This is a genomic window from Stenotrophomonas sp. STEN021 (assembly GCF_056760175.1).
Genome location: NZ_JBRREH010000037.1, coordinates 1 through 43123 on the forward strand (window position 1 = coordinate 1; position 43123 = coordinate 43123).

General features: G+C 64.6%; 30 protein-coding genes and 2 pseudogenes. 14 read left to right on the forward strand and 18 right to left on the reverse strand.

The window, feature by feature from the left end; genetic code table 11:
* Positions 1–161: 161 nt before the first annotated feature.
* Complete coding sequence (locus tag ACVOL0_RS09895) at positions 162–2036, reverse strand: ABC-F family ATP-binding cassette domain-containing protein (RefSeq protein WP_481548937.1); 1875 nt, start codon at positions 2034–2036, stop codon at positions 162–164.
* A gap of 312 nt (positions 2037–2348) precedes the next feature.
* Between ACVOL0_RS09895 and ACVOL0_RS09900 the strand changes: the two genes are divergently transcribed.
* Positions 2349–4727, forward strand: a complete 2379-nt coding sequence (locus ACVOL0_RS09900) for a TonB-dependent receptor plug domain-containing protein (protein ID WP_481548938.1) — start codon at positions 2349–2351, stop codon at positions 4725–4727.
* Between the two features lie 64 nt (positions 4728–4791).
* Here ACVOL0_RS09900 and ACVOL0_RS09905 read toward each other — a convergent pair whose 3' ends face one another.
* Positions 4792–5685 carry a LysR family transcriptional regulator gene (locus ACVOL0_RS09905; RefSeq protein ID WP_481548939.1) on the reverse strand — a complete coding sequence of 298 codons (894 nt, stop codon included), beginning with the start codon at positions 5683–5685 and terminating at the stop codon, positions 4792–4794.
* A 121-nt stretch (positions 5686–5806) separates the two neighbouring features.
* Between ACVOL0_RS09905 and ACVOL0_RS09910 the strand changes: the two genes are divergently transcribed.
* The 4 genes from ACVOL0_RS09910 to ybaL all read left to right on the forward strand — a co-directional run bounded on the left by ACVOL0_RS09910 (position 5807) and on the right by ybaL (position 11230).
* Positions 5807–6997 (forward strand): serine hydrolase domain-containing protein, encoded by a 1191-nt coding sequence (locus ACVOL0_RS09910; protein ID WP_481548940.1) that lies wholly within the window; start codon positions 5807–5809, stop codon positions 6995–6997.
* Positions 6997–8220, forward strand: a complete 1224-nt coding sequence (locus ACVOL0_RS09915) for an MFS transporter (protein WP_481548941.1) — start codon at positions 6997–6999, stop codon at positions 8218–8220. The genes ACVOL0_RS09910 and ACVOL0_RS09915 overlap by 1 nt, the downstream gene beginning before the upstream one ends.
* Positions 8217–9374 (forward strand): MFS transporter, encoded by a 1158-nt coding sequence (locus tag ACVOL0_RS09920; RefSeq protein ID WP_481548942.1) that lies wholly within the window; start codon positions 8217–8219, stop codon positions 9372–9374. The genes ACVOL0_RS09915 and ACVOL0_RS09920 overlap by 4 nt, the downstream gene beginning before the upstream one ends.
* A gap of 143 nt (positions 9375–9517) precedes the next feature.
* Positions 9518–11230, forward strand: coding sequence for a YbaL family putative K(+) efflux transporter (ybaL, locus tag ACVOL0_RS09925; RefSeq protein ID WP_481548943.1), 1713 nt, complete (start codon positions 9518–9520; stop codon positions 11228–11230).
* On the opposite strand, the gene ACVOL0_RS09930 is transcribed toward ybaL, so the two are convergent.
* Both ACVOL0_RS09930 and ACVOL0_RS09935 read right to left on the reverse strand, forming a co-directional pair.
* Positions 11206–12084 (reverse strand): AraC family transcriptional regulator, encoded by an 879-nt coding sequence (locus tag ACVOL0_RS09930; protein ID WP_481548944.1) that lies wholly within the window; start codon positions 12082–12084, stop codon positions 11206–11208. The genes ybaL and ACVOL0_RS09930 overlap by 25 nt on opposite strands.
* Positions 12085–12099: 15 nt before the next feature.
* On the reverse strand, positions 12100–13056 hold the full coding sequence (locus ACVOL0_RS09935; protein ID WP_481548945.1) for a LysR family transcriptional regulator: 957 nt from the start codon (positions 13054–13056) through the stop codon (positions 12100–12102).
* Between the two features lie 119 nt (positions 13057–13175).
* Here ACVOL0_RS09935 and ACVOL0_RS09940 point away from each other — a divergent pair, with 119 nt between their 5' ends.
* Entirely contained in the window at positions 13176–13826 is a 651-nt protein-coding gene (locus ACVOL0_RS09940; protein WP_481548946.1) for an NAD(P)-dependent oxidoreductase, read from the forward strand.
* Positions 13827–13982: 156 nt separating this feature from the next.
* Here the strand turns inward: ACVOL0_RS09940 and ACVOL0_RS09945 are convergent, their stop codons facing one another.
* From ACVOL0_RS09945 to ACVOL0_RS09970, 6 genes are all read right to left on the reverse strand, one after another.
* Positions 13983–15269 carry an O-acetylhomoserine aminocarboxypropyltransferase/cysteine synthase family protein gene (locus ACVOL0_RS09945; protein ID WP_481548947.1) on the reverse strand — a complete coding sequence of 429 codons (1287 nt, stop codon included), beginning with the start codon at positions 15267–15269 and terminating at the stop codon, positions 13983–13985.
* 273 nt (positions 15270–15542) lie between these two features.
* Positions 15543–18131 carry an ATP-dependent chaperone ClpB gene (gene clpB, locus ACVOL0_RS09950; protein ID WP_481548948.1) on the reverse strand — a complete coding sequence of 863 codons (2589 nt, stop codon included), beginning with the start codon at positions 18129–18131 and terminating at the stop codon, positions 15543–15545.
* 176 nt (positions 18132–18307) lie between these two features.
* Positions 18308–19120 (reverse strand): DUF3014 domain-containing protein, encoded by an 813-nt coding sequence (locus tag ACVOL0_RS09955; RefSeq protein ID WP_481548949.1) that lies wholly within the window; start codon positions 19118–19120, stop codon positions 18308–18310.
* 77 nt (positions 19121–19197) lie between these two features.
* Entirely contained in the window at positions 19198–20775 is a 1578-nt protein-coding gene (locus ACVOL0_RS09960; RefSeq protein ID WP_481548950.1) for a hypothetical protein, read from the reverse strand.
* Positions 20776–20839: 64 nt separating this feature from the next.
* On the reverse strand, positions 20840–21733 hold the full coding sequence (locus ACVOL0_RS09965) for an XAC2610-related protein (protein WP_481548951.1): 894 nt from the start codon (positions 21731–21733) through the stop codon (positions 20840–20842).
* Between the two features lie 55 nt (positions 21734–21788).
* Positions 21789–22262 carry a DUF3574 domain-containing protein gene (locus tag ACVOL0_RS09970; protein ID WP_481548952.1) on the reverse strand — a complete coding sequence of 158 codons (474 nt, stop codon included), beginning with the start codon at positions 22260–22262 and terminating at the stop codon, positions 21789–21791.
* A gap of 221 nt (positions 22263–22483) precedes the next feature.
* On the opposite strand from ACVOL0_RS09970, the gene ACVOL0_RS09975 reads away from it, so the two are divergent.
* From ACVOL0_RS09975 to otsA, 5 genes and pseudogenes are all read left to right on the forward strand, one after another.
* Positions 22484–24916 (forward strand): TonB-dependent receptor plug domain-containing protein, encoded by a 2433-nt coding sequence (locus ACVOL0_RS09975; protein WP_481548953.1) that lies wholly within the window; start codon positions 22484–22486, stop codon positions 24914–24916.
* Between the two features lie 260 nt (positions 24917–25176).
* A complete protein-coding gene (locus ACVOL0_RS09980; RefSeq protein ID WP_481548954.1) occupies positions 25177–26508 on the forward strand; it encodes an OmpA family protein in 1332 nt (443 codons plus the stop codon).
* A 289-nt stretch (positions 26509–26797) separates the two neighbouring features.
* Positions 26798–27544: a trehalose-phosphatase gene (gene otsB / locus ACVOL0_RS09985; RefSeq protein WP_481548955.1), complete on the forward strand. Its 747-nt coding sequence runs from the start codon at positions 26798–26800 to the stop codon at positions 27542–27544.
* A gap of 27 nt (positions 27545–27571) precedes the next feature.
* Positions 27572–29377 (forward strand): annotated as a pseudogene (locus ACVOL0_RS09990) (glycoside hydrolase family 15 protein); the annotation flags it as partial.
* A complete protein-coding gene (gene otsA / locus ACVOL0_RS09995; protein ID WP_481548956.1) occupies positions 29374–30741 on the forward strand; it encodes an alpha,alpha-trehalose-phosphate synthase (UDP-forming) in 1368 nt (455 codons plus the stop codon). The pseudogene ACVOL0_RS09990 and the gene otsA, both read left to right, overlap by 4 nt.
* A gap of 236 nt (positions 30742–30977) precedes the next feature.
* On the opposite strand, the gene ACVOL0_RS10000 is transcribed toward otsA, so the two are convergent.
* The 4 genes from ACVOL0_RS10000 to rluD are packed head-to-tail and all read right to left on the reverse strand — an operon-like array spanning position 30978 to position 33676.
* A complete protein-coding gene (locus tag ACVOL0_RS10000) occupies positions 30978–31379 on the reverse strand; it encodes a thiol-disulfide oxidoreductase DCC family protein (RefSeq protein WP_481548957.1) in 402 nt (133 codons plus the stop codon).
* On the reverse strand, positions 31372–31905 hold the full coding sequence (locus ACVOL0_RS10005; RefSeq protein ID WP_481548964.1) for a DUF4166 domain-containing protein: 534 nt from the start codon (positions 31903–31905) through the stop codon (positions 31372–31374). Before ACVOL0_RS10005 ends, ACVOL0_RS10000 begins: the two co-directional genes overlap by 8 nt.
* 2 nt (positions 31906–31907) lie before the next feature.
* Positions 31908–32687: a peptidoglycan editing factor PgeF gene (gene pgeF / locus ACVOL0_RS10010; RefSeq protein WP_481548958.1), complete on the reverse strand. Its 780-nt coding sequence runs from the start codon at positions 32685–32687 to the stop codon at positions 31908–31910.
* Complete coding sequence (gene rluD / locus ACVOL0_RS10015) at positions 32687–33676, reverse strand: 23S rRNA pseudouridine(1911/1915/1917) synthase RluD (protein WP_481548959.1); 990 nt, start codon at positions 33674–33676, stop codon at positions 32687–32689. The genes pgeF and rluD overlap by 1 nt, the downstream gene beginning before the upstream one ends.
* A gap of 117 nt (positions 33677–33793) precedes the next feature.
* On the opposite strand from rluD, the gene ACVOL0_RS10020 reads away from it, so the two are divergent.
* Positions 33794–34678 (forward strand): outer membrane protein assembly factor BamD, encoded by an 885-nt coding sequence (locus ACVOL0_RS10020; protein ID WP_481548960.1) that lies wholly within the window; start codon positions 33794–33796, stop codon positions 34676–34678.
* Positions 34679–35208: 530 nt separating this feature from the next.
* Here the strand turns inward: ACVOL0_RS10020 and ACVOL0_RS10025 are convergent.
* The 4 genes and pseudogenes from ACVOL0_RS10025 to sucC form a co-directional block, all read right to left on the reverse strand.
* Entirely contained in the window at positions 35209–36846 is a 1638-nt protein-coding gene (locus tag ACVOL0_RS10025) for an NAD+ synthase (protein ID WP_481548961.1), read from the reverse strand.
* 1 nt (position 36847) lies between these two features.
* A pseudogene (locus tag ACVOL0_RS10030) lies at positions 36848–37227 on the reverse strand (endonuclease domain-containing protein).
* Between the two features lie 282 nt (positions 37228–37509).
* A complete protein-coding gene (gene sucD / locus ACVOL0_RS10035) occupies positions 37510–38385 on the reverse strand; it encodes a succinate--CoA ligase subunit alpha (protein ID WP_481509135.1) in 876 nt (291 codons plus the stop codon).
* 21 nt (positions 38386–38406) lie between these two features.
* On the reverse strand, positions 38407–39576 hold the full coding sequence (sucC, locus tag ACVOL0_RS10040; protein WP_057629765.1) for an ADP-forming succinate--CoA ligase subunit beta: 1170 nt from the start codon (positions 39574–39576) through the stop codon (positions 38407–38409).
* A gap of 261 nt (positions 39577–39837) precedes the next feature.
* Here sucC and ACVOL0_RS10045 point away from each other — a divergent pair, with 261 nt between their 5' ends.
* Both ACVOL0_RS10045 and ACVOL0_RS10050 read left to right on the forward strand, forming a co-directional pair.
* On the forward strand, positions 39838–41463 hold the full coding sequence (locus ACVOL0_RS10045) for a sensor histidine kinase (protein ID WP_481548962.1): 1626 nt from the start codon (positions 39838–39840) through the stop codon (positions 41461–41463).
* Positions 41464–41521: 58 nt separating this feature from the next.
* The gene (locus ACVOL0_RS10050; RefSeq protein ID WP_481548963.1) at positions 41522–42922 is read left to right on the forward strand and encodes a sigma-54-dependent transcriptional regulator; all 1401 of its coding nucleotides are present in this window, start codon (positions 41522–41524) and stop codon (positions 42920–42922) included.
* Positions 42923–43123 lie beyond the last annotated feature (201 nt).

Consider the following 43123-nt stretch of genomic DNA (forward strand, 5'->3'; position numbering starts at 1 on the left):
GGCGGGTGCGTGCTTTGGTTGCTGGAACTGGTTTATTTGTACGTTTTGTGCCTAGCCTTGCGCGGATTTGGGTTCCCCGGTATTGCGGCCGCCGCGCTGGGCTCGGCTCTACAAGGGCATTACCGGCACTACCGGCATTCCAAGCAAGACCGGGCCCGGGCTCAGTCTTCCAGCATCTCCATCCACGCTGCTTCGGCCTGCTCCAGCTGCTGCGCCAGCACTTCACGTTCGCTGCCCAGCTTGGCCATTTTGGCCGCGTCGGCGTAGTTGGCCGAATCCGCCAGTTGCGCGTCCACCGCCGCCAGCGATGCGCCGAGCTGCTCGACCTTTTTCTCGGCCGCTTCCAGCTTGTGCGGGTTCACCGGCTTCTTGTTGGAAGCCGGCTTGGCCGGGGCAACCTGCGCAACCGGTGCGGCCGCAGGCTTTTCCTGGCGATCACTTTTGTTGCGTGAACCCTGCGCGCTGGCGCGGGTACGCAGCCACTGCGCGTACTCGTCCAGGTCACCGGCGAACGGCTCGACCACGCCATCGGCCACGCGCCAGAACGTGTCGCAGACCAGGCCGATCAGGTGGCGATCATGCGACACCATCACGATGGCGCCTTCAAACAAGGCCAGCGCCTCGGCCAATGCTTCGCGCATTTCCAGGTCAAGGTGGTTGGTCGGCTCGTCGAGCAGCAGCACATTGGGCTGCTGCCAGGCGATCAGCGCCAGCGCCAGACGCGCACGCTCGCCACCGGAGAAGCCATCCACCGTCTCGAACGCACGGTCACCGGGGAAATTCCACTTGCCGAGGAAATCGCGGAACGACTGGTTGACGCCATCGGGCGAGATTTCACGGAAGTGATCCATCGGCGTCATGCCGGCATGCAGCGATTCCACCGTGTGCTGGGCGAAGTAACCGATCTGCAGGTCCGGGTGGGCCATGCGGTCACCGCCAAGCAACGGCAGGTCGCCGACGAGTGATTTCACCAGCGTGGTCTTACCCGCACCGTTCGGCCCGAGCAGACCGACGCGCTGGCCGGCTTCCAGGCCGAAGCCGACGTTGTCCAGGATCACCGCGTCCGGGCCGTAACCAGCGGTGACGTCGTTGAGGCGGATCAGCGAGAACGGCAGCTTGGCCGGCGGCGAGAACTCGATACGGAACTCGCGCTCGGCGCGCACCGCTTCGGTGCCGGCCATCTTGGCCAGGCGCTTCATCCGGCTCTGCGCCTGGGTGGCCTTGCTGGCCTGCGCCTTGAAGCGGTCGATGAAGCTCTGCAGGTGGGCGCGCTCGGCCTGTTCCTTCTCGTGCGCGATCTGCTGCTGGCGCAGGTGCTCCGCACGCTGGCGCTCGAAATCGGTATAGCCGCCCGGATAGAGCTTGGCGCCGCCACCGTGCAGATGCAGGGTGTGGGTGGCGACGTTGTCGAGGAACTCGCGGTCATGCGAGATCAGCAGCAAGGTGCCCGGATACTTCAGCAGCCATTGCTCCAGCCAGTACACCGCGTCCAGATCCAGGTGGTTGGTCGGTTCGTCGAGCAACAGCAGGTCGCTGGGCATCATCAGTGCGCGCGCAAGGTTCAAGCGCGCGCGCCAGCCGCCGGAGAACGCCGACACCGGACGGTCGTGCGTCTCGGCCGGGAAGCCCAGGCCGTGCAGCAGCTTGCCGGCACGGGCTTCGGCGTCGTACGCCCCCAGCTCGGCCATCTTCTGGTGCGCATTGGCAACCGCTTCCCAATCCTCGCGCGCGGCCGCTGCGGCTTCTTCGGCCAGCACCGCGGCAACCACGTCGTCACCACCGAGCACGAAGTCGATGGCGCGGTCGGGCAGCGCCGGGGTTTCCTGGGCGACGTCCGCGATGCGGACCTTGCCGGGCAGCGAGACGTCACCCTTGTCGGCTTCCAGTTCACCACGCACGGCAGCAAACAGGCTGGATTTACCTGCGCCGTTACGGCCCACCACGCCCACGCGATAGCCGGCATGCAGGGTGAGGTCTACGTTGGACAACAGCAGGCGCTCGCCCCGGCGAAGGGCGAAATTACGAAGGGAAATCATGAATGGGTCCGTTATAACGAAAAGGAATGAGCATGTGAGCAGCATTCCTGCGACGTAATTCTAACGTTAACCAATACTTGACTCACGTCCTGTTATCGCACGCGCCTGAACGGCATTGCCTGACAAGGGCCAAGTACTCGCATTGCCAAATCGCCTTTGCTGAACTGAAAAAGCTTTCAAAAGCAACAATTTAGCTGCGTCATCCGGTTTGACACGAGGTAAAAATTCCATTAATTCGTTGATGGCGCACCGCAACAGCCGCGAACCCCACGCGCCGCCGATGCCGCCACTCAATACCGGAGCTGCAACCTGATGAATCGCACGTCCAGCACCCTCGCCGTCGCCATTGCCATCGCCCTTGGCGCCCCGGCCCTCCCCGCCTTCGCCCAGTCCGCCGCCAATACCCTGGATACCGTGATCGTCACCGGTACCCGCGTGGCCGACCGCACCGTGGCCGAATCGCAATCGCCGATCGACATCATCACCCCGGAAGCCCTGCAGTCCACCGGCACCGGCGAGTTGGCCACCGCGCTGTCGCGCGCCCTGCCCTCACTGAACTTCCCGCGCCCGGCCCTGACCGACGGCACCAGCGGCATCCGCCCGGCGCAGCTGCGCGGGCTGTCGCCTGACCAGGTGCTGGTGCTGGTCAACGGCAAGCGCCGCCACACCTCGGCAATGATCAACGTCAACGGCAGCATCGGCCGTGGTTCCTCCGCAGTGGACATCAACGCCATTCCGATCGCCGCCATCGAGCGCGTGGAAGTGCTGCGTGACGGCGCCTCGGCCCAGTACGGCTCGGACGCCATCGCCGGCGTGGTCAACATCGTGCTCAAGGGCAGCGGCAAGGGCGGCAGCCTGGCCGTGGACTACGGCCAGTATTCGGCCGGTGACGGCAACAAGTATCAGCTCTCCGGCGACACCGGCGTCAGCTTTGCCGATGGCCGTGGCAGCGTGCATTTCGCCGGCCAGGTCAGCCAGCAGGACGAAAGCAACCGCGCCGGCCCGTACCGCGGCACCACGCCGAACACCGGCAACTTCCCCGCCATCGGCGAGAAGACCTTCGTGGTCGGCGACCCGCGCGTGGATGCCACCGCCGCCTCGGCCAACGCCAGCTTCAACTTCAGCGACAACATCAGTGCCTACGCCAGCGCCCTGCTGAGCAACCGCGACATCACCTCGTTCGCGTTCTACCGCTCGCCCAACCACAGCGGCCAGACCGCGCTGCTGGCGCAGACCTATCCGGACGGCTACGTGCCGCAGATCAACCAGTACTCCAAGGACCGCTCGCTGGTGGCCGGCGTCAAGGGCAATACCGAGAGCGGCTGGACCTGGGATGTCAGCGTCAACCACGGTGAAAACACCCTGGATTTCCACACCCGCAACAGCATCAACTACAGCCTGGGTGTGAACAGCCCGACCTCGTTCTACGACGGCACGCTGAAGTACCAGCAGGACATCTTCAACGCCGACCTCACCAAGTCGCTGGATTGGGGCCTGGCCTACCCGGTCACGCTGTCCTTCGGCGGCGAGTACCGTCGTGAGAAGTGGGAACAGACCGCAGGCGAACTGAACTCCTATACCGGCAGCGGCGCGCAGGGCTTCGGTGGTTTCACCCCGACCAACGAAGTGCACAACGATCGCCACAACTACGCCGTCTATGCCGGTCTGGAAGCCGACCTGACCGAGAAGTTCTCCGCTGGCCTGACCGGTCGCTACGAGGATTACTCGGACTTCGGCGACAAGTTCTCCGGCAAGCTGTCGGCCCGCTACGCCTTCACCGACAAGGTCGCGCTGCGTGCCACCGCGTCCAGTGGTTTCCGCGCACCGTCGCTGGCCCAGCAGAGCTACCAGGCGGTCACCAGCACCATCATCAACGGCAACTTCGTTGACCGTGGCACCTTCCCCACCACCAGCCGTGCCGCACAAGCGCTGGGTGCCAGCCCGCTGAAAGCCGAAAGCTCCACCTCCTACAGCATTGGCCTGGTCGTGCAGCCGGTCGAGCGCCTGTACCTGACCGTCGATGCCTACCAGATCGATATCGACGACCGCATCGTGTTGTCCACCAACATCACCACCAACGCCGCCGCCAACGCGTTGTTGGCCGGACTGGGGCTGCCGCAGGTCACCGCGTTCTCCTACTTCACCAATGGCGTGGACACCCGTACCCGCGGTGTCGATGCGGTGTCCAGCTACACCATCCCGTTCACCGCCAGCAATCTGGAGCTGACCGCGGCCTACAGCTACAACGAGACCGAGGTGAAGAAGTTCATCGCCTCGCCGGCGGTGTTCGGCAGCCTGGGCATCACCCAGTCGCTGATCGGCCGCGACGAGATCGGTCGCATCGAGGACAGCTTCCCGCGTGACAAGGCCATCCTCAGCGGCACCTGGCGCTCGGACCGCTGGGAACTGGGCGTGTCAGCCACCCGTTACGGCAGCTTCACCGTACGCAACTCGGCCACGGCTGCCCGCGACCAGACCTATGGCGCCAGCTGGGTGGTGGATGCCTCGGCCAGCTTCAAGCCAAGCGAAAACTGGAAGTTGACCCTGGGCGCCGACAACCTGCTGGATCAGTACCCGGACCGCACCGTTGATCTGCAGAACTCCACCTGGGGCATGCTGCCGTACAGCAACTACTCGCCGTACGGTTTCAACGGCGCCTACGTCTACGGCCGTATCAGCTACACCTGGTAAAACCGGTTCGACGTCGTGAAAGGAAGATGCCCTGGGAAACCGGGGCATTTTTCTTTGGACCGCCTCAGCCAGCTTCCGGAAAGACCTTCGCGCAAAGGAAATCCACCAGCGCCCGCACCTTGGGCGACGGGTATTTGCTGGCCGGCCACAGCACGTTGAAGACACCGGCTCCACCCACCTGATCGACCAGGATCGGCTGCAGCAGCCCCGCTGCCAACGGCTCGCGGATGGCGAAATCCGGCAGGTAGGCAATCCCCAGCCCGCGCAACGCGAAGCACACGCGCGTCTCGATGTTGTTGCAGATCATCGAGGTCGGCAGTTGCAGCTCGGCCTCACCGGCAGCGCGTCGCAGCGCCCAGGTTTCCAGCTTGCCGCTGTTGGGGAAGCGATAGTGCAGGCAGCTGTGCTGCTCGAGATCGGCCGGTGTCTGCGGCACGCCGCGACGCGCCAGATACTCCGGCGAGGCGACCAACCGCATATGGAAGCTTCCAAGGCGACGCGCCGACAGACGTGAATCGGCCGGTTCGCCGGTGCGCACCACCGCATCGAAGCCTTCCTCGATGACATCGACCATGCGGTCGGTGAAATCCAGATCCAGCTCGATCTGCGGATACGCGCGCATGAATTCGCCCAGCACCGGCAGCATCAGCGAACTCACCAAGGGCAGGCTCACCCGCAGGCGTCCACGTGGCGCCGTGCTGGCCTGCGAGAGCTCCAGCTCGGCGGCATCGATCTCGGCCAGGATGCGGCGGCTGCGCTCCAGGAACAACGTGCCTTCGGCGGTGAGGGTCACGCTGCGGGTGCTGCGATGGAACAACCGCACCCCCAGCTTCTCTTCCAGCCGCGCCACGCTCTTGCCGATCGCCGAGGCCGATACCCCGAGCTCACGCCCTGCCGCAACGAAGCTGCGCGTCTCGGCCACCTGCACAAACACCACGAAGCCGTTGAGGCTGTCCATGATCCGCCGCCCGTTTGATTGCGGACATTTTATTCCGCGCATCACGGAACTGCAGCCTACTTTTTCTTCAATCGGGGGATTCCTATCGTCACCGCCTGCCCTTTCCATCGAGTCAGCCGCAATGACGATCCACGCGTTCCCCCTACCTTCAACTGCCACGCCTGAGCCGATTTTGGCTCCCATCCAGACCGTCGTGCAGCAGGCACTGGACGAACAACGCCTGGTCGGTGCAATGGTGCTGGTCGCCCGTGACGGCGCGTTGATCCACCGCCAGGCCAGCGGCCTCGCCGACCGCGCCAGCGCGCGTCCGATGAACCTGGATGCGGTGTTCCGGCTGGCTTCGGTCAGCAAGCCCATCGTTTCCGCTGCGGCCATGGTGTTGGTGGCACAGGGCAAACTTGACCTGGATGCCGGCATCGAACGCTGGCTGCCGGAGTTCCGGCCGCGATTGGCCGACGGCCGTCCCGCACGGATCAGCGCGCGGCAGTTGCTGAGCCATACCGCCGGTCTGGGTTACCGCTTTTTTGAAGCCGATGCTGACGGTCCGTATGCCCGGGCTGGCGTCTCCGATGGCATGGATGCCTCCGGCATCAGCCTGCAGGAAAACCTGCGGCGCATCGCCGAAGTACCGCTGCTCTACCAACCCGGCAGCGCCTGGGGCTACTCGCTGGCGACCGATGTGCTGGGTGCCTTGATCGAACGCATCCACGGCACCCCACTGCAACAGGCCATGCAGCAGCTGCTGACCGGTCCGCTGGGCATGGGCGATACCGGCTTCGTCGCCAGCGACCCACAACGCGTGGCAAGCGCCTATGTAAGCGACGCCCCGCAGCCACACCTGCTGGCCGAGGGTGAGATTGTTTCGCCCTTCGATGGCGCCATCGGCATCACCTACAGCCCGGCGCGCATCTTCGATGCGCAGGCCTTCCCTTCTGCGGGCGCGGGCATGGCCGGCACCGCCACCGATCTGCTGCACCTGCTGGAAACACTGCGTGCAGGCGGCAATGGTCTGCTGCCCGCCGAACTGATCACCGAAATGGCGCGCGACCAGACCGCGGGCCTGGAACTGCCCAGCGCACCGGGATTCGGCTTCGGCCTCGGCTTCTCGGTGCTGCGCGACCCTGCGCTGGCTGCCACACCGGAATCGCCGGGCACCTGGCGCTGGGGCGGTGCCTACGGCCACTCCTGGTTCGTGGACCGGGCACAGGGACTGAGCGTGGTGGCCTTCACCAACACCTTGTACGAAGGCATGTCAGGGCGCTTCGTCACCGAGCTGCGCGATGCAGTCTACGCTGCAGTGGAGCCACGTTGATGTGTGCCGCAAACTCTGCACGCCTGCCATTTGGCGCATTGCTGGCGCTGGCGCTGGCCGGCTTCATCACCATCCTCACCGAAGCCCTGCCGGCCGGCCTGCTGCCGCAGATGGCACGTGGCCTCGGTGTGTCCGAGGCATGGATAGGACAGACCGTGACGGTCTATGCGATCGGCTCGCTGCTGGCGGCGATTCCACTGACCAGCGCCACTCAAGGCGTGCGCCGTCGCCCGTTGCTGCTGGCGGCGATAGCCGGCTTCGCCGTCGCCAACACCGTCACCACGTTCTCCGGCAACTACGCACTGACGCTGCTGGCGCGCTTTCTCGCAGGTGTTTCCGCCGGTCTGCTGTGGGCCCTGTTGGCAGGCTATGCGGCGCGCATGGTCCCTGCGCATCAACAAGGCAAGGCCATTGCCATCGCGATGGTCGGCACGCCGCTGGCGCTGTCGCTGGGCGTGCCTGCCGGCACCTTGTTCGGCAATTTGTTGGGCTGGCGGATCTGTTTTGGCGCGATGAGTCTATTGGCGTTGGCGCTGATGCTGTGGGTGCGGTTCAAGGTGCCGGACTTCGCCGGCCAGCCGACAGACCAGCGCATGCCGCTGCGACAGGTACTGTCCATCGCCGGTGTACGCCCGGTGCTGTTCGTGGTGCTGGGCTTCGTGCTGGCACACAACATCCTCTACACCTACATCGCGCCATTCCTGGCCGAGGCTGGCATGGGTGAGCGCACCGACCTGGTGCTGCTGGTGTTCGGCATGACTTCATTGCTGGGCATCTGGATCGTCGGCGTACTGGTCGATCAGCACCTGCGCGCGCTGACGCTGGCCAGTACCGTGCTGTTCGGCGCGGCCGCATTGGCATTGGGGCTGGCCAGTGAGACGCCGCTGGTGGTCTACGCGGCGGTGGCGGTCTGGGGTGTTGCCTTTGGCGGTGCCGCGACGCTGTTCCAGACGGCGCTGGCGAAGACTGCCGGAGACGCCGCCGATGTCGCCCAATCCATGCTGGTCACTGCCTGGAACGCGGCAATCGCCGGTGGCGGCATCATCGGCGGCGCGTTGCTCGGGCGCTGGGGCGTCGGCGCCTTCGCCCCGGTGCTGCTGGTGTTGTTGCTTGCAACACTGATGGCTGTCTGGCGTGCCAGACGCCATGGATTTGCAGCTGCCGAGGCTTCGTCCGCTGCTGCCAAGGCGGCGCTGGACGGCCGCAGCGAGGCACAGCCATGAACAGGTCCAGCGCGCTGTTCTTCATCGCCTTGGGGCTGTTCGGGCTTTATGCCGTCGAGTTCAGCGTGGTCGGCATCCTGCCTGCCATCATCCAGCGCCACGGAATCAGCGTGGCCCAGGCCGGTTGGCTGGTCGCGCTGTTCGCAGCGGTGGTTGCATTGTGCGGGCCTGCGCTGGTGCTGTGGTTTGGTCGCTTCGACCGCCGCAAGGTGTTGGTGGCGTCGTTGCTGGTCTTCAGCCTGTGCAGCCTGCTGTCAGCCTGGGCACCCAGCTTCGCGGTATTGATGGCGCTGCGTGTGCCCTCTGCCCTGCTGCACCCGGTGTTCTTCTCGATGGCCTTTGCCTCTGCTGTCGCGCTCTACCCGCCGCAACGCGCAGCGCATGCCACTGCGCTGGCCTTCTCCGGCACCACATTGGGGCTGGTGCTGGGCGTGCCGGTGGCAAGCTGGGTCGGAGCAGCCTTGTCCTATGAGGCCCCGTTCCTGTTCTGCGCGGTGGTGAATCTTGCGGCCGCCATCGGTCTGTGGATCAAGCTGCCTGATGGGCGCGGAACAACACGGGCGATGCCCCCCGATCCGCTGGCTGTGCTGCGCCGGAGCAAGGTGTGGCTGTCGATCGCAACCGCAGCATGCGTGTTCGCCGCCATGTTTTCGGTCTACAGCTATGCGGCCGAATACCTCGCCCGCCAAGCCCAGCTGCACGGCGAAGCGATCAGCCTGCTGCTCGGCGTCTTCGGCGTGGGCGGCGTACTCGGTAATCTGTTGGCAGGCCGCGCCTTGGACCGCCAGCTCGGCTGGACCGTGCTGGCATATCCGGTACTGCTTGCGGCGGCCTATGCGGTACTGCTGCGCTTCGCCTCACCGGCGCTGGCCGGCATGTTGCCGATCTGCCTGCTGTGGGGTGCAGCCCACGCCAGCGGATTGATCGTCAGCCAGGTGTGGATGAGCTCGGCCGCGCCCGAGGCACCCGAGTTCGCCACCAGCCTGTATGTTTCCGCCGCCAACCTCGGCGTGGTGCTGGGTGCAGCGCTGGGCGGCAGTCTCATCGGCGTCCTGGGGATAGGCGGAATCATCTGGAGTGGCTGGCTGTTCGCCGCGTTGGCGGCTGCCACGGTGCTGGCGAGGAAGCCGTGGCAGGCCGTGCGTGCGACATGACGGGGGTATTGCGAGCGGCCTTCAAGGGGACCATCGCAACCCTCAATTCCAAAAAAATATCGGATATTTCCGGCATTTAGCCGCATGTACACCGTTAGCACCTTTAGAATCGGAGCATCCCCCACCCGACCCAGCGAGCCCTGATGCACCATGACACCGCCCTGATCAACATGATTGCCATCGGTTTGGGCCTGGCCTTCGTGCTCGGTGCCCTGGCCAACAAACTGCGGCTGTCGCCGCTGGTGGGCTATCTGATTGCCGGTGTCATCGTGGGGCCGTTCACGCCGGGCTTTGTCGCCGACCAGGCGCTGGCCAACCAGTTGGCCGAGATCGGCGTAATGCTGCTGATGTTCGGGGTTGGTTTGCACTTCTCGCTGAAGGACCTGATGGCGGTCAAGGCCATCGCCATTCCCGGCGCCATCGGCCAGATCCTGGTCGCCACACTGCTCGGTTGGGGCGTGGCCTCGCTGATGGGCTGGCCGCTGCTGCACGGCGTTATCTTCGGTTTCTCACTGGCCACTGCCTCCACCGTGGTACTGCTGCGGGCAATGGAAGAACGCCGCCTGCTGGAAACCAAGCGCGGCAAGATCGCGGTCGGCTGGTTGATCGTGGAAGACCTGGCCTGTGTGCTGGCACTGGTGATGATGCCGGTGATCGCCGATGTATTCGGCCCCGAGGCAAGCGGCAAGGAGTTGTCCATCGGCGGGCTGCTGGCCTCGATTGGCTGGACCTTCGTGCAGTTGGGCCTGTTCGTGGCGGTGATGCTGGTGGTCGGCCGCCGGGTGATTCCATGGGTGCTGGAGAAAGTGGCCGGCACCGGTTCACGCGAATTGTTCACCCTGTGCGTACTTGCCATTGCCTTGGGCGTGGCGTTCGGCGCAGCCGCCTTGTTCGGGGTCTCGTTTGCACTCGGCGCATTCTTCGCCGGCATGATGCTCAACGAGTCCGAACTCAGTCACAAGGCAGCCCATGATTCGCTGCCGCTGCGCGACGCGTTCGCGGTGCTGTTCTTCGTCTCGGTCGGCATGCTGTTCAACCCGATGATCATCGTCGAGCACCCCTGGCAGGTGCTGGCGACGGTGGTGATCATCATGTTCGGCAAATCGGCCGCCGCCTTCTTCATCGTCCGCGCGTTCGGCCACTCCAAGAGCACCGCGCTGACCATTTCCGCCTCGCTGGCGCAGATCGGTGAGTTCGCCTTCATCATTGCCGGCCTCGGCGTGGCGCTGAAGATCCTGCCGCCGACCGGGCAGTCGCTGGTGCTGGCCGGTGCGTTGGTGTCGATCATGCTCAACCCGGTGGTATTCGGCCTGCTCGACCGCTGGCAGGCGCGTCACAAGGAAACCACGCCGGTACCGGAAGCACCCGAAATCCCGCCGGGCCCGTCGCTGGACCTGCACGACCACGCCATCGTGGTCGGCTATGGCCGGGTTGGCAGCGAGCTTGCGCAGGTCCTGCGCGACCGCGGCGTGCCGGTGCTGGTGATCGACGACAACCGCGAGCATGTGGAACGTGCGCACGCTGCCGGTATTCCCGGCATCCGTGGTAGCGCTGCTTCGGACAAGGTGCTGGCCGAAGCGCATCCCGAGCGCGCGACGATTGCGGTGCTGGCCATCCCGCAGCCGCTGGAATCGGGCGAGGTGCTGGCCAAGCTGCGTGCCATCAACCCCAACCTGACCCTGCTTGCCCGCGCCCACAGCGACGCCGAGGTCAAGCATCTGCTCGACCACGGCGCCGATGGCACGGTGATGGCCGAGCGCGAGCTGGCCTATTCGCTGGCGGAGATGATCATGTCCACTCCGCCCTACCGCAGCCTGCGCCCGGGCATGCCTCAGCCTGCGGCCAGCGGCACGTAGACATCGGCGCGCAGGATGGCTTCGGGCACTTCTTCCGGGTCGTCGAGGAAGTGGTAGTGCAGCGGTACATCGCGCAGGGCGTGACCGCTGCCTGGCAACCAGTCGCGCAGCAGCTGGTCGGTGGCATCTTCCAGCAGCGAATAGCTGCCGACATGGCGCAACCGCGCCATGCGGCCGCCACCCAGGACCAGGCGCTGCAGTGATTCCGGCAGCACCGGCAATTCGGCATCCAGCGCGAGCGCGCAATCAAACAGCAGCTCTTCGGCAGGCACTTCCCGGTGATCGCCCAGCGGCATCCCGATCAGCTGCTGCAGCTGCTCGATCAGGCCCTGCTCTGCAGCCCAGCCGAACAACTCGCCGAACACGCCATCCAGATCATCAAAGGCTCCCTGCGCGCGCAGCGCCACCACTTCGAAGGGTTCCAGGGTGATGACTTCCACGCTCAGCGGCGCGGGCTTTTCGGCTGGCGGCAATGGCCGTGACAACTGCTCGATACTGGCGGCCAAGCGCTTGGGATCTTCCCGCAGCTCACTGGCGCTGGCATCCACGGTTTCGCGCAGCACCCGCGCCAAGGCCTGCGGGGTGTCGTAGCCGGCCAACAGTGCAATCTCGGTGACACTGGCATCGCTATGCGCCAGCCGCTGCAAGGCCTTGACCACGCGCAGCCGCTGCACGGTGCGGCCAATGGTTTCGCCAGTCAGCGCGCGATACACGCGGTGGAAGTGGAACGGCGAGTAATGGGCGATGGCCGCCAGTGCATCCAGGTCGGGCAATGGCCCACCGGCATCGATGCTTTGCTGCAGGCAGCTGATGACCCGGTCCAGGCGTGGCAACTGCGCGACATTGGCTTTCATTGCGGCATCTCCGTTTTAAGTGAGGCTATTGCAGCGCGCCTGCTCAGCGCTGGCGTTTCCGATCTTGCGCAAAACCTCAGCATCGGCACCGGGCAGGCGCGCCAGATGATCCTGCAGCAATACGATGGCCTGCCGCACCTTGGCCGGCTGGGTCTGCCGATGCGGGGTGACCGCCCAGACCGGCAGTGCCGGCACCTCCCATTCCGGCAACAGCCGCTGCAGGCTGCCGGATTCGAGCAGCGGTGCGGCATCCAGACTGGTCAACACCGCGACACCCAATCCCGCCTCGCACAGGCGCAGTACCGCCGGCTGGTTCTGGCTGGCGATGCGCGGGTGTGCGGGCACCAAGCGCTCCTCGCTGCTTTCGCGAAGTCGCCAGACCAAGCCCGGCACCTGCGGCATGCCCAGCCATTCGGCCGCTGGCACCTGCAACGGATCAGCGGGCAAGCCGTGCCGCTGCAGCCATGCCGGCGCCGCGCACGGCCAACGTTGCAGGCTGCCCAGGCGTTGCGCCATCCAGTCACTGTCCGGCAACTGGCCGAAGCGCAACGCAAGATCGATGCGCGCCTGCAGCAGATCGGTCCAGCCATCGTCGAAGAACAGGTGCAGGCGCAGCTGCGGGTTGTCCTGCAGCCAACCGCCCAAGGCAGGGCCGATGTGCGCGGCCATGCCCAGCGGCGCAGACAGGCGCAGCTCGCCGCTTGGGGCCTGGCGTGCGGCCGATAGTTCGGCCTCGGCCTCACCCGCCGCATCCAGCAGCCGCGCGCAGGCAGCGTAATAGCGACTGCCCACGTCGGTCAGCGCCAGCCGCCGGGTCGAGCGATGCAGCAAGGCCACACCAGCATCCTGCTCCAACGCACGTACCTGCTGACTCACCGCCGATGTACTCATGCCCAGTGCCCGCGCCGCCGCACTCATTGAACCGTGCTGCACCACCTGGGCAAACAAGGCCATCCGTTTGACGCTGTCCATGGGTCACCTCCGTGCCCCATTGTGAAGCACAGCTTCAAGGTGATTGTGATTTTTTGCGACTGCCGCCGACGCCGACTTGGGCGGACACTGGCCTCATTCCCCACCCCAAGGACGTTCCCATGAAAGTTGCCCTGATCGGTGCCACCGGCTTTGTCGGCAAGGCCGTACTCGAAGAACTGCTGAACCGCGGCCATGACGTGACCGCGCTGGTCCGTGATCCAGCCAAGCTGGAAGCGCGCCCGCAGCTGCAGGTGGTCAAGGCCGATGTGCGCAATGCCGATGAAGTGCGCGCCGCCGTTGCCGGCACCGATGCGGTGATCAGCGCCTATAACGCAGGCTGGGCCAACCCGGACCTGTACAACGAATTCCTGCGCGGCACCCGCGCGATCGTCGCCGGCACCAAGGCTGCGGGCGTGAAGCGTTACATCGTGATTGGTGGCGCCGGCAGCCTGTATGCGCCAGACGGTACCCAGCTGGTGGATTCACCCAACTTCCCGGCCGCGATCTATCCCGGTGCCAGTGCCGCACGTGATGCGCTGACCGAGCTGCGCAATGAGACGTCCTTGGCCTGGACCCAGCTGAGTCCGCCGGTTGCATTCCATCCGGGTAGTGCGACCGAGCGCACCGGCAGGTACCGGGTTGGTAGCGACACCCCCCTGAGCACTGGCGATGGCCCGGGCACGATCAGCGCCGCGGATCTGGCGGTAGCGGTAGTGGATGAGCTGGAAGCACCGCAGCATATTGGCAAGCGGTTTACGGTTGCTTGGTAAAAGCTGAAAGCTGCCCTCACCGCACCCCCTCTCCCGCAGGCGGGAGAGGGGCTAGTGCACTACGAGCGCCAGCAATGCGAGCCCCTCTCCCGCATGCGGGAGAGGGGGTGGGGTGAGGGCAGCTGTTGCTCCGCTTGTGCAGGCCTTGTTCGCCTATCAGGCCTTCGCCAACGCCTGCTCAAGATCCGCCAGCAAGTCATCGATATGCTCGATGCCCACCGACAGACGCACGGTATCCAGCGTCACTCCCGCCTTCTCCAACTCGGCCGCATCCAACTGCCGATGCGTGGTGGAAGCCGGATGCGTAGCCAGCGACTTGGCATCACCCAGGTTGACCAGCCGCGTAAACAGCTGCAATGCATCCAGGAAGCGCGCCCCGGCCTCACGCCCGCCCGGCAAGCCAAACGTCAGCACACCCGAGCCCTGCCCGCGCAGGTACTTCTGCACCAGCGCATGCTCCGGATGATCAGGCAATGCGGCGTAGTTCACCCAGGCGACTTTCGCGTGCTTCTGCAGGTAATTGGCCACGGCCAGCGTATTGCTGTTGATCCGGTCCATGCGCAGCGCCAGCGTCTCGATACCCTGCAGGATCTGGAACGCGTTGAACGGCGAGATCGCCGCGCCCATGTTGCGCAGCGGCACCACCCGCGCACGACCGATGAATGCCGCCGGGCCAAGTGCCTCGGTATAGACCACGCCGTGGTAACTCACGTCCGGCGTATTGAGGCGCGGGAAACGCTCCTTGTGCTCAGCCCACGGGAAACGACCCGAATCGACAATCGCGCCGCCAAGGCTGGTGCCATGGCCTCCGAGATACTTGGTCAATGAGTGCACGACGATATCGGCGCCGAAATCGAACGAGCGCTGCAGATATGGCGTAGCCACGGTGTTGTCGACGATCACCGGCACGCCATGGGCGTGGGCGATCTTGGCGATGGCTTCGATATCGGTGATGTTGCCGCGCGGGTTGCCGATCGACTCGACGAACACCGCCTTGGTGCGCTCATCGATCAAGGCAGCAAACGCCTGCGGATCGCGATAGTCGGCGAAACGGGTCTGGATGCCGAACTGCGGCAGCGTGTGCGCGAACAGGTTGTAGGTGCCGCCATACAGCGCGCTGGAGGCCAGGATGTTGTCACCGGCCTCGGCGATGGTCTGGATGGCGTAGGTGATCGCGGCCTGGCCCGAGGCCAGCGCCAACGCACCGATGCCGCCTTCCAATGCCGCGATGCGCTTTTCAAGCACATCGGTGGTCGGGTTCATGATGCGGGTATAGATATTGCCCTGCACCTTGAGGTCGAACAGATCGGCACCGTGCTGGGTGTCGTCAAAGGCGTAGGCAACGGTCTGGTAGATCGGCACCGCGACTGCGCGGGTGGTCGGATCAGGGGAATAGCCGCCGTGCACGGCGATGGTTTCAGGCTTCCACTGCGGGTCGGTCATCGGAGTGCTCGCTAAGGAGTGACCGCTGACGATAGCCGAGGATGGATGGCAACCGGTGGACGGTTGCAGGGGTTACTTGTGAGGGGGCGTTATTTGCTGATGCCTTTTTGAAGCGTGCATCTCTAGCCAGGAGCTTCCCCTCACCCCAACCCCTCTCCCGTAAACGGGAGAGGGGCTAATGCACTAGCCGCCGACACGATCCAAGCCCCTCTCCCGTTTACGGGAGAGGGGTTGGGGTGAGGGCAGCTTTTAAAGCACTTGAAGCTCCGGCGCTCAGCCCTTGCCAAACTGCAACTGGCCGCCACCGCCGGCTTCCACCTTGATGGTGTCGCCGCTGGCGAACTCGCCGGCCAGGATCTTCTGCGCCAGCGGGTTTTCCAGCTGGGCCTGGATCGCACGCTTCAACGGACGTGCGCCATACACCGGATCGAAGCCGACATTGCCCAGCACATCGAAGGCCGAATCCGACACCTCCAGGCGCAAACCACGCTCGCCCAGCCGCTTCTCCAGCCCACGCATCTGGATGCGTGCGATCTGCTTGATCTGCTCCTTGTCCAGCGGGTGGAACACGACGATGTCGTCCAGGCGGTTGATGAACTCCGGGCGGAAGTGCGCCTGCACCACGCCCATCACCGCGGCCTTCATCTGCGTATAGGCTTCCGGGCTGTCGTCGCCGCTCATGTCCTGGATCTGGTGCGAGCCCAGGTTCGAGGTCATCACGATGACGGTGTTGCGGAAGTCCACCGTGCGGCCCTGGCCGTCGGTCAAGCGACCGTCGTCCAGCACCTGCAGCAGGATGTTGAACACATCCGGATGCGCCTTCTCCACTTCATCCAGCAGGATCACGCTGTACGGGCGACGACGCACCGCCTCGGTCAGATAGCCACCTTCTTCGTAACCCACATAACCCGGGGGTGCACCGATCAGGCGCGACACGCTGTGCTTCTCCATGAACTCACTCATGTCGATGCGCACCATCGCGTCGGGCGAGTCGAACAGGAAGTCGGCCAGCGCCTTGGTCAGCTCGGTCTTGCCGACGCCGGTCGGGCCCAGGAACAGGAACGAACCACTCGGACGGTTCGGGTCCGACAGGCCGGCACGCGAGCGCCGCACCGCGTCAGAGACCACGCGGATCGCTTCTTCCTGCCCAACCACGCGGTTGTGCAGCATGTCTTCCATGCGCAGCAGCTTGTCACGCTCGCCTTCGAGCATCTTGCTGACCGGAATACCGGTCCAGCGCGAGACGACCTCTGCGATTTCCTCGTCGGTCACCCTGTCCTGCACCAGCTTGAAGTCCTTGCGCTCCATTTCCTGCGCGGCGTGCAGCTGCTTCTCCAGGTTGGGCAGCAGGCCGTACTGGATCTCGCTCATCTTTGCGAAATCCTGGCGGCGCTGGGCGGCCTCCAGATCGAGCTTGGCCTTTTCCACCTGCTCCTTGATCTTGGTCGCGCCCTGCAGCGCAGCCTTCTCCGACTTCCAGATTTCATTGAGGTCGGAGAACTCACGCTCCAGCGTGTCGATGTCGGCTTCCAGATCGGCCAGGCGCTTGCGCGAGGCGTCGTCCTTTTCCTTCTTCAGCATCTCGCGCTGGATCTTGAGCTGGATCAGACGACGTTCCAGACGATCAAGCTCTTCCGGCTTGGAGTCGATCTCCATGCGGATGCGCGAAGCGGCCTCGTCCATCAGGTCGATGGCCTTGTCCGGCAGCTGCCGGTCGGTGATGTAGCGGTTGGACAGCGTCGCAGCCGCAACCACCGCAGGGTCGGTGATCTCCACGCCATGGTGCACCGCGTAGCGTTCCTTCAGGCCACGCAGGATGGCAATCGTGTCCTCGACCGTTGGCTCACCGACAAACACCTTCTGGAAGCGGCGCTCCAGCGCGGCATCCTTCTCGATGTACTGGCGGTACTCGTCCAGGGTGGTGGCGCCGATGCAATGCAGTTCGCCACGCGCAAGCGCGGGCTTGAGCATGTTGCCCGCATCCATCGCACCGTCGCCCTTGCCGGCGCCGACCATGGTGTGCAGTTCGTCGATGAACAGGATGATCTGGCCTTCGTTCTTGGACAGGTCATTGAGCACGGCCTTCAAGCGCTCTTCGAACTCGCCGCGGAACTTGGCACCGGCAATCAGCGCGCCCATGTCCAGCGACAGCACGCGCTTGCCGCGCAGGCCCTCGGGCACTTCGTCGTTGATGATGCGCTGGGCCAGGCCTTCGACAATCGCGGTCTTGCCCACGCCGGGTTCACCGATCAGCACCGGATTGTTCTTGGTACGGCGCTGCAGCACCTGGATGGTGCGGCGGATCTCCTCGTCGCGGCCAATCACCGGGTCGAGCTTGCCGCTTTCGGCACGCGCGGTCAGGTCGATGGTGTACTTTTCCAGCGCCTGGCGCTGTTCTTCGGCGTTTTCGCTTTGCACGGTTTCTCCACCGCGCAGCTTGTCGATCGCGGCCTTTACTTTGTTTTTATCAGCACCAGCAGCACGCAGGGCCATGCCGGCCGGGCCGCCATCGTCCACTGCCGCCAGCAGGAACCATTCGCTGGCGATGAACTGGTCGTTGTGCTGCTGGGCCAGCTTGTCGGTGTTGTTGAGCAGGCGATTGAGATCGTTGCCCATCGACAGGCTGCCGGCCTGGCCGGACACCTTGGGCAGTGCATCCAGCGCCTCGGTCAGCCGCTCGCGCAGCACTGGCACGTTGACGCCGGCCTGGGCCAGCAAGGGCCGGCTGCTGCCACCGGGCTGATCAAGCAGCGCGCTGAGCACATGTACCGGTTCGATGATGTTGTTGTCGCGACCGACCGCCAGGGACTGCGCGTCGGACAGCGCCTTCTGGAAGTTGGAGGTGAGCTTGTCCATCCGCATGGGTCTTCTTCCTCAAAGTTGGGGGCCAGCATTGCTGGCGATACTGATTCAGATGCGGTTGCAACGGCGTGATTCAAGGGTGAATGTGGCCCTTGTTCAGCTGCAATCGCAATCCCGCTCCAGTATCACCAGCCGCGGTGGTCGCAACCTTGATCCAACGCAAGCGGCAGCACTACTCAGCCGTGCGTGATCGCCGCGCGCAGCGCCCGCAGCTGCTGCTTCACCGCCTGTTGCTGCCTGGCATCCATACGCAGCAAGGCTTTCTGCCCGATGGACAGTGATTGCAGGGCCGGGTCGACAAAGCGATAGCGGCCCTTGCCATCCGGCTCCACCGCCAGCGGACGGGCCGGCTCGGGGGTCTGCAACAGGTGGTCGATCACCGCCACCAGCCTGTCGTTGAAATGGCCGTCGGGATGGCCGATATCGCGGTAGGCCTGCTGCAGCAGCGGGTAGAAGCGCTTGTAGGCGACCGCCACGGCACCCGCATCGGCGCGAACGAAGGCATCCACGTAGGGCGCGTAGCGCGCGGCATTGGCGGCCGCCAACTGCTCACCGCCAGCACTGCCCTGCTCTACCTGCAGCGCGCCTGGCAACGGCCGCAGCGCCATCGCCGCACCGGGCAGACTGGGCTGGGTCAGATTATCCACATGTACCACCACGCGCTGGATCAGCTGCTCGCGCAGCAGCACGGCCAAGGCATCTGCAGGAAACAATCCGTTCAAGGCCTGCCAGCTGGAGGCATCGCTGTCGGCCAGGGCCGGCAAGGCCGGGTCGGCAGCCACGTCGAGCGGATATTTCGGCTCGGCCGCTGGTTGAGGCGTAGCCGGCGGTTGGATGGCCGGTGCCGCCGGGCTATCCCCCAGCGGAGCAACAGCTGGTGTTGCCTGCCGCAACTGCGCCACGTCATCACGGAACAACCACCAGCCAATGCCGCCAATCGCGACGACGCCAACCACGGCCCAGGGCCACACTGCTTTGCGCTTCTGCATCACTTGCACCTTTATTGCATGTGATGGTGTGACCCTGTTTATCCCGCGGGGTTCCCCTGCGGTTCAAGCCTCATGCATCAACGCTGTTTCTGCAGCGACATCAGGCCGATCACGACCGCCAGTACCGCGTAGGCAGCGGTCACCTGCAAGGTGATGGCCTGGCGCAGGCCTTCCAGCTGCCACGGCAGATAGATGCCGCCGCGCGGATCGGTGGAATGAATCACGCCGAACGCACTCAGCGCGGCAGCCACGAACAGCAGACTCACCGCCACACCAGCGCGCCGCTCGATCAAGGCCACCAGTGCTGCCGCCCAGATCATCGCGCTGATGATGAAACCATTGCCAAGCAACTGCAGCGTGGCCACATCCGACAGGCCATGGCCGTCGACCGCCGCATACAGTGCTGCGGCCGCATCGGGCGCCACCCAGGTGCCGAACTTGATATTGATCAGGTAGGCAATCGCCGGCAGGAAGGCCAGTGCGACCGCGATCGCGTGCTCACGCTTGGTCTGCTGGAAGGCCTGCACGGTGATGTCCAGGCCGACAAACACAATGATCGGTGCCAGCACCGCCACCGGCAGCCATTGCACCAGCCCAGCAACTACACCGAGCATGCCGCCGATGCCGATGAACAGACCGGTCAACAGCGTGTAACCGGTGCGTGCGCCCAGGCGTTTGTAGGCCGGCTGACCGATATACGGCGTGGTCTGCGCGACGCCGCCGCAGACGCCAGCGATCAGCGTGGCGATGGCCTCGACCAGCAGGATGTCGCGGGTGCGGTAATCGTCACCGGCGGCGCGTGCACTCTCCGCCACGTTGATGCCCCCCACCACCATCAGCAAGCCGAACGGCAGCAGCAGCGACAGGTACGGCACGGTCAACGGCAGGCCTTCGACGAAGCCCAGCGTCGGCAGCGGCAAGGCCACGGCGAAGGAGATGGCCGGCGGCCACTGGAAGCCAGTCAGTGCACCCGCCGCGCCCAGCCCGTAATACAGCACCACACCAACCAGCAGCGCGAACAGCACGCCCGGCAAACGCAGCGGCACCACGCCGCGCGCAACCAATACATAGAGCAGCACGCCCAGCGTGACCAAACCGACCAGCGGCTGGCGCATGCTCTCGATCAGCGGCAGGAAGCCGAGCAAGGTCAGCGCCGCACCACCGATCGAACCGAGCAACGCCGCACGCGGCACATGGCGGGTAACCGCATCACCGGCGAAGGACAGCACCAGCTTGAGCAGGCCCATCACCACCAGCGAAGCCATGCCCAGCTTCCAGGTCGCCATCGCCGCGGCCTGCGGGTCCATCCCCAACTGCTTGAAGCCGACGAAGGCCGGGCCCAGCACCAGCAGCGCCATGCCGATGCTGGTCGGTGCATCCAGGCCCAGCGGCATCGCGGTGACGTCATCACGGCCAGTGCGGGCAGCCAGGCGGCGCGCCATCACCGTGTACATCAGGTTGCCGATCAGCACACCGAACGCGGTGCCCGGGAACATGCGGCCGAACACCACATCGGCCGGGAACTGGAAGATGCCGACCAGCGCCATCGCGATGAAACCGAGGATCGACAGGTTGTCGACCACCAGGCCGAAGAAGCCATTGAGATCGCCGGCGACGAACCAACGTGGGCGGGATGCGGATGCAGAAGAATTCATGGGGGATATCGTCAGGAAAGCGGAGCGATGGTAACGCTGGAAAAATGCGTGCGGATGGAACAGATCATTCGTTCGTGGGCAGCTTCACCCAGCCCTGCACCGAGCCACGATGGGGATTGCGGTAGCGCAACTGCAACCAGCCATCGGCTTCGTCCAGCAGCTCGACGCGGTCGCCCTTGAGCAGGTAGCGCTTGGTGGCGGTGTCGCCAGCCCGGCCGTACAGCAGCAGCTTGTCCGGCACCACCGACGCGCTGCGGCCTGCCATCGGTGCGTCTTCCAGCGGCGGATCGAAGGCATTCCAGATGGCGGTTTCGAGCCGCTTGCCTGCGGCATCCCAGGTGCTCCAGACCGTGAGGATCTCCGCATCTTCCACTTCAGCCAGCGTCAACACCTGCGCGAGCGCTTCGGTGTCGAGGAAGGCGTTGCGCATCGATCGGTACAGGTAGACCCTGTCGCCCTCAAAGCGGTAGATATCGCTGTACCACATCGGCCCGCTGCGACAGCTGCTGCTCAACGTGCGTGTGGCCGGGTCCGGGGTCAGCGACCAGAAGCCTTCGCAGCTGATCTCCGGGCCCTCAGGTGCTGCCAACGCGCGGAACTGGCCACTGGCCGGCTCGTACAGGTAAACCGTGACCGATTCGTTGACCTGGCCCAGCGTGGCACTGGAATCCAGGTCCTGATAGCCGTCGAAGTTGTAGTCCGCGTGGCCCAGGCGCGTGCCGCCGCCTTCCTCGTTCGTGGACGCTGGCAACACCTGCCGCGCCGATGCGCGGTTGCTGGCCACCTCCACGCTGCCATCGCCGAGCAAGCGCGCATGCGCGCTCACGCCGGCTGCGACCTCGAAGCGGATCTCGCTGTCATCTGCCGCGAACGCTGGCGCTGCCAGCAGCGAAAAAGCTGCAAGCAGCAGACCATGGGTGGCAAAGCGGCAGCGGGACGTGGATATCAGGGGCGTCATCTAGAAGCTCATCTGCGGTTGGAGGCTGCCCGCAGGCTAGCCGATCCAGTGCGGATCAGAACGAAACCTCGACCGGCTGCCGCGACCACAGCACCGACTGGTGCCTGGTGGCCTGCTTCCATGCCAGACGGATGGCTTCGATGTCGTTGCGACGTTGCGGGCTGTCCTCATGCAGGATCACCAACACCTTGGTGCGCAGTCGGTTGGGCTCGGGTGCGCCGCGGAACAGCCACTGGCCGTAGGCATCGAACACGGTCAGTCCGTCCGGGAAGCGCGGCGTGACTTCCTTGTCGAGGAAGGCGCGCCATTGCGCTTCGCTGATCACATCGGTCTGCTCACGTGCCGATGGCCCGGTTTCCTCGCCGACGCCGAAATACAGCTCGCTGCGCACCCAGCCAGCGGCTTCGGCCGGTCGCGCGGCATCGCCGTGCAGTTGGGCGCTCGGCGCCGGCTCCGCAGCAGGTGGGACAGCATTGGCACTGGCGGCAACAGCAAACAGCAGGGGCAACAGGACAGCGTGCAACTTCATGGAAAACCTCCGGGCAGGAACGACACGGTGGCATCCAAGGCACCGCAGGGGATATCGCGTTTGGTTATCAGCCAATTGCCAGCGGGACTTGCATCCCTGGTGGCGTTAACGCGAAGATAATATATCGCTTCATCCGGATGGATGTAAGTCTTGACGTCACCTGCAATCCATCCTGCGCCTTCCCACGTCTTTGCCCTTCCCCATCGTTTTCTGGAGTTTCCATGTCCCGCCCCACCTCGGCCCCGCTAGGCCTGGCCATCGCGCTGGCGCTGTCTTCCCCCGCTTTTGCCCAAGACGCCCAGCAGGCCACCAATCTGGACACGGTGATCGTCACCGGCACCCGCGCGGTCGACCGCACCGTGCTGGAATCCACCTCGCCGGTGGACGTGCTCAGTGCCGAGGACATCCGCAAGGCCGGCGTGGTCAACGGTGAGCTGGGCAGCGCGTTGCAGGCGTTGCTGCCCTCGTTCAACTTCCCGCGTCAGTCCAATTCCGGTGGCGCTGACCACATCCGCGCCGCACAGCTGCGCGGCCTGTCGCCCGACCACGTGCTGGTGCTGATCAACGGCAAGCGCCGCCATAACAGCGCCCTGGTCAATACCGACAGCAAGATCGGCAAGGGCACCACGCCGGTCGATTTCAATGCCATCCCGGTCAGCGCGATCAAGCGTATCGAGGTGCTGCGCGACGGTGCCGGCGCGCTGTATGGCTCCGATGCGGTAGCCGGTGTGATCAACGTGATCCTCGACGACGCCCCGGAAGGCGGCGCCATCGAAGCCAGCTTCGGCGCGCACCACACCGACCTCAAGCCGATCGACCGCACCCTGACCGATGGCCAGACCAGCTTCTTCAGCGCCAAGGTCGGCACCGCCCTGACCGACAACGGCGGTTTCCTGCGCGTCGGCCTGGAACTGAAGAACCGCGAAGCCACCAACCGCGCCGGATTCGACCAGATTCCGCCGTGGGAAGCGCAGACCCCGGACAATCTGGCCCTGGCCGGCAAACGCAATTATTCGCTGGGCGACGGCGCCAGCAAGGACCTCAACGCCTGGTTCAATGCCGAAATTCCGTTCGGCACTGCCTCCAAGGCCTATGCCTTCGGCACCTACAACCAGCGCGATACCGAAGGCGCCAATTACTTCCGTTACCCGGATGGCGAAGCCAACTGGAAGGAGCTGTACCCGAACGGCTACCGCCCGATCTCCGAAGGCGAGAACCTGGACGTGCAGCTGGTGGCCGGTGCCCGTGGCGAACTGGGCGACTGGAACTACGATGCCAGCCTCGACCATGGCCGCAACGAGTTCACCTATCGCCTGCGCAACTCGCTCAACGCCTCGCTCGGCCCAAGCAGCCCAACCAGCTTCAAGACTGCCGATTTCAGCTTCGCCCAGACCGTGGCCAACCTCGATTTCGGACGCATCTTCGTGCGTGCCAACGACAGCCACAGCCTTGGCTTCGGCATCGAAGGCCGCCATGAGCGTTATGAAACCGGTGCCGGTGACCCGGCCAGCTACGCCGCCGGCCCGTATACCGACCGCCCGACCGGCTCACAGGCCGGCGGTGGCCTGACCCCGCAGGACGAGGCCGATCTGTCGCGCGATGTGTTCAGTGCCTACACCAGCCTGTCCTCAACCTTCGGCGAGAAGTTCTCCACCGATATCGCCGCACGCTACGAGCATTACGAGGACTTCGGCGGCGAACTGACCGGCAAGATCGGTGCGCGCTATGCATTTGCACCGGCATTCGCGCTGCGCGGTTCGGTCTCGAACAACTTCCACGCGCCGTCGCTGAGCCAGATCGGCTACGAATCCACTTCAACCGGGTATACCGCCGGTGGCCAGCTGGTGCAGGGCCGCCTGTTGTCGGTCAACAATCCGATCGCACGCGCACTGGGCGCCAGCGACCTGAAGCCGGAGAAGTCGATCAACTACAGCCTCGGTTTCACCAGCCAGATCGGCAGCCACTTCGACCTGTCGCTGGACCTGTTCCAGATCGATATCGATGACCGTATCGCACTGTCGGAAAGCATCACCGGCGATGCACTGACCGATTTCGTGCAGCAGCAGTTCGGCATCGCGGGGCTGGAAAGCGCGCACTACTTCGTCAACGCCGCCGATACACGCACCCGCGGCGCCGAGTTCGTTGGCAACTGGCGGCAATCACTGGGTGATGGCGAGCTGCTGTTGACCGGCACCTGGAGCTACGCCAAGACTGAGTTGAAGAATGTCGTCGCCACGCCATCGCAGCTGCTGGCACTGAACCCGGACTACGTGCTGTTCGGCGTGGAAGAGAGCAATACGCTGACCGACGCCGCGCCGCGTACCCGTGCACAGTTCGCCGCGAGCTGGGCCAATGACAGCTGGTCGTTGAGCAGCCGCTTGAGTCGTCATGGCAGCGCCAAGCGCGTCTTCGATTTTGGTGGCGGCTACGTCCCCACCCAGACCTATCAGGCCGAATGGCAGCTGGATGCGGAAGTCGAGTACCGCATCACGCCGCAGTGGAGCGTGGCGATCGGCGGGCAGAACCTGACCGACAACTACCCGGACAAGTCCAACGAAGACATCTACTACTTCGGCAACCTGCCGTATGACGTGCTGTCGCCGATTGGCAGCAACGGTGCCTATTGGTACGGGCGGGTGCGGTTTACGTTCTGATTGGGGTGCGACGGGTGAGAGATTGCTTGTTAGAAGCTTCCCCTCACCCCAACCCCTCTCCCGTGAACGGGAGAGGGGCTTGGATTGCTTGAACTCGTAGTGCACTAGCCCCTCTCCCGTTCACGGGAGAGGGGTTGGGGTGAGGGGAAGCTTCTAGCTAAAGAGCCAAAACCCCCGAATTCATCCAGCTTTAACAGCGCTGGGCGCTCCTTACGCCTGCCGGCACATTCCAGCCCGGTTCATCCCTTGCGGAGGCGTATATGTTCGAGTCGTTGATTCGCGAAGCGGCCAGCCGCTTTCATCTCGGCGACAATGCAGGGCGCCTCGTGCGCCAGCTTGTCGATGTCATTTTCGATCCCGCCAACGGCGGCTTCGCCGGACTGCAGAAACGCTTTACCGACGCGGGCCTCGACGGCCTGTTCTCGTCGTGGATAGGCACCACGCCAGGCGACAACGTCCTGCAACCAGACCAGTTCAGCGCCGGCTTTGGCCAGAACCTGTCCAGTGGCATCGCCAGCAAACTCGGTATCCCAGCTGCCGCCGTGAACATGGCGGGTGCGTGGTTGTTACCCAAGATCGTCGGCCAGCTTACCCAAGGCGGAACACTCCCCACTTCGCGTCCTGCTGACTACGAGCGCTGGTTTGGTACCAGCACACCTACCGCCGGCTATAGCGGCGGAGGCACCGTTACCAGCAAACCATCCGGCGGCTTCTGGAAATGGCTGCTTCCACTGATTCTGCTGCTTGCGGCGTTCCTGCTGTTCCGCAGCTGCAAGAAGGAAGAAGCCGTTGCACCAGCGCCGATGCAACCAGCAGCCACTACACAGCCCGCGGCACCGGTTGCACAAGCCAATCCACGCTTTGGCTTCGAGAACGTGGACGGCAAGGTGACAGTAAGTGGCCAGGTTGCCAGCGATGCCGACAAGACCCGCTTGTGGGATGCGTTGAAAGCCAACTTCGGTGAAGGCAATCTGGCCGGCAACATCACCGTCGATCCGGCGACCCTGCCAGCGGGCTGGCTGGACAAGCTGATCGCCGCACTGCCCGAATTGAAAGCCAAGGGCCTGAAGTTCGGTTTCGATGGCGACAAGCTCAACATCGATACCAGCGGCATGGCCGAAGCCGATCGTTTCACGGTGAGTGACAAGCTGCGCAGCCTGTTCGGCGGCTTCGAGATCAGTGGCTTGTGGGATCGGGCGGCAGCGGCCTTGTCAGGACTCAAAGCCGGCTTCAGCGGCGATGATCTGGTCAAAGCCCTGAACCTGATGAACATCTACTTCGACACAGGCTCGGCCACCATCACCCGCGACAGTCTGGAGACACTGACCAGCGCAGCGAATGCGATCAAGCAGGCACCCGCAGACACCAAGATCGAGGTCGGTGGGCACACCGACAACACCGGTGATGCGGCTGCCAACGTGACCTTGAGCCAGCAACGCGCGGACGCGGTGGTTGCCAAGCTGGCCGAGCTTGGCGTTGCTGCCGGCACGCTGACTGCCAAGGGCTATGGCCAGGAAAAGCCGCGTGCCAGCAATGACACTGAAGAGGGTCGTGCGCAGAACCGTCGGATCGAGTTTGCGGTTACCAAGTAATGTTGTGCATTGGGTGAAGAGCAAAGGCTTGCCCTCACCCCAACCCCCGCTCCGCGCCCCGGCCCTTGCGCTGGCGCAAGGTCGTTCAAGGAGCAGCGAACCTGCGGTTCGCAAGCTGCTCTTTCACCCCGCAGGCGGGAGAGGGGCTAGTGCACTACGAGCGCAAGCTATGCGAGCCCCTCTCCCGCCTGCGGGAGAGGGGTTGGGGTGAGGGCGCTCTGAAAGCACGTAAATCCAACCGTCCCCCCAAATGACCTTCCTGTAACAACCCCTGCGGCATAGTGTCCGCATGCTTGATGACCTACAGCGACCGCCCCCTCCGGCGCTGGCAGATGACGACGCACTGTTTCTCGACGTAGATGGCACCCTGCTCGCCTTTGCTGACCATCCGGACAAGGTAGCGCCCGACCCGTCCCTGCTCGGGCTGCTCGCCAGTGTGCAGCAACGTCTGGGTGGCGCACTTGCGTTGCTCAGTGGCCGCCCTGTCAGCCAACTGCAAACCATGTTCGCGCCACTACGCCTGCCAATGGCCGGGCTGCACGGCGCGCAACTGCTGACTTCCGCCGATGCGGAACCCGCCCAGACAGACACTGCGGCGTGGCTGCATACACTGCACCAGCGCGCGATGCGATTGGCGCACGCACACCCCGGCGTATTGATCGAAAACAAAGGCCAGGCATTGGCCCTGCATTGGCGCAAAGCGCCAGATGCAGGCGCGGCGATCATCGCCTTCGCCAACTCACAGCTAGCGCAACTGGCCGACGTGCGCCTGCAGCCAGGCGACCATGTTATCGAGTTCGTTGGCAGCAGCCACGACAAGGGCCGCGCCCTGCAGCAGCTGATGCAACAGCCACCTTTCCAGGGCCGCCGCCCGCTGTTCATCGGCGACGACCTCACCGACGAACACGGCTTCCACGCCGCGCAACAACTCGGAGGCGTTGGCGTGCTTGTCGGCCAACGCAACGAAAGCGTGGCCGTTGCAGCGCTGCCCGATATCACGGCCGTACACGCGTGGCTGCGCGCAGCCACTACCTGACCCACCCGGAGGAAACAGCGGCGCCACTGGCGTTCGCGCAACAAGGAGAACGCAATGCAAGACGCCACTCTCGACCTTGGCGTAGTTGGCAATGGCAGTTTCGGCGCACTGATGGACAAACAGGCGCGCGTGGTCTGGAGTTGCCTGCCCAGCTTCGACGGCGACCCGGCCTTCTGCGCCCTGCTCAATCCCAACCAGCACCCAGGCGGCGACTTCGGCATCGAGCTGGAGGACTTCCTCGACAGCGAGCAGGCCTATCTCACCAACACCGCCATCCTGCGCACCGTACTGCGCGACACACACGGCGGCGCGGTGGAAATCATCGATTTCGCCCCGCGCTGGCGCCAGAACGATCGCTTCTACCGCCCCGTCAGCCTGATCCGCCAGGTCACCCCGCTGTCCGGCAATCCGCGCATCATCGTGCGCGCACGACCGCTGGCCGACTGGGGTGCGCGCCAACCGGAAACCACCTGGGGCAGCAACCACATCCGTTGGCTGCTGCCCAACATGGTGCTGCGACTGACAACCGATGTCCCCGTCCGTTTTGTCCGCGATGCCCTGCCCTTCGTACTCAACCACCGCGTGCATCTGGTAATGGGCGTTGACGAATCACTCAACCGCTCGCTCAGCGGCTACGTGCAGGAAGCCATGCAGCGCACCCGCGACTATTGGCGCGAATGGGTGCGTTACCTGTCGGTACCGCTGGAATGGCAGGACGCGGTGATCCGCAGCGCCATCACCCTGAAGCTATGCCAGTACGAGGACAGCGGCGCGATCATCGCGGCGATGACCACCTCCATCCCTGAGGCACCGGGCAGCAGCCGCAACTGGGACTACCGCTACTGCTGGCTGCGCGATGCGGCATTCGTGGTGCGCGCACTCAACCGCCTCGGTGCGACCCGCACCATGGAACAGTTCCTGGGCTACATCTTCAACCTTGCCAGCACCGACGGCAGCCTGCAGCCGCTGTACGGCATCGGCTTCGAAGCCAAGCTTGATGAGGAGGAAGTCGCCTCGCTGTCCGGCTATTGCGGCATGGGCCCGGTACGCCGCGGCAACCTGGCATGGGTGCAGCGCCAACACGATGTCTACGGCAGCGTTGTGCTAGCCTCCACCCAGTTGTTCTTCGACCAACGCCTGCAGGACCCGGGCGATGCGCACACCTTCGCGCGACTGGAACCTCTTGGCGAGCAAGCCTTCGCGCTGCACGATGTGCCGGATGCCGGGCTGTGGGAATTCCGTGGCCGTACCGAAGTGCATACCTATACCAGCGCGATGTGCTGGGCGGCCTGCGACCGGCTGTCCAAGATCGCGACGCGTTTGAAACTCGATGGCCGCGCCATCTACTGGCGCGAACGTGCCAACCAGATCCACGCACGGATCATGCATGAATCCTGGAGCGAGCAACTCGGCCACTTCACCGACACCTTCGGCGATCACCGGCTGGATGCATCCTTGCTGCTGCTGGCCGACATTGGTTTCATCGACGCCAACGACGCGCGCTTCATCGCCACGGTCGAAGCCATCGGCCGTGACCTGAAGCATGGCAACGCCTTGTATCGCTACACCGCACCAGATGATTTCGGCACACCAGAAACCAGCTTCACCATCTGCACGTTCTGGTACATCGATGCGCTTGCCGCGATCGGGCGCATGGACGAAGCGCGCGAGATGTTCGAAATACTGCTACAGCAGCGCAATCATCTGGGCCTGCTATCCGAAGACCTAGCCTTCGATGGCAAGGCCTGGGGCAACTTCCCGCAGACCTACTCGCATGTGGGACTGGTGATCGCCGCGATGCGCTTGTCGCGCAGCTGGCAGGAGGCGTCGTGAGCCGACTGGTGGTGGTCTCCAACCGGGTGGCGCTACCTGGCGAGAACCGCGCCGGCGGGCTGGCAACCGGCCTGCTGGCGGCGCTGAGCGAACGCGGGGGGCTATGGTTCGGCTGGAGCGGACGCAGCGTCAGTGTCGATAGCGGCGCCCTGCACGAAGCGCAGGATGGCCCGATCCGCTACCTGACGATGGACCTGTCCAAAATCGACCTGGACAACTACTACAACGGCTTCGCCAATCGCGCCCTGTGGCCGCTGCTGCATTTCCGCCTGGACCTGGTTGATTACGACCGGCGCAAGCGCGAAGGCTATTGGAAGGTAAACAGGTTGTTCGCCGATACGCTGGCTCCACGGCTGCGCGACGACGATACAGTCTGGATCCACGACTACCATCTGATTCCGCTGGCCGCGTTGCTGCGCGAGCGCGGTGTCGGCTGCCGGATTGGCTTCTTTCTGCATGTACCGGTGCCCTCGGCCGATCTCATCCAGGCGCTGCCCGACCATCGCTCGCTGTTCTCAGCGCTGTATTCGTACGACCTGCTCGGCTTCCAGACCCGGCGCGACGTAGACCGCTTTCAATCCTATGTGCGCCTGTTCGGTGGCGGCACCTTGATTGACAACGACTGGATCAAGGCACCAGACGGACGCCGCGTGCGTACCTCGGCATTCCCGATCGGCATCGATACCGAGCAAATCGCACGCCAGGCCCGCAGCGCGGCCAGCAACAAGCCGGTGCGTGATCTTCGACAGAGTCTGCAGCATCGCAAGCTGGCAATCGGCGTGGACCGGCTGGACTACTCCAAGGGCCTGCCGGAACGCTTCCATGGCTTTGAGCGTTACCTGCAACGCTATCCGCAGCAGAAAGGCGAAATGACCTTCCTGCAGATCGCACCGGTATCGCGCGGCAGCGTCAATGAGTATCGCAAGCTGCGCAGCGACCTGGAACGACTGGCCGGGCATATCAACGGTGGCCACGCCGAGGCCGATTGGACACCACTGCGCTACGTCAACCAGAACTACGCACACAGCACCCTGACCGGGTTTTACCGGCAGGCGGCGGTGGGCTTGGTGACACCGTTGCGCGATGGCATGAACCTGGTGGCCAAGGAATACATCGCTGCGCAGGACCCTGAAAATCCGGGCATGTTGGTGTTGTCATTGTTGGCCGGCGCAGCGGATGAATTGAAGCAGGCATTACTGGTCAATCCGCATGACCTGGATGGCGTTGCCGATGCTATTGCGACGGCGGCGAACATGCCGCGCGGCGAACGCATCGAACGCTGGCGAGCGATGATGGAGCATCTGCGTTCGCATGATATCCATCGCTGGCGGCAGGATTATCTGTTGGCGTTGGAGGGGAGGTAAAGCCCCCTCTCCCCAACCCCTCTCCCGCGAGGAGAGAGGGGCTAAATCTGCAGTTGCTATTTATGCTGGAGCTCGCAATGCACCGAGCTCCTCTCCCCTTGCGGGGGGAGAGGGAGCGCTTGCGAACCACCGGTTCGCGCTCGCTCGAGCGCCCTTGCGCCAGCGCAAGGGCCGGGGCGCGGAGCGGGGGTTGGGGAGAGGAGTAGCTTCAAGCCTGCAAACCCCACCAAACCCACTCAATCCAAAAACCGCCCGCGCTGCTCCGCCGTAGGCAGAAAGCAGCTGTCATGCCGCCCAAACCAGCGGTAGCGATTGCGCGCCAACCAGCGATACGCAGGATCCCGCACCACAGCCGGCAACACCCGCGCAAGCCCCGCCAAGCGCCAAGCCCCACCCAATCCGGTCACCACCCGCACAATCGCGTCCGTATCGGTATAGGCCACACCGTCGGCGACCAACAGGAACGACAAAGGATCGTCCGGGTCCAGCCCGTGCGCGGCCAACAGCGTCCGCCCCTGCTCGCCCTGCATCGCCGCGAACCGGTAGCGGCCGGCCTGATCAAAGCGCAGCAGGAAGCGCACCCAGCGGCTGCACAGCGCGCAGACACCATCAAACACGATCACCGCCGGCTCAGCCATGTACCGGCTCCGGCAACAGCCAGCCTTCGTAACGGATCAGCCGCCCGATCAGTGGCATCGATACATCCACCAGGAATTCATAGCGGCCTGCGTGTTCGCGCTCACTGCATTGCACCTGCGCGAACCAGCGCGTCGGCAAGGGCAGCACACCGAATGCCCAGGCGCGCTCGGCCCGCCACAGGATCTGGCCGGCCTCCTCGCGCAATCCGAAGCGGAAGCGCACCGCGCCAAGCTGCTCGAACAGCCGCCCTTCGCGTTGCCACAGGCGCGATGCCATCCGCGCGGCGCCGAATTGCCGGTTCCAGCGCTCACCTGCGGCATCGACCACGAACTCCACCGTCACCGGCACGCTTGAGCTCGGCGGCAGCCGCGCCAGCCAGGCGCAGGGAGCCACCAGCCAATGCGTGCCACGTAGTACCTCGCCCTGCCCGCTCCAGCGCTGGCGGGCGGGGATCGCGTGCAGCGCGCGCACCTGCGGTGCCAGCTGTTCAAACGCGGGGCCTAGCACCTGCGCGAACAGCGGCAGGCTCATCGCTCCATCCACACCAGGGTGGCGATGCGCCCACTGCGACGGTCGCGACGGTGCGAGAACCAACGCTGCGGATCGGCCATGGTGCACAGGTCACCGCCATGGATGGACTGCGCCTGCATGCCCGCCGCGACCAACCGCTGCCGCGCCAGCCCCGGCAGGTCCACCTTCCAGTGGCCCGGCCGGGTCGCGACGAAGTGGCTTTCAGCGGCGCTGGAATGGGCCATGAAGGCCTCGCGCACGTCCACGCCGACCTCGTACAGGGCCGGCCCTGCCGCGGGGCCTATCCACGCTACGAGCGCCTCGGCGGGCGTGTGCATCGCGGCCAGCGTGTTCTCCAGCATGCCGCGCGCCAAACCACCCCAGCCGGCATGGGCTGCGGCCACTTCGCTGCCGTCGCGGGCGGCGAACACCACCGGCAGGCAGTCAGCGGTGAGGATCGCCAGCACCACGCCGGGAACCGAGGTCACCGAGGCATCGGCGGTCGGTTCGGCGTCCAATCCTTGCGCCTGTGGTGGCGCGTCGAAACGCAGGGCCACACTGCTGTGCACCTGGCGCAGCCAGTGCGCAGCCGAAGGCAGCTTCGCCAGCTGCTGCAGTTCGTCGCGGTTGCGCTGCACCTGGGCCGGATCGTCACCATCGGCGGCGGTCCGGTTGCCCAGGTTGAAACTGTCAAACGGGGGCTGCGAGCCGCCGGCACCATGGCGCATCGTGGTGAAGGCCCGCACCCCCGGGGGCGCAGGCCAGTCGGCCAGCCACAGCGGGCTCGCCTCCACCATTACCAGCGGCCCCGCTCGCGCTCGGCAAAGGCCTTGGAGTCCTCGCGCAACGCCTTCATCAGCGCTTGCAGATCGGCCGGCACCGGCGCGGTGTTGCTGATGGTCTCGCCGGTGATCGGGTGCTGGAATTCCAGCGTTTCGGCGTGCAGGGCCTGGCGCTTGAAGCCGCGCAGTGCCGCGACCAGCTCGTCGGTGGCGCCCTTGGGCAGTTTCAGCGAGCCGCCGTACAGCGGATCACCGACGATGGCGTGCTTCAGGTGCGCCATGTGCACGCGGATCTGGTGGGTACGGCCGGTTTCCAGGCGGCATTCCAGCGCGGTATGGGCGCGGAAGCGCTCACGCAGGCGGTAATGGGTCACCGCTTCCTTGCCGTCCTCGCGCACGCCCATCTTCAGGCGGTCACGCGCATGGCGGTCGATCGGGGCATCGGCAGTACCGCCCGAGACCAGCGCACCGACAACCACCGCCAGGTACTGGCGATGCACTTCGCGCGCGGACAGCTGCTCGACCAGCGCGGTCTGCGCCTGCACGGTACGGGCCACCACCATGACGCCGCTGGTGTCCTTGTCCAGGCGGTGGACCACGCCGGCGCGGGGCACCTTGGCGATCTCCGGGTCACGGAACAGCAGCGCGTTGAGCAGGGTGCCGCTCGGGTTGCCAGCGCCGGGGTGGACCACCAGCCCGGCCGGCTTGTCGATCACGAACACGTGTTCGTCCTCGTACAGGACCGACAAGGGGATGTCCTCCGGCAGGGCGTGGACTTCGACCTCCAGCACCGCATTCAGGGTGGCGATTTCGCCGCCGCGGACCGGGTCGCGCGGGCGGACGGGCTCGCCATCGAGCAGAACTGCGCCGGATTTGATCCATTCGGTCAGGCGCGAACGGGAGAATTCGGGGAACAATTCGGCCAGGACCGCGTCGAAGCGACGACCGGCGGCGGAATCGGGAACCTGCGCGTGGCGGGGGCTGGAAGAGGTGTTCTCGGACATGGGCAAAGACCGGCTAAAGACGAAATTATGGGGTCCAGACGACAACAGTCAGTCGCAGGACAGGCCACTAGGCTATCATCGCCCCTTCGTATTCCTGCCGCGTCCTGCCCTGAACCCATGATCCGACGCTCTTCGCTGCTGTCCGCGCCCGTCCGCCTCACCGCCCTGTTGCTGGTTTTGGTCTTCGTCGCCACTGGTTGCCACCGCGGCGCCAAGAAGGACGCCGACGAAGGCGCGCCGGTCGAGCAACTGTTCGAAAAGAGCCACAAGCTGATGGAGGGCGGCAACTGGTCCGGCGCCGAAACCAGCTTCAAGCGCCTGATTGCGCAGTATCCGTACGGCCCGTACACCGAGCAGGCGATGATCGAAAGCGCCTATGCCCAGTACAAGGCCGGCAAGAACGATGACGCCGTGTCGAGCATCGACCGCTTCATCCGCACCTACCCGACCCACCGCAACATCGCGTACCTGTACTACCTGCGCGGTCTTGCCAACGGTAATCGCGATACGGTTTTCCTGCGCCGCGTATGGTCGCTGGACCCGAGCCGCCGTGATCTGTCGACCCCGCGCCAGGCCTATGCCGATTTCAATATCGTCACCGAGCGCTACCCGAACAGCCGTTATGCCGCCGATGCGCGCCAGCGCATGGTCGAACTGCGCGACGTGTTCGCCCAGCATGAGCTGGACGATGCCCTGTACTACGCGCGCCGTGGCGCCTGGGTGTCGGTGGTTGGCCGCGCCAACTACCTGCTGGAAACCTACCCGCAGAGCGCCTTCCAGTACGACGCAGTGGCGCTGCTCGGCGAGGCCTACACCCATCTGGGCAACAAGACCCTGGCCGACGACGCCCGCCGCGTGCTGCAGCTGAACCAGCCGGAGCATCCGTGGCTGGCCGGCAACTGGCCGAAGTACCCGTGGATGATCCGCAAGCTGAACCCGTTCGCGGGTGAGCGCTCGGTGGCCACCGGCCAGAGCAACGCCACGATGAACCGCGGCAAGTAAGCGGTTGCCGTAATGGTGGTGATGGAAAGGGGCCTTTGGGGCCCCTTTCTTGTTTTTGGGCTCTGGAAGTTGGTTCCTTTGGCTTCGCATGGGCTTGCTTGCTGGAAGCCTGCCCTCACACCCCCTCTGCCTCCGGGAGACGGCTCACACGGCGTCGACTGCTAGCGCACTAGCCCCTCTCCCGTTTACGGGGGAGGGGTTGGGGTGACGGCAGCTCCAAAGCTCCTGCCACCCTCTCAACATCACCCCCATCTCAAAAATAAAAATGCCACCGACAACATCGGTGGCAAAGAGAGAGATGAACCGGTGTTTTCTTGTGGCCCCATCCTGCTCTCGCAACATGTAGAGAATTTGTCGAAAACGCGTTGGGTTGCGCAATTCAGCTGACCAACCACCATCGGCCGGCGTGCTCCAACGATACGAGGCCGGGACCGCAGCCTGGGCCGATCAACCCACGCCTTGCCCCTCGCCGGACAAGCTGAAGGGGCCTTTCGGCCCCTTCCCTGTACAAGCTGCCAGCCGCAGAACGCTCAGCCGCGATAACCGTTGGTGATGGGATAGCGGCGCTCGCGGCCAAAAGCGCGCCGTGACACCTTCGGCCCCGGTGCAGCCTGATGCCGCTTCCATTCACTGATCCGCACCAGCTTCAGCACCCGATCCACCACTTCTGGCGCATAACCCGCGTTGACGATGTCTTCGCGCGACTGCTCCTGGTCGATGTAGCGGTACAGGATGCCATCCAGCACATCGTAGGCAGGCAGCGAGTCCTGGTCGGTCTGGTTGTCGCGCAGCTCGGCCGAGGGCGCGCGCGCGATCACCGCAGGCGGAATCACCGGCGCCCCACCCACCGTATTGCGCCACTTGGACAATCCGTAAACTTCCGTCTTGTACAGGTCCTTCAACGGCGCATAGCCACCGCACATGTCGCCGTAGATGGTGGCGTAACCCACCGCGTATTCGCTCTTGTTGCCGGTGGTCAGCAGCAGTCCACCAAACTTGTTGGCCAAGGCCATCAGGATCACGCCACGACTGCGCGACTGCAGGTTTTCTTCGGTCACATCCGCCACCTGGCCTTCAAACATCGCCGACAGCGACTGCATCAGGCCCTGGAAGGCCGGTTCGATCGGCACCGTCTCCAGCTTCACGCCCAGCGCACGGCACTGCTCCACTGCCAGATCATTGGACAGGTCAGCGGTATAGCGCGACGGCAGGCTGACAGCAGTGACGTTGTCAGCCCCCAATGCATCCACCGCCAGCGCCAGTACCAACGCCGAGTCGATGCCACCTGACAGGCCCAACCAGACCTTGCTGAAGCCGTTCTTGCCGCAATAGTCCTGGATGCCGCGGGTGACCGCGCGCCAGGCCAATGCATCCATGCTCTCATCGCCATCGTCGATCCAGCGCAGCGGCATGAAGCTGCGCGCGGCGACGTTGTACTCGACCACCAGCATTTCTTCGGTGAAGGCCACGGCCGCCGGATGCACGGTGCCGTCGCCATCGGCCACGACCGACGCGCCATCGAACACCACCGCATCCTGGCCACCGACGGTGTTGACGTAGGCGATGGCGACGCCGGTTTCGCGACTGCGCTCGGCCAGCAGCGCATCGCGCTGGGCGTGCTTGCCACGTTCGTACGGCGATGCGTTGGGCACCAGCACCAGTTCCGCACCGGCCTTGACGGTGGCAGCCAGCGGCTCGGGGAACCACAGGTCCTCGCAGATCACCAGTCCCAGCTTCACGCCATTGACCTCGAACACGCAGTTGCCACCGTCCGGATCCACATCGAAGTAACGTCGCTCGTCGAACACGGCGTAGTTGGGCAGCTCACGCTTGCGGTAGGTGTTGGCGATCGCGCCATCGCGCAGCACGCTGGCGGCGTTGTAGACCACCGCACCGGCGCTCTGTGGCCAGCCCACCACGGCGACGATGCCCTGCACTTCTGCCGCGACCCGCGCCAATGCCTGCTCGCAACTGCGCAGGAAACCCGGCCGCATCAGCAGGTCTTCCGGCGGATAGCCGCTGACGGCCAGTTCCGGGAACAGCACCACATCGGCACCGTACTCGTCACGCGCCTCCTGCATCAGTTCGATGATGCGATCTGCGTTGCCGTCCACGTCCCCGACCGGGAAATCGAACTGTGCCAGGGCGATGCGTAGCGATTCGGACATATCAACAACCTTCTGCTTGGCCCCGCACCCTGCGGGGGCTTGGTGTTGCCAACGCCGCGCGCAGGATGCTTTCGCGGACCGCGGCAGTGTGGCTCAGAGCCTCATTATTCCAGAAGCGCAGCACGCGGTAGCCGTTACGTTGCAGGAAGGCATCGCGGCGGAGGTCATCGGGATCGGTTGCGTGCTGGCTGCCATCCAGTTCGATCACCAGCTTGTGCGCCAGGCAGACGAAATCCCCAACGTACGGCCCGATTGGGTGTTGCCGCCGGAACTTGGAGCCGACCAGGTGGCGCCCCTGAGGAAGTACCAGATGCGGTGTTCGGCATCGGTCATGCGCCGGCACAGGGCACGGGCGCTGTTGGTTTTGCTGCCTTCGCGCATGGGAGTCTCCTTGGTTGGGAGACGATTGCTTGGCGGAGCGTTGGCTGGAATCGGGGGAAACGGCTTTTTGGATGGAGAGATTTCCGCTTTTTGACCCTGCCAGGGAGGTGGCGGAAAGCGAAGACGAAGGCAAAGACAAAGGCAAAAGCTTGCCCTCACCCCTCCCCCTCTCCCGCAGGCGGGAGAGGGGAAAGCAACTGCAACAGCGAGGAGCAGAGCCAAGGCCCAAAAACAAGAAAGGCCACCCGAAGGTGGCCTCTCTCGAATCACTGAAGCGCAGTCTTACTTGACCAGCTTCGCGATGGCAGCGCCCAGGTCGCCCGGCGAACGGACGGTGACAACGCCAGCAGCTTCCATCGCTGCGAACTTGCCCTCAGCCGTGCCCTTGCCGCCCGATGCGATCGCACCAGCGTGGCCCATGCGCTTGCCGGCTGGAGCCGAGGCGCCTGCGATGAAGCCGACAACCGGCTTCTTCACGAACTGCTTGATGTACTCGGCACCGGCTTCTTCAGCGTCGCCGCCGATTTCGCCAACCATGATGATGCCTTCGGTCTGCGGGTCTTCGTTGAACAGCTTCAGGCAGTCAACGAAGTTCAGGCCGTTGATCGGATCGCCGCCGATACCGATGCAGGTCGACTGGCCCAGGCCCACTTCCGTGGTCTGCTTGACCGCTTCATAGGTCAAGGTGCCCGAACGCGACACGATGCCGATCTTGCCCGGCATGTGGATGTGGCCCGGCATGATGCCGATCTTGCACTCGCCCGGGGTGATCACGCCGGGGCAGTTCGGCCCGATCAGCACGGTGTCCGGATGCGAACGGGTCAGCACGTTCTTGACGCGCAGCATGTCCAGCACCGGGATGCCTTCGGTGATGCAGACGATGACCTTGATGCCGGCAGCAGCGGCTTCCAGGATCGCGTCAGCCGCGTACGGCGGCGGCACGTAGATGACCGAAGCATTGGCGCCAGTGCTCTGCACGGCATCGGCCACGGTGTTGAACACCGGCAGGTCGATGTGGGTGGTACCACCCTTGCCCGGGGTCACGCCGCCGACAACCTGGGTGCCGTACTCGATCATCTGAGTGGCGTGGAAGGTGCCCTGCTGGCCGGTAAAGCCCTGCACGATCACCTTGGTGTTCTTGTTGATCAAAACTGACATTGGATTTCCTTCGGTGTCGGATCAGGCGGCGTTCTTGACAGCTTCAACGATCTTCTTGGCGCCATCGTTGATGTTGTCAGCCGGGATGATGGCCATGCCGCTGTCACGCAGCAGCTGCTTGCCTTCTTCCACGTTGGTGCCTTCCAGGCGCACCACCACCGGAACCTTGACGCCCACTTCCTTCACGGCAGCGATGATGCCTTCGGCAATCATGTCGCAGCGGACGATGCCGCCGAAGATGTTGACGAAGATGCCTTCGACCTTGTCCGAGGACAGGATCAGCTTGAAGGCTTCAATGACGCGCTGCTTGTTGGCACCGCCGCCCACGTCCAGGAAGTTCGCCGGCTCGCCGCCGTTGAGCTTGATGACGTCCATGGTGGCCATGGCCAGGCCTGCGCCGTTGACCATGCAGCCGATGTTGCCGTCCATGGTGACGTAGTTGATGTCCAGCTCCGAAGCGATCACTTCGGTCGGGTCTTCCTGGGTCTTGTCGCGCATGGCGACCAGGGCCTTCTGGCGGAACGCGGCGTTGTCGTCGCTGTCGAACTTGCCGTCCAGCGCGTACAGGTTGCCGTCGTCCAGGATGGCCAGCGGGTTGATTTCAACCAGCGCCAGGTCCTTTTCGTTGAACAGGCGGTACAGGTTGACCATGATGCTGGCGAACTGGCCAGCCTGCTTGGCGGTCAGGCCCAGTTTGAAGCCGAAATCACGGCCGTGGTAACCCTGCACGCCTTCAACGAAATCAACGTTGAGCGAGTGGATCAGCTCCGGGGTCTCGGCAGCAACCTGCTCGATCTCCACGCCGCCTTCCGAAGAAGCGATGTAGGTGATGGTCTTGGTGCCACGGTCAACCAGCACCGACAGGTACAGCTCCTTGACGATCTCACCGGCGGTGGTCACCAGCACCAGGTTGACCGGCAGCTCGACGCCTGCGGTCTGGTAGGTAGCCATCTTGGTGCCGAGCATCTTGGCCGCAGCCGCCTTCACGTCGTCGGTGGTCTTGCAGAACTTGACGCCGCCAGCCTTGCCGCGGCCGCCAGCGTGGATCTGAGCCTTGACCATCCAGGGGCCCTGGCCCAGCGACTGGGCAGCAGCTACAGCCTCGTCCGGGGTCGCAGCGACCTTGCCGGCCGGGACCGGGATGCCGTATTCGGCAAGCAGTTGTTTTGACTGGTACTCGTGGAAATTCATGCGTCACCGTGGGAATAGGAACGACCGCACACATCTCCTCGGGCCCCGGCTTGGGGGCGCCGGCAAGGACTGCGGCGGGCCCACTATTGTGGCCGAGCCAGCGCCGGGGCGCAAAGAAGTCTGTACAAATGACCAAGTACGGCATGTTTTCTGGCTATTTTTCAGCAACTTGCCTCTGAATAGGGGACGCCGCGCGCGTGTCGTGCAGCAGCCCGTGCGCACCTATACTTGGCGGGTTAACGCTTGGATAGGAGTTCCGGCTTGGCCCCCAGCACTTCGCTCATCGACCGCATCGAATCGATCCCGCGTCGCGAGCTGTACTTCTTCGCCCTGTACCGGGTGCTGATCGCCACCCTGCTGGCCGCGCTGGTCTTCAGCCCGCTGACGCCCTTCGCTGGCGAGGCGCACCAGCTGCAGCTGGCGGAAGCCGTCACGATCCTCTATCTGCTGGTAGCACTCGCGCTACTGGCCTGGGGCCGCAACGAACGTTGGCTGCAACCGATCGTGTTCGGCAGCCTGTTGGTCGACATCACCGCCGCCACCCTGCTCAGCCATGCCCTGCCCGGGGCCAGCGCCGGCATCTCGATGTCGCTGCTGTTCAATATCGCTGCCGCTGGCCTGCTGCTGCCGCTGTCGCGTGCAATGCTGATTGCCCTGCTGGCCTGCGCGGCAACTATTGCCGAGTACATCTGGCAGATGCTGGAAGGCGGCCAGAACACCCGCACCCTGGCGGAGCTGGCGATGTTCGCCACCAGCTATCTGGCACTTACCTTCATCGCCTACCAGATCGGCAACCGCTCCCGCCGTACCCAGCAGTTGGCCGATCAACGCGGCGCCGAAGTAGCCAACCTGTTCGAAGTGAATGAACTGATCATCCGACGCATGCGTACCGGTGTGCTGGTAGTGGATACCAATGGCCAGATCACCTTGGCCAACGAGGCGGCGACGGCCCTGCTGGGCGATATGGAGGGGGCACTGGCTACCGAACGCGTCGCCTTGAACATCGCATCGCCTGAACTGGCGCGGCGCCTGCAACGCTGGCGCAATGGCTGGCATGAAGACGAACAACCGCTGCAACTGGCCCCGGAGCAGGCCGAAGTACTACCGCGCTTCGCGCGCCTGCTGGCCGACAGCGACATGTCGCTGATCTTCCTGGACGACACCACCGTCGTCTCACGCCGGGCCGAATCACTGACCCTGTCCACCCTTGGCCGCTTCTCGGCCAGTCTGGCCCATGAGATCCGCAATCCATTGGCAGCCATCAACTACGCCACCCAGCTGTTGGAGGAATCCGAGGACATAGGCGAGGCCGATCGGCGCCTGTTGCAGATCATCCATCAGCAGTGCCACCGCACCAATGGCATCGTCGAGAGCGTGCTGGCCTTGGCCCGACGCGAACGGGCAAATCCCGAGAACCTCGACCTGGCCGCGTTCGTGCGCCGCTTCGTCATCGAGTATCGGCAGACCCTGTCGCTGGAGAACGACAGCCTGGAAGCGGTGATCCGCGAGCCCTCGGTGATGGCGATGATCGACCCCCGACACCTGCACCAGGTGCTGACCGCACTGGTCCACAACGCCCTCAAGTATGGACGGGTGGCCGATGAGCCGGCCCGCATCCGCATCCGCGTCGCCTCGGCCGAACGCAATGCGGTCATCGACGTGATGGACCGTGGCCCCGGCATCCCCGATGCCATCGCTACCCAGCTGTTCCGGCCGTTCTACACCACCTCCGAACACGGCACCGGGCTGGGCCTGTACATCGCCCGTGAGCTTTGCCGGGCCAACCAGGCCCAGCTGGACTATGTGTCCATTCCCGCTGGCGGCGCCTGCTTCCGGCTGACCCTGAGCATCCCGAAAACCGCCTTCGCCCGCAGTCAGCGCCAATGAACCGTTTTTCGATGCAATCGTTTGTAGACATACCGCTACCTCGGCTATCGTTCCATTCATGAACGCAACACATAGCGCCCTGATCGTCGATGACGAACGCGACATCCGTGAGCTGCTGGTCCTTACCCTTGGCCGCATGGGCTTGCGGATCAGTACCGCCGCCAACCTCGCCGAGGCCCGGGAACTGCTGGCCAGCAATCATTTCGACCTGTGTCTGACCGATATGCGCCTGCCCGACGGCAACGGCATCGAGCTGGTCACTGAAATCACCCGCGACCACCCAGCCACCCCGGTAGCGATGATCACCGCCTTCGGCAGCATGGATCTGGCGGTGGAGGCCCTGAAAGCGGGCGCCTTCGATTTCGTCAGCAAGCCTGTGGACATCAATGTGCTGCGCGGCCTGGTCCGACACGCCATCGAGTTGAACAACGCTGCGCGCCCCAGCACGCCCCCTCCGCCGGAAAGCGCCACCCGGCTGCTTGGCAGCTCGCCGGCAATGGATGAGCTGCGCGCCACCATCGGCAAGGTCGCCCGCAGCCAGGCCCCGGTCTACATCCTGGGTGAATCCGGCGTGGGCAAGGAACTGGTCGCCCGCACCATCCACGACCAGGGCGCGCGCGCAGCCGGACCGTTCATTCCGGTCAACTGCGGCGCCATCCCCAGTGAATTGATGGAAAGCGAGTTCTTCGGCCATCGCAAGGGCAGCTTCACCGGCGCCCATGCCGACAAGCCAGGCCTGTTCCAGGCCGCCAGCGGCGGCACCCTGTTCCTGGATGAAGTGGCCGAACTGCCATTGCAGATGCAGGTCAAGCTGCTACGCGCGATCCAGGAAAAATCGGTACGCCCGGTAGGCGCGGCCACCGAAGTCACCGTGGACGTGCGCATCCTTTCTGCCACCCACAAAGACCTGGGTACGCTGGTACAGGACGGCCGCTTCCGCCACGACCTGTACTACCGCATCAACGTCATCGAACTGCGGGTACCACCGCTGCGCGAACGCCGCGGCGACCTGCCACAGCTGGCCAGCACCATCTTGAACCGCCTGGCACAGCAGCAAGGCCAGAAACCCCCGCAACTGGCAGCTTCGGCGCTTGAAGCCCTGGATGCCTACTCCTTTCCCGGCAACGTACGCGAACTTGAGAACATCCTCGAGCGCTCGCTGGCGCTGGCTGACAGCGACCGCATCGACGCTGGCGACCTGCGTCTGCCGCAGCCGCAAAGCGCAACGCCGCGTGCTCCCAGCAGCGAAGCCCCAACACCGCTTGTCGCTGTCGAAGAAGCCGTTGTCGATATCGACCCCGCCAGCTCCGCCCTGCCCTCCTACATCGAACAGATGGAGCGCACGGTGATCCAGAAGGCACTGGAAGAGAACCGCTGGAACAAGACCAAGACTGCCGCCCAACTGGGCATCACCTTCCGTGCGCTGCGCTACAAGCTGAAAAAGCTGGGCATGGAATAAGGCCGGCACCCAGAACCCAGGTAGAGCCGAGCAATGCTCGGCTGAGGCCTTACCAGCAATCCTGACCGTAGAGCCGAGCCATGCTCGGCTGGGGCCTTACCGATAACCCTCATGTAGTGGGGGGGGGGCGGGGGGGGGGGGGGGGGGGGGGGGGGCCCCCCCCCCCCCCCCGGGCGGGCCCCGCCCCCCCCCCCCCCGGGG

Excerpts from the sequence above, each read along its gene's own strand:
- ACVOL0_RS09895 (WP_481548937.1), bottom strand. The coding sequence starts at position 2,036 with ATGATTTCCCTTCGTAATTTCGCCCTTCGCCGGGGCGAGCGCCTGCTG.
- ACVOL0_RS09900 (WP_481548938.1), top strand. The coding sequence starts at position 2,349 with ATGAATCGCACGTCCAGCACCCTCGCCGTCGCCATTGCCATCGCCCTT.
- ACVOL0_RS09905 (WP_481548939.1), bottom strand. The coding sequence starts at position 5,685 with ATGGACAGCCTCAACGGCTTCGTGGTGTTTGTGCAGGTGGCCGAGACG.
- ACVOL0_RS09910 (WP_481548940.1), top strand. The coding sequence starts at position 5,807 with ATGACGATCCACGCGTTCCCCCTACCTTCAACTGCCACGCCTGAGCCG.
- ACVOL0_RS09915 (WP_481548941.1), top strand. The coding sequence starts at position 6,997 with ATGTGTGCCGCAAACTCTGCACGCCTGCCATTTGGCGCATTGCTGGCG.
- ACVOL0_RS09920 (WP_481548942.1), top strand. The coding sequence starts at position 8,217 with ATGAACAGGTCCAGCGCGCTGTTCTTCATCGCCTTGGGGCTGTTCGGG.
- ybaL (WP_481548943.1), top strand. The coding sequence starts at position 9,518 with ATGCACCATGACACCGCCCTGATCAACATGATTGCCATCGGTTTGGGC.
- ACVOL0_RS09930 (WP_481548944.1), bottom strand. The coding sequence starts at position 12,084 with ATGAAAGCCAATGTCGCGCAGTTGCCACGCCTGGACCGGGTCATCAGC.
- ACVOL0_RS09935 (WP_481548945.1), bottom strand. The coding sequence starts at position 13,056 with ATGGACAGCGTCAAACGGATGGCCTTGTTTGCCCAGGTGGTGCAGCAC.
- ACVOL0_RS09940 (WP_481548946.1), top strand. The coding sequence starts at position 13,176 with ATGAAAGTTGCCCTGATCGGTGCCACCGGCTTTGTCGGCAAGGCCGTA.
- ACVOL0_RS09945 (WP_481548947.1), bottom strand. The coding sequence starts at position 15,269 with ATGACCGACCCGCAGTGGAAGCCTGAAACCATCGCCGTGCACGGCGGC.
- clpB (WP_481548948.1), bottom strand. The coding sequence starts at position 18,131 with ATGCGGATGGACAAGCTCACCTCCAACTTCCAGAAGGCGCTGTCCGAC.
- ACVOL0_RS09955 (WP_481548949.1), bottom strand. The coding sequence starts at position 19,120 with ATGCAGAAGCGCAAAGCAGTGTGGCCCTGGGCCGTGGTTGGCGTCGTC.
- ACVOL0_RS09960 (WP_481548950.1), bottom strand. The coding sequence starts at position 20,775 with ATGAATTCTTCTGCATCCGCATCCCGCCCACGTTGGTTCGTCGCCGGC.
- ACVOL0_RS09965 (WP_481548951.1), bottom strand. The coding sequence starts at position 21,733 with ATGACGCCCCTGATATCCACGTCCCGCTGCCGCTTTGCCACCCATGGT.
- ACVOL0_RS09970 (WP_481548952.1), bottom strand. The coding sequence starts at position 22,262 with ATGAAGTTGCACGCTGTCCTGTTGCCCCTGCTGTTTGCTGTTGCCGCC.
- ACVOL0_RS09975 (WP_481548953.1), top strand. The coding sequence starts at position 22,484 with ATGTCCCGCCCCACCTCGGCCCCGCTAGGCCTGGCCATCGCGCTGGCG.
- ACVOL0_RS09980 (WP_481548954.1), top strand. The coding sequence starts at position 25,177 with ATGTTCGAGTCGTTGATTCGCGAAGCGGCCAGCCGCTTTCATCTCGGC.
- otsB (WP_481548955.1), top strand. The coding sequence starts at position 26,798 with ATGCTTGATGACCTACAGCGACCGCCCCCTCCGGCGCTGGCAGATGAC.
- ACVOL0_RS10000 (WP_481548957.1), bottom strand. The coding sequence starts at position 31,379 with ATGGCTGAGCCGGCGGTGATCGTGTTTGATGGTGTCTGCGCGCTGTGC.
- pgeF (WP_481548958.1), bottom strand. The coding sequence starts at position 32,687 with ATGGTGGAGGCGAGCCCGCTGTGGCTGGCCGACTGGCCTGCGCCCCCG.
- rluD (WP_481548959.1), bottom strand. The coding sequence starts at position 33,676 with ATGTCCGAGAACACCTCTTCCAGCCCCCGCCACGCGCAGGTTCCCGAT.
- ACVOL0_RS10020 (WP_481548960.1), top strand. The coding sequence starts at position 33,794 with ATGATCCGACGCTCTTCGCTGCTGTCCGCGCCCGTCCGCCTCACCGCC.
- ACVOL0_RS10025 (WP_481548961.1), bottom strand. The coding sequence starts at position 36,846 with ATGTCCGAATCGCTACGCATCGCCCTGGCACAGTTCGATTTCCCGGTC.
- sucD (WP_481509135.1), bottom strand. The coding sequence starts at position 38,385 with ATGTCAGTTTTGATCAACAAGAACACCAAGGTGATCGTGCAGGGCTTT.
- sucC (WP_057629765.1), bottom strand. The coding sequence starts at position 39,576 with ATGAATTTCCACGAGTACCAGTCAAAACAACTGCTTGCCGAATACGGC.
- ACVOL0_RS10050 (WP_481548963.1), top strand. The coding sequence starts at position 41,522 with ATGAACGCAACACATAGCGCCCTGATCGTCGATGACGAACGCGACATC.